50 protein-coding genes and 4 tRNA genes (1 of these 54 running past the window's edge) are annotated in these 57,671 nt (G+C 72.4%); 44 read left to right on the top strand and 10 right to left on the bottom strand.

What is annotated here, in order from left to right:
* The 6 genes from ACIP60_RS23440 to ACIP60_RS23415 all read left to right on the top strand — a co-directional run.
* Positions 1-822 carry the 3' portion of an NADH-quinone oxidoreductase subunit N gene (locus ACIP60_RS23440; RefSeq protein WP_400687594.1) on the top strand. It extends 675 nt beyond the left edge of the window, so the window shows 822 of its 1,497 coding nt (coding positions 676-1,497); its start codon lies beyond the left edge, outside the window; it ends in the stop codon at positions 820-822.
* 105 nt (positions 823-927) lie between these two features.
* Positions 928-1,785: a zinc metalloprotease HtpX gene (htpX, locus tag ACIP60_RS23435; RefSeq protein WP_400687374.1), complete on the top strand. Its 858-nt coding sequence runs from the start codon at positions 928-930 to the stop codon at positions 1,783-1,785.
* 170 nt (positions 1,786-1,955) lie between these two features.
* Positions 1,956-3,662, top strand: coding sequence for a cytochrome c oxidase subunit I (gene ctaD / locus ACIP60_RS23430; RefSeq protein ID WP_400687592.1), 1,707 nt, complete (start codon positions 1,956-1,958; stop codon positions 3,660-3,662).
* A gap of 168 nt (positions 3,663-3,830) precedes the next feature.
* Positions 3,831-4,250, top strand: a complete 420-nt coding sequence (locus ACIP60_RS23425) for an SHOCT domain-containing protein (RefSeq protein WP_400687372.1) — start codon at positions 3,831-3,833, stop codon at positions 4,248-4,250.
* Positions 4,251-4,425: 175 nt separating this feature from the next.
* Positions 4,426-4,827 carry a YccF domain-containing protein gene (locus ACIP60_RS23420; RefSeq protein WP_111554885.1) on the top strand — a complete coding sequence of 134 codons (402 nt, stop codon included), beginning with the start codon at positions 4,426-4,428 and terminating at the stop codon, positions 4,825-4,827.
* A 161-nt stretch (positions 4,828-4,988) separates the two neighbouring features.
* Positions 4,989-5,774: a phosphotransferase enzyme family protein gene (locus ACIP60_RS23415; RefSeq protein WP_400687369.1), complete on the top strand. Its 786-nt coding sequence runs from the start codon at positions 4,989-4,991 to the stop codon at positions 5,772-5,774.
* Positions 5,775-5,805: 31 nt separating this feature from the next.
* On the opposite strand, the gene mug is transcribed toward ACIP60_RS23415, so the two are convergent.
* Positions 5,806-6,393 carry a G/U mismatch-specific DNA glycosylase gene (mug, locus tag ACIP60_RS23410; RefSeq protein ID WP_400687367.1) on the bottom strand — a complete coding sequence of 196 codons (588 nt, stop codon included), beginning with the start codon at positions 6,391-6,393 and terminating at the stop codon, positions 5,806-5,808.
* A 189-nt stretch (positions 6,394-6,582) separates the two neighbouring features.
* On the opposite strand from mug, the gene ACIP60_RS23405 reads away from it, so the two are divergent.
* Positions 6,583-7,020, top strand: a complete 438-nt coding sequence (locus tag ACIP60_RS23405; RefSeq protein ID WP_111554886.1) for a hypothetical protein — start codon at positions 6,583-6,585, stop codon at positions 7,018-7,020.
* A 103-nt stretch (positions 7,021-7,123) separates the two neighbouring features.
* Here ACIP60_RS23405 and ACIP60_RS23400 read toward each other — a convergent pair whose 3' ends face one another.
* Positions 7,124-7,612 carry a YajQ family cyclic di-GMP-binding protein gene (locus ACIP60_RS23400; protein WP_100837775.1) on the bottom strand — a complete coding sequence of 163 codons (489 nt, stop codon included), beginning with the start codon at positions 7,610-7,612 and terminating at the stop codon, positions 7,124-7,126.
* A 214-nt stretch (positions 7,613-7,826) separates the two neighbouring features.
* Between ACIP60_RS23400 and ACIP60_RS23395 the strand changes: the two genes are divergently transcribed.
* A tRNA-Tyr gene (locus ACIP60_RS23395) sits at positions 7,827-7,907 on the top strand.
* A gap of 276 nt (positions 7,908-8,183) precedes the next feature.
* Here ACIP60_RS23395 and ACIP60_RS23390 read toward each other — a convergent pair.
* A complete protein-coding gene (locus ACIP60_RS23390; RefSeq protein ID WP_400687364.1) occupies positions 8,184-9,437 on the bottom strand; it encodes a hydrolase in 1,254 nt (417 codons plus the stop codon).
* A gap of 329 nt (positions 9,438-9,766) precedes the next feature.
* Between ACIP60_RS23390 and ACIP60_RS23385 the strand changes: the two genes are divergently transcribed.
* From ACIP60_RS23385 to ACIP60_RS23345, 9 genes are all read left to right on the top strand, one after another.
* Positions 9,767-9,839, top strand: a tRNA-Thr gene (locus ACIP60_RS23385).
* 42 nt (positions 9,840-9,881) lie between these two features.
* Positions 9,882-9,954 (top strand) — tRNA-Met (locus tag ACIP60_RS23380).
* Between the two features lie 82 nt (positions 9,955-10,036).
* Complete coding sequence (gene rpmG / locus ACIP60_RS23375) at positions 10,037-10,201, top strand: 50S ribosomal protein L33 (protein WP_006604855.1); 165 nt, start codon at positions 10,037-10,039, stop codon at positions 10,199-10,201.
* Positions 10,202-10,325: 124 nt separating this feature from the next.
* Positions 10,326-10,787 carry a MaoC family dehydratase N-terminal domain-containing protein gene (locus ACIP60_RS23370; protein ID WP_400687362.1) on the top strand — a complete coding sequence of 154 codons (462 nt, stop codon included), beginning with the start codon at positions 10,326-10,328 and terminating at the stop codon, positions 10,785-10,787.
* On the top strand, positions 10,784-11,212 hold the full coding sequence (locus tag ACIP60_RS23365; protein ID WP_100837791.1) for a MaoC family dehydratase: 429 nt from the start codon (positions 10,784-10,786) through the stop codon (positions 11,210-11,212). Before ACIP60_RS23370 ends, ACIP60_RS23365 begins: the two co-directional genes overlap by 4 nt.
* Positions 11,213-11,328: 116 nt before the next feature.
* Positions 11,329-11,883: a TetR/AcrR family transcriptional regulator gene (locus tag ACIP60_RS23360; RefSeq protein ID WP_400687590.1), complete on the top strand. Its 555-nt coding sequence runs from the start codon at positions 11,329-11,331 to the stop codon at positions 11,881-11,883.
* Between the two features lie 133 nt (positions 11,884-12,016).
* Positions 12,017-13,390 carry a DHA2 family efflux MFS transporter permease subunit gene (locus ACIP60_RS23355; RefSeq protein WP_400687588.1) on the top strand — a complete coding sequence of 458 codons (1,374 nt, stop codon included), beginning with the start codon at positions 12,017-12,019 and terminating at the stop codon, positions 13,388-13,390.
* A 90-nt stretch (positions 13,391-13,480) separates the two neighbouring features.
* A complete protein-coding gene (locus tag ACIP60_RS23350; RefSeq protein ID WP_400687359.1) occupies positions 13,481-13,876 on the top strand; it encodes a DUF3291 domain-containing protein in 396 nt (131 codons plus the stop codon).
* A gap of 86 nt (positions 13,877-13,962) precedes the next feature.
* A complete protein-coding gene (locus tag ACIP60_RS23345; RefSeq protein WP_400687586.1) occupies positions 13,963-15,000 on the top strand; it encodes a UDP-N-acetylmuramate dehydrogenase in 1,038 nt (345 codons plus the stop codon).
* Between the two features lie 23 nt (positions 15,001-15,023).
* Here the strand turns inward: ACIP60_RS23345 and ACIP60_RS23340 are convergent, their stop codons facing one another.
* Together ACIP60_RS23340 and ACIP60_RS23335 are read right to left on the bottom strand one after the other, a co-directional pair.
* On the bottom strand, positions 15,024-16,052 hold the full coding sequence (locus tag ACIP60_RS23340; RefSeq protein ID WP_400687357.1) for an adenosine deaminase: 1,029 nt from the start codon (positions 16,050-16,052) through the stop codon (positions 15,024-15,026).
* Positions 16,053-16,145: 93 nt separating this feature from the next.
* Positions 16,146-17,384, bottom strand: coding sequence for a pyridoxal phosphate-dependent aminotransferase (locus tag ACIP60_RS23335; RefSeq protein ID WP_400687355.1), 1,239 nt, complete (start codon positions 17,382-17,384; stop codon positions 16,146-16,148).
* 309 nt (positions 17,385-17,693) lie between these two features.
* Here ACIP60_RS23335 and ACIP60_RS23330 point away from each other — a divergent pair.
* The 19 genes from ACIP60_RS23330 to ACIP60_RS23240 all read left to right on the top strand — a co-directional run bounded on the left by ACIP60_RS23330 (position 17,694) and on the right by ACIP60_RS23240 (position 40,260).
* Positions 17,694-17,766, top strand: a tRNA-Trp gene (locus tag ACIP60_RS23330).
* Between the two features lie 142 nt (positions 17,767-17,908).
* Positions 17,909-18,274, top strand: coding sequence for a preprotein translocase subunit SecE (gene secE, locus ACIP60_RS23325; RefSeq protein ID WP_100837796.1), 366 nt, complete (start codon positions 17,909-17,911; stop codon positions 18,272-18,274).
* A 177-nt stretch (positions 18,275-18,451) separates the two neighbouring features.
* Positions 18,452-19,360: a transcription termination/antitermination protein NusG gene (gene nusG / locus ACIP60_RS23320; RefSeq protein WP_400687353.1), complete on the top strand. Its 909-nt coding sequence runs from the start codon at positions 18,452-18,454 to the stop codon at positions 19,358-19,360.
* A gap of 166 nt (positions 19,361-19,526) precedes the next feature.
* Positions 19,527-19,961: a 50S ribosomal protein L11 gene (rplK, locus tag ACIP60_RS23315; protein WP_100837798.1), complete on the top strand. Its 435-nt coding sequence runs from the start codon at positions 19,527-19,529 to the stop codon at positions 19,959-19,961.
* A gap of 77 nt (positions 19,962-20,038) precedes the next feature.
* The gene (gene rplA / locus ACIP60_RS23310) at positions 20,039-20,761 is read left to right on the top strand and encodes a 50S ribosomal protein L1 (protein WP_100837799.1); all 723 of its coding nucleotides are present in this window, start codon (positions 20,039-20,041) and stop codon (positions 20,759-20,761) included.
* 161 nt (positions 20,762-20,922) lie between these two features.
* On the top strand, positions 20,923-21,798 hold the full coding sequence (locus tag ACIP60_RS23305) for a hypothetical protein (protein ID WP_400687350.1): 876 nt from the start codon (positions 20,923-20,925) through the stop codon (positions 21,796-21,798).
* 99 nt (positions 21,799-21,897) lie between these two features.
* Entirely contained in the window at positions 21,898-22,701 is an 804-nt protein-coding gene (locus tag ACIP60_RS23300; protein WP_400687348.1) for a hypothetical protein, read from the top strand.
* Positions 22,702-23,015: 314 nt separating this feature from the next.
* Positions 23,016-23,570, top strand: coding sequence for a 50S ribosomal protein L10 (gene rplJ / locus ACIP60_RS23295; RefSeq protein ID WP_014136320.1), 555 nt, complete (start codon positions 23,016-23,018; stop codon positions 23,568-23,570).
* A gap of 83 nt (positions 23,571-23,653) precedes the next feature.
* Complete coding sequence (gene rplL, locus ACIP60_RS23290) at positions 23,654-24,037, top strand: 50S ribosomal protein L7/L12 (RefSeq protein WP_400687346.1); 384 nt, start codon at positions 23,654-23,656, stop codon at positions 24,035-24,037.
* Between the two features lie 611 nt (positions 24,038-24,648).
* Positions 24,649-28,122: a DNA-directed RNA polymerase subunit beta gene (gene rpoB / locus ACIP60_RS23285; protein WP_100837803.1), complete on the top strand. Its 3,474-nt coding sequence runs from the start codon at positions 24,649-24,651 to the stop codon at positions 28,120-28,122.
* A 99-nt stretch (positions 28,123-28,221) separates the two neighbouring features.
* Positions 28,222-32,115, top strand: a complete 3,894-nt coding sequence (locus ACIP60_RS23280; RefSeq protein ID WP_400687343.1) for a DNA-directed RNA polymerase subunit beta' — start codon at positions 28,222-28,224, stop codon at positions 32,113-32,115.
* Positions 32,116-32,281: 166 nt separating this feature from the next.
* Positions 32,282-32,950 carry a hypothetical protein gene (locus tag ACIP60_RS23275; protein ID WP_400687341.1) on the top strand — a complete coding sequence of 223 codons (669 nt, stop codon included), beginning with the start codon at positions 32,282-32,284 and terminating at the stop codon, positions 32,948-32,950.
* Positions 32,951-33,053: 103 nt separating this feature from the next.
* A complete protein-coding gene (locus ACIP60_RS23270; protein WP_400687339.1) occupies positions 33,054-34,508 on the top strand; it encodes a WGR domain-containing protein in 1,455 nt (484 codons plus the stop codon).
* Between the two features lie 90 nt (positions 34,509-34,598).
* Positions 34,599-35,777, top strand: a complete 1,179-nt coding sequence (locus ACIP60_RS23265) for a sensor histidine kinase (RefSeq protein ID WP_400687337.1) — start codon at positions 34,599-34,601, stop codon at positions 35,775-35,777.
* Between the two features lie 35 nt (positions 35,778-35,812).
* Positions 35,813-36,487, top strand: coding sequence for a response regulator (locus tag ACIP60_RS23260; RefSeq protein WP_400687335.1), 675 nt, complete (start codon positions 35,813-35,815; stop codon positions 36,485-36,487).
* Between the two features lie 140 nt (positions 36,488-36,627).
* Positions 36,628-37,209 (top strand): hypothetical protein, encoded by a 582-nt coding sequence (locus ACIP60_RS23255; protein WP_400687333.1) that lies wholly within the window; start codon positions 36,628-36,630, stop codon positions 37,207-37,209.
* Positions 37,206-37,955 carry an SIR2 family NAD-dependent protein deacylase gene (locus ACIP60_RS23250; protein ID WP_400687331.1) on the top strand — a complete coding sequence of 250 codons (750 nt, stop codon included), beginning with the start codon at positions 37,206-37,208 and terminating at the stop codon, positions 37,953-37,955. Before ACIP60_RS23255 ends, ACIP60_RS23250 begins: the two co-directional genes overlap by 4 nt.
* An 84-nt stretch (positions 37,956-38,039) precedes the next feature.
* Positions 38,040-39,251 (top strand): cytochrome P450, encoded by a 1,212-nt coding sequence (locus ACIP60_RS23245; protein ID WP_400687329.1) that lies wholly within the window; start codon positions 38,040-38,042, stop codon positions 39,249-39,251.
* A gap of 34 nt (positions 39,252-39,285) precedes the next feature.
* Entirely contained in the window at positions 39,286-40,260 is a 975-nt protein-coding gene (locus ACIP60_RS23240; RefSeq protein WP_400687584.1) for an ADP-ribosylglycohydrolase family protein, read from the top strand.
* 34 nt (positions 40,261-40,294) lie between these two features.
* On the opposite strand, the gene ACIP60_RS23235 is transcribed toward ACIP60_RS23240, so the two are convergent.
* From ACIP60_RS23235 to ACIP60_RS23220, 4 genes are all read right to left on the bottom strand, one after another.
* A complete protein-coding gene (locus tag ACIP60_RS23235; protein ID WP_400687327.1) occupies positions 40,295-41,434 on the bottom strand; it encodes an ADP-ribosylglycohydrolase family protein in 1,140 nt (379 codons plus the stop codon).
* A gap of 34 nt (positions 41,435-41,468) precedes the next feature.
* The gene (locus ACIP60_RS23230; RefSeq protein ID WP_400687325.1) at positions 41,469-42,785 is read right to left on the bottom strand and encodes a DUF2786 domain-containing protein; all 1,317 of its coding nucleotides are present in this window, start codon (positions 42,783-42,785) and stop codon (positions 41,469-41,471) included.
* A 71-nt stretch (positions 42,786-42,856) separates the two neighbouring features.
* Entirely contained in the window at positions 42,857-44,473 is a 1,617-nt protein-coding gene (locus ACIP60_RS23225; RefSeq protein WP_400687323.1) for a transporter, read from the bottom strand.
* Complete coding sequence (locus ACIP60_RS23220; RefSeq protein WP_400687321.1) at positions 44,470-45,249, bottom strand: ABC transporter ATP-binding protein; 780 nt, start codon at positions 45,247-45,249, stop codon at positions 44,470-44,472. The genes ACIP60_RS23225 and ACIP60_RS23220 overlap by 4 nt, the downstream gene beginning before the upstream one ends.
* 270 nt (positions 45,250-45,519) lie before the next feature.
* Between ACIP60_RS23220 and ACIP60_RS23215 the strand changes: the two genes are divergently transcribed.
* From ACIP60_RS23215 to ACIP60_RS23180, 8 genes are all read left to right on the top strand, one after another.
* The gene (locus ACIP60_RS23215; RefSeq protein WP_400687319.1) at positions 45,520-46,071 is read left to right on the top strand and encodes a DUF1707 and DUF4190 domain-containing protein; all 552 of its coding nucleotides are present in this window, start codon (positions 45,520-45,522) and stop codon (positions 46,069-46,071) included.
* A 186-nt stretch (positions 46,072-46,257) separates the two neighbouring features.
* On the top strand, positions 46,258-47,928 hold the full coding sequence (locus tag ACIP60_RS23210) for a hypothetical protein (RefSeq protein ID WP_400687317.1): 1,671 nt from the start codon (positions 46,258-46,260) through the stop codon (positions 47,926-47,928).
* Entirely contained in the window at positions 47,907-49,535 is a 1,629-nt protein-coding gene (locus ACIP60_RS23205) for a DUF2142 domain-containing protein (RefSeq protein WP_400687315.1), read from the top strand. Before ACIP60_RS23210 ends, ACIP60_RS23205 begins: the two co-directional genes overlap by 22 nt.
* A 295-nt stretch (positions 49,536-49,830) precedes the next feature.
* Positions 49,831-50,202: a 30S ribosomal protein S12 gene (rpsL, locus tag ACIP60_RS23200; RefSeq protein WP_014144289.1), complete on the top strand. Its 372-nt coding sequence runs from the start codon at positions 49,831-49,833 to the stop codon at positions 50,200-50,202.
* A gap of 2 nt (positions 50,203-50,204) precedes the next feature.
* Positions 50,205-50,675, top strand: a complete 471-nt coding sequence (rpsG, locus tag ACIP60_RS23195; RefSeq protein WP_030457432.1) for a 30S ribosomal protein S7 — start codon at positions 50,205-50,207, stop codon at positions 50,673-50,675.
* A gap of 39 nt (positions 50,676-50,714) precedes the next feature.
* Positions 50,715-52,820 (top strand): elongation factor G, encoded by a 2,106-nt coding sequence (gene fusA, locus ACIP60_RS23190; protein WP_100837819.1) that lies wholly within the window; start codon positions 50,715-50,717, stop codon positions 52,818-52,820.
* Between the two features lie 205 nt (positions 52,821-53,025).
* On the top strand, positions 53,026-54,219 hold the full coding sequence (gene tuf, locus ACIP60_RS23185; protein ID WP_030457430.1) for an elongation factor Tu: 1,194 nt from the start codon (positions 53,026-53,028) through the stop codon (positions 54,217-54,219).
* Between the two features lie 92 nt (positions 54,220-54,311).
* On the top strand, positions 54,312-56,396 hold the full coding sequence (locus tag ACIP60_RS23180; protein ID WP_400687312.1) for a hypothetical protein: 2,085 nt from the start codon (positions 54,312-54,314) through the stop codon (positions 56,394-56,396).
* 39 nt (positions 56,397-56,435) lie between these two features.
* Here the strand turns inward: ACIP60_RS23180 and ACIP60_RS23175 are convergent, their stop codons facing one another.
* Entirely contained in the window at positions 56,436-57,665 is a 1,230-nt protein-coding gene (locus ACIP60_RS23175; protein WP_400687310.1) for an acyltransferase family protein, read from the bottom strand.
* Positions 57,666-57,671: the final 6 nt, after the last annotated feature.

Genomic DNA, 57,671 nt, shown 5'->3' with positions numbered 1-57,671 from the left:
CTCACCCTGGTCGGCTTCGCGTTCAAGACCGCCGCCGTCCCGTTCCACTTCTGGGTGCCCGACACCTACGTCGGCGCCCCGCTCCCGGTGGCCGGCTACCTCTCGGTGGTCGGCAAGGCGGCCGGCCTGTCCGGCCTCGCCCTGGTCACCACGCTGGCCTTCCGCCCGTACGGCCACACCTGGGGCCTGGTGCTGGCGGTGCTCGCCGCGCTCACCATGACGGCCGGCAACGCCGCCGCGCTGCGCCAGCGCCCCGACACCCCGCACGGGGCGGTCCGGCTGCTGGCCTGGTCCTCGGTCGGCCAGGCCGGGTACCTGCTGGTGCCGCTGGCCGCCGCCGGGTACGCCGACTCGACCGAGCCGCTGGGCGCGACCGTGGCGTACGCGCTGATCTACGGCCTGGTGAACCTGGGCGCGTTCGGCGCGGTCGCGCTGGTCGGCGGCTCCGGCCGGCTGGACGGCTTCCGCGGCCTGGCCGGGCGCAACCGCTGGGCGGCGCTCGCCCTGGCCTTCTTCCTGCTCTGCCTGGCCGGCCTGCCGCCCGGCGTGGTCGGCCTGTTCGGCAAGGTCGTGGTGTTCCGCGCGGCCGTGGACGCGGGCCTGGGCTGGCTGGCCGTGGTGATGGCGGTGAACGTGGTGATCGCGCTCGCCTACTACCTGAAGTGGACCGCCCTGCTGTTCGCGCCGTCCGCCGAAGCGGCCGAGCCGCGCCGTTCCCCGGCCCCGCTCCGGGCCGCGCTGGGCCTGGCGGCCTGCGGCGCGGCGGTGCTCTCGGTGGCCCCGCAGCTGGTCCTCCAGGTGGCGTCGGGCAGCCTGTTCTGACCTGTGGTCGAATGCCGAGGGGAACGAACCGGCCAGTTCGGGGCGTTGATCCCGGCAGAGGGAAGCGGTTCCACGGCTCCCACCGGCACCACAGGAGGGTCCGCAGTGCACAGCCACCACAACGGATTGCGGACGGCCGTCCTGTTGGGCGGCCTGTCCGCGCTGATCCTGGTGATCGGCAGCTTCTTCGGCCGCACCGGTCTGCTGGTGGCCCTGCTGGTCGCGGTCGGCACCAACGCGTACGCGTACTGGAACAGCGACCGGCTGGCGCTGCGCGCGATGCGGGCCCGCCCGGTCAGCGAGATCGAGGCCCCGCAGCTGTACCGGATCGTCCGCGAGCTCTCCACCTCGGCCCGCCAGCCGATGCCCCGGCTGTACATCTCGCCGACGCCCGCGCCGAACGCCTTCGCCACCGGCCGCAACCCGCGCAACGCGGCGGTCTGCTGCACCGACGGCATCCTGCAACTGCTCGACGAGCGCGAGCTGCGCGGCGTCCTCGGCCACGAGCTGAGCCACGTCTACAACCGGGACATCCTGATCTCCTCGGTGGCCGGGGCGCTCGCCTCGGTGGTGATGTTCCTGGTCAACTTCGCCTGGCTGATCCCGGTCGGCCGCTCGGACGACGACGACGGCCCGGGCCTGGTCGGCATGCTGGCGATCATGATCCTGGGCCCGGTCGCGGCCGGCCTGATCCAACTGGCCGTCAGCCGCTCCCGCGAGTACCAGGCGGACGCCGACGGCGCCCGGATCACCGGCGACCCGCTCGCCCTGGCCGACGCCCTGCGCAAGCTGGACACCGGCACCCAGCGGCTGCCGCTGCCGCCCGAGCCGCAGCTCCAGACCGCCAGCCACATGATGATCGCCAACCCGTTCCGCCCCGGCGAGCGCGGCGCGAAGCTGTTCTCCACCCACCCGCCGATGCGCGAGCGGATCGCCCGCCTGGAGCGGATGGCCGGGCGCTGACCGACCCGCCGCTCCCCGTGGTTCCTCCCGGGGCCGCTCCTCCCGTCGTCCGCGGGCACGCGCTGACCCCTTCGGGCGACCGTCCGGCGAGCGTCCCGGTGCCGCCGCCGCCCCGCTGGTAGGGCTGGACGCACTGCCAGACCCGAGGCCGGAGGTGCGGTGCGGTGACCATGCTGCCGAGCGATGCAGAACTGGGCCGGAGCGGTCCACCGCCGCCCCCGCCCCCGCACCGCCGCTTCGGCCGGGCCTCCCGCCCGCGCCGGGGCCGGGCGCTGGTGGTGTGGCTGACCACCACCGACCACAAGCAGATCGGCACCCTCTACCTGGCCACCTCGTTCGCCTTCTTCCTGCTCGGCGGGGTGCTGGCGCTGGTGATGCGGGCCGAGCTGGCCCGTCCGGGGACGCAGATCCTGTCGAACGAGCAGTTCAACCAGGCGTTCACCATGCACGGCACGATCATGCTGCTGATGTTCGCCACCCCGCTGTTCGCGGGCTTCGCGAACTGGTTCATGCCGCTGCACATCGGCGCCCCCGACGTGGCCTTCCCCCGGCTGAACGCCTTCGCCTACTGGATGTACCTGTTCGGCTCGCTGATCGCGGTGGCCGGTTTCCTGACCCCGCAGGGCGCGGCCGACTTCGGCTGGTTCGCGTACGCGCCGCTGAACAGCGAGGTGCACTCGCCCGGGGTCGGCGCCGACCTGTGGATCATGGGCCTGGGCTTCTCCGGCTTCGGCACCATCCTCGGCTCGGTCAACTTCGTCACCACGATCGTCTGCCTGCGCGCCCCCGGCATGACGCTGTTCCGGATGTCGATCTTCACCTGGAACATCCTGCTGACCTCGATCCTGGTGCTGATGGCCTTCCCGGTGCTGGCCGGCGCGCTGCTCTGCCTGGAGGCGGACCGCAAGTTCGGCGCGCACGTCTTCGACCCGGCCAACGGCGGGCCGCTGCTCTGGCAGCACCTGTTCTGGTTCTTCGGGCACCCGGAGGTCTACATCATCGCGCTGCCGTTCTTCGGCATCGTGACCGAGATCCTCCCGGTGTTCTCCCGCAAGCCGGTCTTCGGCTACTCCGGCCTGATCGCCGCCACCATCGCCATCGCGGGCCTGTCGATCACCGTCTGGGCGCACCACATGTTCGTCACCGGGCAGGTGCTGCTGCCGTTCTTCTCCTTCATGACCTTCCTGATCGCGGTGCCGACCGGCGTGAAGTTCTTCAACTGGGTCGGCACCATGTGGCGCGGCTCGCTGAGCTTCGAGACCCCGATGCTCTGGTCGATCGGCTTCCTGGTCACCTTCCTGTTCGGCGGCCTGACCGGCGTCCTGCTGGCCTCGCCGCCGATCGACTTCCACGTCTCCGACTCGTACTTCGTGGTCGCGCACTTCCACTACGTGGTGTTCGGGACGGTGGTCTTCGCGATGTTCGCGGGCTTCTACTTCTGGTGGCCGAAGATGACCGGACGGATGCTGGACGAGCGCCTCGGGCGGATCCACTTCTGGACGCTGTTCGTCGGCTTCCACACCACCTTCCTGGTCCAGCACTGGCTGGGCGCCGAGGGCATGCCGCGCCGCTACGCCGACTACCTGGCCTCGGACGGCTTCACCACGCTCAACACCGTCTCCAGCATCGGGTCCTTCCTGCTCGGCCTCTCCACGCTGCCGTTCCTCTACAACGTCTGGCGGACCGCCAAGTACGCGCCCAGGGTGGAGGTCGACGACCCGTGGGGCTACGGCCGCTCGCTGGAGTGGGCGACCTCCTGCCCGCCGCCCCGGCACAACTTCACCACCCTGCCGCGGGTCCGCTCCGAGTCCCCGGCGTTCGACCTGCACCACCCGGAGATCACCGAGTTCGACCGGCTGCAGAACGAACCGCGCTGACCTCCCGCCGCGAGGGCCGCCTCGGGGCCGCGTCGGCGTCGTACCGGCGTCGCACCGGCGGTCCGCCCCGGGTGCGGCGTCCGTTTCGCGGTGGTACGAATCGTTTCGTCCCCGTGCCGTCCGACGCGCGGGGGCGTTCGGTCTGACCGCGCGCGGGATCGGAGCGTCATGGACAACTATCCGCTGCTCGACATCTTCTGGACGATGCTGGAGCTGTTCCTCTGGATCCTCTGGTTCTTCCTGCTGTTCAAGATCATCACGGACATCTTCCGCAGCCACGACATGGGCGGCGGCGCCAAGGCGGCCTGGACGATCCTGGTGATCCTGCTGCCCTTCCTGGGCGTGCTGCTCTACCTCATCGTCCGCGGCGGCTCCATGCACGAACGCGACCTCGCCCAGGCCAAGCAGGCCGACGCCGCCTTCCAGGAGTACGTCCGCAAGGCGGCCGGCACCGGCGGCGGCCCGGCCTCCTCCGCGGGCTCCTCGGGCGGCCACGTGGCGGACCTGGCGAGGCTGGCCGACCTCAAGAACAGCGGCGCGCTGACCGAGGAGGAGTACCAGCGGGCCAAGGACAAGCTGCTCACCTGACCCCCGTCCGGCGCAGCGGCGCGCGGCCCGTCCCGACCCCGGGGCGGGCCGCGCGCCGTCCCCGGCCACCGCGCGCGCCGCCCCGCGACCCGCCCTGTGCCCCACCCGTCACACCCCTGCCACAAGGCCGATCCGCCACCTGCCCCTTCCGGCCCCGGTGTGCGAGCCTGGAGGCATGAAGCTGATCAACTTCCTGCTCAACGTGATCTGGCTGTTGTTCTGCGGCCTGTGGATGGCGATCGGCTACGCGGTCGCCGGGATCGTCTGCTTCGTCCTGATCGTCACGATCCCGTTCGGCGTCGCGTCCTTCCGCCTCGCGGGCTTCATGCTCTGGCCCTTCGGCCGCACCACCGTGGTCCGCGCCGACGCCGGGGCCCCCTCCTGCGTGGGCAACGTGATCTGGCTGGTGTTCGCGGGCTGGTGGCTGGCGCTCGGGCACATCGTCACCAGCATCCCGCTGTTCCTGTCGATCATCGGCATCCCGTTCGGCTGGGCCAACCTCAAGATGGTCCCGGTCTCGCTGACCCCGCTCGGCCGCGACATCGTCTCCACCGACCAGGGCTTCGGCGCCCGCTGACCGGGCCCCGCCGACCGGCCCCGCCGACCGGCCCCGCCGACCGGGCTGTGCCGGTTCGGCCCTGCCGGTCGGGCCCAGGCCGGTCGGAAAGGGTTCGCGTCCCGGCGCCCGGCGGGGTAGAACCGTCCGGTCGGAGCAGGGCGGCGGACGAGGAGCGGCACGTGGCGGACGGCGAGAACGCGCCGGGCGGGATCATGGCGGGCGGGGTCAACCGGATCGAGCGCCGGGGCGACCGTGTGCTGCGGCCGACCGGGCCGTGGTCACCGGCCGTGCACGGGCTGCTGGCGCACCTGCGGGCGGCCGGGTTCACGGCGGGGCCGCAGTTCCACGGGATCGCCGAGGACGGGCGGGAGGTCCTGGACTTCCTGCCCGGCGAGGTGCCGAACTACCCGGCCACCCCGGCCTCCGCCTCCCGCACCGCGCTGCTCGACGCCGCCCGGCTGCTGCGGCGGTACCACGACGCCACGGCGGGCTACCGCGCCGAGGGCTGGATGCTGCCCGCCCGGGAGCCGGTCGAGGTGGTCTGCCACGGCGACTACGCCCCGCACAACTGCGTGCTGGACGGCGAGCGGGTGGTCGGCGTCATCGACTTCGACACCGCCCACCCAGGCCCCCGGCTGTGGGACGTCGCCCACGCGGTCTACCGCTGGGCGCCCACCACCGCGCCGGGCAACGCCGACGGCTTCGGCACCCCGGACGAACAGGCCCGCCGGGTACGGGAGTTCTGCGACGCGTACGGCCTCGGCCGGGCCGACCGGGAGGGCCTGGTGGACGCGATCGAGGCCCGGCTGCACGCCCTGGTGGCGCACATGCGGGCCGAAGCCGCCGCCGGGAGCGCCGCGTTCGCCGCGCACCTGGCCGACGGGCACCACCTGATGTACCTCTCCGACGCCGCGTACGTGGTGCGCGAGCGCGCCCGCTTCGAGGACCTGCTCCTGGCGGAGTGACGGGGGCCGGCCCGGCGGCCGGCCCGCCCGTTCACCCGTCCGTCCGCTCCAGGTGCTCGCGCAGGGCCCGGAACTCGGCCGCGATCCCGTCCAGCGTGTAGTGCGCGTTCAGTCCGCTCGGGTTCGGCAGCAGCCACACCTCGGTGTCGCCGATCGGCTCCGGCTGCGGCCCGACCGCCGCCCGCGGCCGGCCGAACGCCGCCCGGTACGCCCCGATCCCGAGCACCGCCAGCGCGCGCGGGCGCAGCCGCCGCACCCGGGCCTCCAGGGCCCGTCCGCCCGCCAGGTACTCCTCGGCGGTCAGCTCGGCCGCCTTCGCGGTGGTCCGGGCCACCACGTTGGTGATCCCCAGCCCGAGCCCGAGCAGCTCCTGCTGCTCGTCCGGTCGCAGCTGCCGGGGGGTGAAGCCGGAGCGGTGCAGGGCGGGCCAGAACCGGTTGCCCGGCCGGGCGAAGTGCCGGCCGGTGGCGCCCGACCACAGGCCGGGGTTGATCCCGCAGAACAGCACCCGCAGGCCGGGCGCGGCCACGTCCTCGATGGCGGTGTCCTGGGCGGCGGCGAGCTGTTCGGGCGTGGGCTTGGCGCCGTTGGCCGGGCGCTGCGGCGGAGTACGGGTCACCCCGCCCACTCTGCCGTACCGGCGGGCGCGCGCACGTCGCCGAGCGCCCGCGAACGGTTTTCGGAACCGACCTCCGGGAAGGGCGTTCCGGCAGGTCGGGGCCGGTGCGGCCGAGGTTCGGCATATCGGATGGATAGTCAGTTCGATTGTTTTCCTGACCTGATGACTTCTCTGGCGGAGAATGGGGCGGTGTCATACGAACTGAACGCGCTGGTCGCCACCGCGGAACTGATCGCGGTGGTCGCGGCCGAAGTCCCGCTCGCGCGCAGCGCGCCCCTGCCGCACGGCCTCGCGCTGGTGCCGATGACCGACGAACTCCACGACGCCCTCCAACACCCCTCCAACGCACCGGACTTCGGCTTCAAGCGGTTCCCCTCCGGATTCGCCCTGCGGATCGCCGGCTGGTCCAAGTCCGCCCCGATCGCCTACGCCGAGATCGACGAGGAGCACCCCGCCGGACGCCGCGCCGCGCTCTGGTACGACGGCCGGATCACCCTCGGCCCGCTCGCCCCCGCCGACGGCGCCCCGCTCGACCGCGTCCTGCGCGCCCTCGGCGCCACCGACACCACCGCCCCGGCGATCACCGCGGCCCTCGACACCCACCGCCGCCGCCCCGCCGAGGACTGACCCGGCCCCGCCCGACGCCTCCTGCGCGCACCGCGAACGCCAGGAGGGCGCACCGTCCCCGGTACGCCCTCCCTGGTGGCCCGTCCCGCCGCTCGGCAGTGGTTCAGCGGTAGTTGACGAACTGGATCGCGAACTCCAGGTCCTTGCCCTTGAGCAGCGTCTGCACGGTCTGCAGGTCGTCCCGCGACTTCGAGCTGACCCGCAGCTCGTCGCCCTGGACCTGCGCCTTGACGCCCTTCGGACCCTCGTCGCGGATGATCTTCGCGACCTTCTTGGCGTCCTCGGTGGTGATGCCTTCCTTCACGTCGGCGAAAATCTTGTACTCCTTGCCGGACAGCTGGGGCTCCGCCGCGTCCAGCGCCTTCAGCGACAGCCCGCGCTTGACGAACTTGGTCTGCAGCACGTCCAGGATCGCCCGGACCCGCTCCTCGCCGTTGGCCTTCATCTCGATCTTCTCGCCGGACCGCTTGATCTCGGCGCCCACGTTCTTGAAGTCGAACCGGGTGGCGATCTCGCGGGAGGTCTGGTTGATCGCGTTGTCGACCTCCTGCCACTCGACCTTCGAGACGATGTCGAAACTGGAGTCGGCCATGGGTGTTGGTCTCCTTGCACTACAGGCTGCACGGTCACGCCACCCGCCACCGGCGGGCGACGCCCCAGCCTATCCAGCGCCCCGCACCCCCGCCCGCAACAGCCGCGCGCCGACCTTGATCGCGACGTGACGGAACAGAGTGGCGGACCACCCCCCACCATCGGGTATCGTTTACGACGTCGAACGGGGCACCACCCCACAAGACACCATCCCTGGCGGGTTGCCCGAGCGGCCAAAGGGAGCAGACTGTAAATCTGTCGCGCAAGCTACGCAGGTTCGAACCCTGCACCCGCCACTGGATCGCAAGGAAGCCCCCGGGCTGCGGAGACGCAGGCCGGGGGCTTTTTCGTTGGCCCCGTGGGCCGGTGGCGGGGAAGGATGGCGGCATGGAGTTCACCGAGCGCCGGCCTGTCGCGCCGCGGATGCTGTTGGTGCGGCGGATAGGGCCGTGGTTCGTCCTGGCGCGGCCGGTGTTCATCCCGGCCGGGTGCCGGTTCTGGACGGAGCGGGGAGCGTTGGTGGTGGAGCACCCGACCGGGGAGCGGCGCAGGTGCGCGGGGGAAGTCTGTCGCTAGCCCGGGTGGTTCTGGCGGGGGAGGGCGAGGGTGACGGTGTCGGCGAACTCGCGGACGGCGCTGGTGCGGGAGACGATGCGGCCGCAGTGGACGACCAGGCGGGAGTGGCCGGCGGTGAGGGCGCTGGTCAGGTCGTCGCCGCGGACGGCGAGGAGTTCGGCGGGGAAGCCGGCGTCGACCCGGACGGGGGGGAGGCCGAGGGTGGTGCGGGCCTGGGTGGAGACGGCGTCGTAGGCGGCTTCGGGGGAGAGGGCCCCGCTCGCGGCGAGGAGGCGGGCGGCGTCCAGCGGGTCGGCCCGGCCGACCGGGTTGGAGGTGTCGCGCAGGGCTCCGGCGCCGGCCGTGAGGGCGACCCGGGCCTGGGACAACTCCCGGACCAGGGACGGGCGCAGGCCGGTCGGCGGGTCGTCGAGGCCGGTGCAGCCGCCGTTCTGCGGCAGGCAGACCACCCGGACGCCGGCGCCGGCCAGCAGGCCTGCGCCGCCGGGCGGCAGCGCGCTGCACGGGCCGAGCGTGACCCGGGGCAGGTGGGGGGCCAGCGCGGCGACCAGGCGGGCGAGTTGGGCCGGGTCGGCGGCGGCGGTGTGCAGGTCGACCGGGCAGTCCGCCTCGGCCGCGGCGTCCAGCAGGACCCGGGCGTAGCCGACCGGGTCCGGGTCGAGGTCGGGGCAGCCGCCCGCCGCGTCCGCGCCGAGCTTGAGGGCGTCCCGGAGCAGGGCCCGCCCGTCCGCCCCGGCCCGGCCGGTGAGCAGCCGGGGCATCGCCACCGCCTGGAGCTCGGCCAGCCCGCGCAGCGACTGGCGCGCGGTCAGCACGGCCTCCAGCCGGCGCAGCCCGTGCCCGCCGCCGATCCGGACGTGGGTGCGCTGGGCGGTGGCCCCGTAGCCGAGCGAGGTGAGCGCGGACTCGGTGGTCCGGCGGACCAGTTCGGCCGGGCCGTCCCCGGCCGGTTCGGGCGGCCCGGCGCGGAGCGCGCTGTCGTAGTGTCCGTGCGGCTCGGCGGGGGCGGGCAGCAGCAGGTAGCCGGACAGGTCGATCCGGGCGCCGGTGGTGACCGTCGGCTGCCCGGGCATCGCGGGCAGCGGCCCGAGGCTGCCGGTCGCGCCGACCTCCTGGATCCGGTCCCCGCTGATCCGGACGTCCACCACCCGCCCGTCCAGCAGCCGGGCCCCGGCGAGCAGCAGGACCGGCCCGTGCCCGAGCGGGTTGGCGGACGGGGGCGGCTGGGGTTCCTCGCCCTGTTCGCTCATCGGCCCGCTCCTCCAGTCCCGTTGACCGCCCGGCGGCCTCGGGGGCCCGGTGCGGGGCGGCCGACCCGCGGCGCACCCGTGCGGCCGCGAGGGGCCACGTGAGAGGTCACTGACGGTCGAGCCTAGGCCGGACCCGGCGGGGACCGGTGGATGCGGGCCGCCCTGACGTGTCGGGACGTGTCGGGGCGGGCCGGGCGGGTTCCGGTTGCGGCGGAGGCCGAACGGGTGTCGGGTGACGGCCCGTCAGTGCGGGCCCGCCGACCTGCGGAGATCCACCGCGGATACGGATTTCACCTCTGGCCCGGAACCGTGTAATCTCTTCCTCGTTCGCCCCTATAGCTCAGTCGGTAGAGCGTCTCCATGGTAAGGAGAAGGTCTGCGGTTCGATTCCGCATGGGGGCTCTGGTGAGAAGCTTCCCGCCTCGGCGGGGTTCCGATCATCAAAGCGGTGTAGCTCAGTTGGTAGAGCAAGCGGCTCATAATCGCTGTGTCACCGGTTCAAGTCCGGTCACCGCTACTCCGCGTAGTCGATCGGGGGGTCACTCCCGATCGGCTACTCTTGTCTGTGTTCTTATTCGTTGTCCCAGGAAGGCACTCCCGTGGCTGCCACCGACGTCCGCCCGAAGATCACGCTGGCCTGCGTGGAGTGCAAGGAGCGGAACTACATCACCAAGAAGAACCGGCGCAACGACCCGGACCGTCTTGAGATGAAGAAGCACTGCCCGCGTTGCAACTCTCACACGGCGCACCGCGAAACCCGCTGACTTTGCCTCGACTCCAGGCCGCACCCCACCACGGGGAGCGGCCTGGAGTCATTTCTGCATGCCCCGCACGCCCTGCATGAACGGGCCGGACGCCGGGCCGGCCGTACGACCAGAGGAGTTGCCCATGCCGCTCGACCCCTCGTTCATCGGGCGGACCTACCCGCCCACCGAACCGTACGAGGTGGGCCGCGAGAAGATCCGCGAGTTCGCCGTCGCGATCGGTGACGCCAACCCGGCGTACACCGACGCGGAGGCCGCCAAGTCGCTCGGCCACCCGGACGTGATCGCCCCGCCGACCTTCCCCTTCATGCTGACCTTCCGGGCCGCGGCGCAGGTGGTCAACGACCCCGAACTCGGCCTCGACTACAGCCGGGTCGTGCACGGCGACCAGAAGTTCGCCTACACCCGCCCGGTGCGGGCCGGCGACCGGCTCTCGGTCACCGTGACCATCGACGCGATCAAGTCGCTGGCGGGCAACGACGTGCTGACCGTCCGCGGCGAGGTGGACGACGCCGGCGGGGAGCACGTCGTGACGTCGACCATGACGCTGGTGGCGCGCGCCGCCGACGAAGCCGGGGAGGAGTGACCGTGGCGGTCCGCTTTGACGAGGTCCAGGTCGGCACCGAGCTGCCGGCGCGGTCGTTCCCGGTCACCCGGGCGACGCTGGTGCAGTACGCCGGAGCCTCCGGGGACTTCAACCCGATCCACTGGAACGAGAAGTTCGCCCTGGAGGTCGGCCTCCCGGACGTGATCGCGCACGGCATGTTCACCATGGCCGAGGCCGCCCGGGTGGTCACCGACTGGGTCGGCGACCCGGCCGCCGTCGTCGAGTACGGCGTCCGGTTCACCAAGCCCGTGATCGTCCCCAACGACGGCGTCGGCGCCACCGTCGAGGTCACCGCGAAGGTGGCCGCGCTGCTGGAGGACAACCGGGTCCGGGTCGACCTGGTCGCGACCAGCGCGGGCCAGAAGGTGCTCGGCATGGCCCGCGCGGTCGTCCGGCTGGGCTGAGGCGCTCCCGGCAGGGCCCCCGGCGGGCCCTGCCGGTCGGTCTGCGCCCACCCGCCCGCTTGCCAAAGTTATTGGCCAATCACTAATCTGTGGGTGTGGCCAGGAACAGCGTCCGGATGTCCGCCGAGGAGCGGCGCGAGAGCGTCGTCCGGGCGGCCATGGTGGAGTTCGCCCGGGGCGGGTACCGGGGGACGTCCACCGAGGCGATCGCCCGCCGGGTGGGCGTCTCGCAGCCGTACCTGTTCCGGCTCTTCCCCAACAAGCAGGCGATCTTCGAGGCCGCGGCCGAGCACTGCATCGAGCAGACCTGGGGGATCTTCGACCGGGCGTCGGAGGGCCTGACGGGGGAGGCGGCGTGCGACGCGATGGGCGAGGCGTACCTGAACCTGGTCGAGGACCGGGAGCAGGTCATGATGCAGATGCAGATCTACGTCTCGGTGTTCGCGGCGGAGTCGGCCGGCGAGGAGGGCGTCGGCGAGACGGCCCGCGCGGGCTGGCTGCGGCTGTTCGAGCGGATCCGGGAGCGGATCGGCGACCGGGCGCTGGCCACCGAGTTCATGGCGCACGGAATGCTGATCAACACCCTGGTGGCCCTCGGGTACCCGGGGGAGCACCCGATCTGGTCGGGGTTCGACGAGCTCGACGAGAAGCGGGCCGGGAAGCAGGACTGAGGCGCTCCGCCCGGACGGCGGCGCGCCCTTTTTTCGGCCCACAAAAGTTATTGATCAATCACAACCTTTGGGGGAACCGCACGTGAACAGGCAAGCCGTCTGGACCCTGGTGGTCGTCAGCGTGGCGAGTTTCATGGCCGGACTCGACAACCTGGTGGTCACCACCGCACTCCCCGCGATCCGCACCGACCTGGGCGGCGCCCTCGCCGACCTGGAGTGGACGGTCAGCGCGTACACCCTGACCTTCGCCGTCCTGCTGATGCTCGGCGCGGCCCTCGGCGACCGCTTCGGCCGCCGCCGGATGTTCGTCGCCGGGCTCGCCGTCTTCACCCTCGGCTCGGCCTCCGCCGCGCTCGCCCCGACCATGGGCGCGCTGATCGCGGCCCGCGCCGTCCAGGGCGCCGGCGCGGCGGTCATGGTGCCGCTCACCCTGACCCTGCTGACCGTCGCGGTGCCCGCCGCCAGGCGCGGAACGGCCTTCGGCATCTGGTCCGGCGTCGCCGGGCTGGCCGTCGCCACCGGGCCGCTGATCGGCGGCAGCCTCACCGAGCACTTCTCCTGGCAGTGGATCTTCTGGGTGAACGTCCCGGTCGGCCTGGTGCTGCTGCCGCTGGCCCGCGCCGTGCTCGGCGAGAGCCGCAGCGCGGACCGCCGCCTCGACCTGCCCGGCACCGCGCTGGTCAGCGCCGGACTGTTCGGCCTCGTCCTCGGCCTGGTCCGCGGCAACCCCGACGGCTGGACCGACCCGCTGGTCCTCGCCGCGCTGACCGCCGGCACCCTGCTGCTGGCCGCCTTCGTCGGGTACGAGATCCGCCGGGCCCCGCAGCCGATGCTCCCGATGCGGCTGTTCCGCAGCCGGGCGTTCAGCGCCGTCAACGCCGCCAGCCTGCTGATGTACCTCGGCATGTTCGGCTCGATCTTCCTGATCAGCCAGTACTTCCAGGGCGTCAACGGCTACACCGCCGAACAGGCCGGCGTCCGGATGCTCCCGTGGACGGCCATGCCGCTGCTGGTCGCCCCGGTCGCCGGACTCCTCACCGACCGGATCGGCGGCCGCCCCATCGTCGTCACCGGACTCGTCCTCCAGGCCCTCGGCCTGCTCGGCATCGCCCTGCTCGCCCGGCACTCCGCCGGGTACGGGCAGCAGGTGCCGGTCCTGATGGTCTGCGGCGTCGGGATGTCCCTGTACTTCGCCCCCACCGCCAACCTGGTGATGGCCAGCGTCCGCCCCGCCGAACAGGGCATCGCCTCCGGCGCGAACAACGCCATGCGCGAGGTCGGCGGCGCGCTCGGGGTGGCCGTGCTGTCCGCGGTGTTCTCCGCCCGGGGCGGCTACGGCAGCACCGCGGCCTTCACCGACGGGCTCACCGCCGCGCTGCTGGTCGGCGCCGCCGCGATCGGGGCCGGCGCGGTCGCCGCGGCGCTCATCCCGCGGCGGCGGGACGGGCGGACGGTGAGGACCGCCACCGGGGAGCGGCCCGCGGCCGTCCCGGCCGGCCGGTCCTGAACCGGCGTCCCCCGAGCCCCCGAGCCCCCGAGCCCCCCGCACCGCAACGCAACGCACCGCACCGAACCGCACCGACGAGGAGGAACCACCGTGATCGCCATGACACTCCCCTGGACGCCGGGGCCCGCCGCGCAGCAGCCGCCGGAGCGGCCCGTCGTGATGGCCGCCGAACTCCGGGTCCGCGGCCTGCGGCACGTCCCCGGCTTCCTGCGGCAGTCCCTGAAGATCCGCGACCAGGCCCGCCGGGCCCCCGGCGCGCTCGGCGTCGGCCTGCGCGCCGCGCCCCTGCGCCGCACCTTCTGGGTGCTCTCCAGCTGGAGCGACCCCGAGACGCTCGCCGCGTTCGTCCGCTCCGAGACCCACCGGCGGGCGATGACCGCGCTGCGCCCCGCGATGGCCCGCTCCGCGTTCGCCACCTGGGAGGCGGAGACGGCGGCCGAGCCGGGGTGGGCCGAGGCCGAGCGGCGGTTGGCGGCGGACGGCTAGGCCCTGGTCGGCCCGGTCGGCCCGGTCGGCCCGGCCGGTCCGGGGGAGCCGGGCGGGGGCGGGGCTTGGCTTACGCTGGGGCGGTGATCGAGGAGATGGATGCGCCGCTGGCCCCGTTGACGACGCTGCGGCTGGGCGGACCGGCGCGGCGGTTGGTGACGGCCCGGACGGACGCCGAGGTGGTGGCCGCCGTGCGCGCGGCCGACCGGGCCGGGGAGCCGCTGCTGGTGCTGGGCGGCGGCTCGAACCTGGTGATCGGGGACGCCGGCTTCCCCGGGACGGTGCTGCGGATCGCCACCGAGGGCTTCGCGCTGGACGGGACGCTGCTGGAGCTGGCCGCCGGCGAGGTCTGGTCGGACGCGGTGGCCCGCACCGTCGCCGCCGGACTGGCCGGGATCGAGTTCCTGGCCGGCATCCCGGGCTCGGCCGGGGCCACCCCGGTGCAGAACGTCGGGGCGTACGGGCAGGAGGTCGCCGAGACCGTCACCGAGGTGGACGCCTACGACCGCCTGCTCGGCGAGACCGTCACGCTGGCCAACGCGGACTGCGCCTTCTCGTACCGGCACAGCCGCTTCAAGGCGGACCCGGACCGGTACGTGGTGCTGCGGGTGCGCTTCCGGCTCGCGGACGAGGGCGGGCTGTCCTCGCCGGTGAAGTACGCCGAGGCGGCCCGTTCGATGGGCGTCGAGCCGGGGCAGCGGGTGAAGCTGGGCGACGCCCACGCCGAGGTGCTGCGGCTGCGCAAGGGCAAGGGCATGGTGCTGGACGCCGCCGACCACGACACCTGGTCGGCGGGCTCGTTCTTCACCAACCCGATCCTGACGGACGATCAGTTCGCCGCGTTCACCGCCCGGTTGGGCGACCTGCGGGCGCCGAGCTACCCGGCCGGGGAGGGTCGCGTCAAGACCTCCGCGGCCTGGCTGATCGACAACGCGGGCTTCCGCAAGGGCCACGGCAGCGGCCCGGCCACCCTCTCCACCAAGCACACCCTGGCCCTGACCAACCGGGGCTCGGCGACCACCGAGGACCTGCTCGCGCTGGCCCGCGAGGTGCGGGACGGCGTGCGCGCGGCGTTCGGCGTGGAGCTGGTGAACGAGCCGGTGATGGTCGGCGTCAGCCTCTGAGCCCGCGGGCGGGCGGGCGGGCCTTAGGCGGGCTCCGCCGCCAGCCAGGCGTCGACCTCGCCCAGCAGTTCCTTCACCACGTGGTCGGGGGCCTGCGAGGAGCGGATCGACTGGCGGGCGAGTTCGGCCAGCTCGGGGTCGGTGAAGGCGTGCGACTCGCGGGCCAGGGTGTACTGGTCGGCGAGCCGGGAGCCGAACAGCAGCGGGTCGTCCGCGCCGAGGGCGAGCGGCACGCCGGCCTCGAAGAGCGTCCGCAGCGGGACCTGCTCGGGGCTGTCGTAGACGCCCAGGGCGACGTTGGAGGCGGGGCAGACCTCGCAGGTGACCTGGCGGTCGGCGAGGCGCTGGAGCAGCCGCGGGTCCTCGGCGGCGCGCACGCCGTGGCCGATCCGGGTGGCGCCCAAGTCGTCCAGGCAGTCGCGGACGGACCCGGGCCCGGCGAGCTCGCCGCCGTGCGGCGCGGCGATCAGGCCGCCGTTCCGGGCGATCGCGAAGGCCCGGTCGAAGTCCCGGGCCAGGCCCCGGCGCTCGTCGTTGGACAGGCCGAAGCCGATCACCCCCCGGTCGGCGTACCGGACGGCGAGCCGGGCCAGCGTCCGGGCGTCCATCGGGGACTTCATCCGGTTGGCGGCGACCAGCACCCGGATGCCGACGCCGGTGGCCTCGGACGCCTCCCGGACGGCGTCCAGGACCAGCTCCAGGGTCGGGATCAGGCCGCCGAGCAGCGGCGCGTACGAGGTCGGGTCGACCTGGATCTCCAGCCAGCGCGAGCCGTCGGCGCGCTCGTCCTCGGCGGTCTCCCGGACCAGCCGGCGGATGTCGGACTCGTCGCGCAGGCAGGAGCGCGCGGTGTCGTAGAGCCGCTGGAACCGGAACCAGCCGCGTTCGTCGGTGGCCCGGAGTTTGGGCGGATGCTCGGAGCTGAGCGCCTCGGGCAGCCGGATGCCGTGCTTGTCGGCGAGTTCGAGCAGCGTCGCGGGGCGCATCGAACCGGTGAAGTGCAGGTGCAGATGGGCCTTCGGCAGGCCCCGGACATCACGCAGGCGATCCATTCACCGATCCTGCCGCAAAACCCCCCGGAACAGGAACCGCCCCCCGCACATCGCCCGAAGGGGTGAGGTGCGGGGGGCGGCCGTGACGGCGGGTCAGTCGCGGGCCTCGGCGAGCAGCTTCTGCAGCCGGCTGACGCCCTCGACCAGGTCGGCGTCGCCCAGCGCGTAGGACAGCCGCAGGTAGCCCGGGGTGCCGAAGGCCTCGCCGGGGACGACCGCGACCTCGGCCTCGTCCAGGATCAGCGCGGCCAGCTCGGCGGAGCTCTGCGGGCGCTTGCCGCGGATCTCCTTGCCCAGCAGGTCCTTGACCGACGGGTACACGTAGAACGCGCCCTCCGGCTCGGGGCAGAGCACGCCGTCGATCTCGTTCAGCATCGCCACGATGGTGCGGCGGCGGCGGTCGAACGCGGTCTTCATCTCGTCCACCGCGGCCAGGTCGCCGGAGACGGCGGCCAGCGCCGCGCGCTGCGCCACGTTGGAGACGTTCGAGGTGGCGTGCGACTGCAGGTTGGCGGCCGCGCTGACGACGTCCTTGGGGCCGATCAGCCAGCCCACCCGCCAGCCGGTCATCGCGTAGGTCTTGGCCACGCCGTTGACCACGACGCACTTGTCGGCCAGCTCGGGCAGCAGGGCCGGCAGCGAGGTGAAGGTCGCGTCGCCGTACACCAGGTGCTCGTAGATCTCGTCGGTGAGCACCCACAGGCCGTGCTCCAGCGCCCAGCGGCCGATCGCCTCGGCCTCGGCCTCGGTGTACACCGCGCCGGTCGGGTTGGACGGCGAGACGAACAGCACCACCTTGGTGTTCGCGGTGCGGGCGGCCTCCAGCTGCTCCACCGAGACCTTGTAGCCGGTGGTCTCGTCCGAGACGACCTCGACGGGGGTGCCGCCGGCCAGCTTCACGGCCTCCGGGTAGGTGGTCCAGTACGGGGCCGGGATGATCACCTCGTCGCCCGGGTCGAGGATCGCGGCGAAGGCGTTGTAGATCGCCTGCTTGCCGCCGTTGGTCACCAGCACCTGCGAGGCGTCCACCTGGTAGCCGGAGTCGCGCAGCGTCTTGGCGGCGATCGCGGCCTTCAGCTCCGGCAGGCCGCCGGCCGGGGTGTAGCGGTGGTTCGCCGGGTCCTGGCAGGCGGCGACCGCGGCGTCCACGATGTAGCCGGGGGTCGGGAAGTCGGGCTCGCCGGCGCCGAAGCCGATCACCGGGCGCCCGGCGGCCTTGAGGGCCTTGGCCTTGGCGTCGACGGCGAGGGTGGCGGACTCGGCGATGGCGCCGACCCGGGCGGAGACCCGGCGGTTCGCGGGGGGGACGTTCTCGGGGGTGGGTGCGCTCATGCCTGAATGCTCCCAGACCGCACGGGCGCCGGTCATCGCGGTTCCGGCGGGCGCTCCGGGGCGTTCCAGCGTCCGCGTCGCCGACCCGGACGATCTCGGGCGGAAGGCGATCGAAGCCGGAGGATCTCGGGCGGACGGCGTCGAAAGTCGGCGAATGTGGATCTCGGTGAATGAGGTTCGACCAATCGGCGAAGAACCCGTACACTCACTGCTCGATGGCTTCCGAAGTGCGGTTCCTTCGGCCGGGTACACCACACGGCCGACGGGATGCGGTAGGTTGGGGGCCGCAGCGGAACCGCGAGGCTCCGTAGGGCACTAGCTCAATTGGTAGAGCACCGGTCTCCAAAACCGGCGGTTGGGGGTTCGAGTCCCTCGTGCCCTGCTGCTTGATCCGTGACAAGCCCGTTCGCTCCGCAGAGCGAGCGGGCTTGATGCGGAGAGGGCCCCACCCAAGCACAGCTTTCGCCGGATCGCCCGTGCACCAGGCACGGACCTCCGCAGGACCCGGATTCAGGTGAGGACGAGTGACGGAGACCACGGGCTCCACCGCAACGCCTGAGAGCGGCAACCCCGAGGGGACCGAAGGCGCCGCGGACGAGACCACCGCCGAGGGCGGCAAGCTCTCCCGCCGCGAGCGTCGGCGGGCGAACAAGTCCGCCGACGGCGAGGGCGGCAAGAAGTCCGGCAAGCGGGCCAAGAAGGGCCTGTTCGCCCGGGCGGCGATCTTCTACCGCCAGATCATCGCCGAGCTCCGCAAGGTGGTCTGGCCCTCCCGCAGCCAGCTGATCCAGTACACCACCGTCGTGGTGACCTTCGTGATCGTGCTGATGCTGGTCGTCGCCGGCCTCGACTGGGTCTTCGCCAAGGGTGCCTTCTGGATCTTCGGCTGACGCCCGATCCGGCCGGACTCCGGAGGGGCCCGCAGGCCCCGCACCGCATACCTCACCCCGACCCGGGCCGAACACTTCGGCCCGGGTCGAGCTGTCGGCGCGAAGGACAGCGGGCGACTACCGTTGAGTCGGTACTGTTGAGGTATCCGTTCCACAACCAGGAAAGAAGCAGCGACCGTGTCTGAGTCCCCCCTGTACGACGCCGACGAGACCGTCCGCGAGGCGGATGTCGCCGCCGAGCTGGACGCGGCCGAGGCTGCCGACGTTGAGTCTTCCGCCGAGGAGACCGTCGATTCGGCCGAGGCGGACGCCGAGGAGGACGAGGTCGAGGCCGCCGACGAGCTGGAGGCGGGCGAGCCGGCCGAGGCCGCCGCCGTGCACGAGGTGGACGAGACCGAGGCCGCGGCCGGGGAGGCCCCCGCCGAGGCGGAGGCCGAGGAGGCCGAGGAGGCTGCGGAGGAGCCCGCCGAGGAGGTCGAGAGCGACCCGGTCGCCGAGTTCCGCGAGCAGCTGCGCCGCGCCCCCGGCGAGTGGTACGTCATCCACACCTACGCCGGCTACGAGAACCGGGTGAAGCAGAACCTGGAGCAGCGCTCCGTCTCGCTGAACGTCGAGGACTACATCTTCGAGTCCCAGGTTCCGCAGGAGGAGGTCGTCCAGATCAAGAACGGCGACCGCAAGACCATCCGGCAGAACAAGCTCCCCGGCTACGTGCTGGTCCGGATGGACCTCACCCCGGAGTCCTGGGGCGTCGTGCGCAACACCCCCGGTGTCACCGGCTTCGTCGGCAACGCCTACGACCCGTACCCGCTGACCCTGGACGAGGTCGTCAAGATGCTCGCCCCCGACGTGGAGCGCGCCGCCGCCAAGGAGGCCGGCAAGGCCTCGCCGGTGCGCCCGGTCGAGGTGCAGGTGCTGGACTTCGAGGTCGGCGACTCGGTCACCGTCACCGACGGTCCGTTCGCCACCCTGCAGGCGACCATCAACGAGATCAACCCCGACTCGAAGAAGGTCAAGGGCCTGGTGGAGATCTTCGGCCGGGAGACCCCGGTCGAGCTCTCCTTCGACCAGATCCAGAAGAACTGACCCACAGGTCTCCGGTGCCGGGGCGGGGCGAGAGCCTCCGCCCCGGCACCGTTTTGGTCCAGCACCGCCTCAGCGGTTAGCCTGGTCCGATGTGTGTCCTGGCGGCCGGGTTTCGCCCCGGGGCCGGGCACATCAGCAATCACCTCTCGGAAGGACCCGGAGAGACATGCCTCCCAAGAAGAAGAAGGTCACGGGGCTTATCAAGCTCCAGATCAACGCCGGTGCGGCCAACCCGGCCCCGCCGGTCGGCCCCGCGCTGGGTCAGCACGGCGTCAACATCATGGAGTTCTGCAAGGCGTACAACGCGGCCACCGAGTCGCAGCGCGGCATGATCGTGCCGGTGGAGATCACGGTCTACGACGACCGCTCCTTCACCTTCGTCACGAAGACCCCGCCGGCCGCTCGCCTGATCCTCAAGGCCGCGGGCGTCGACAAGGGCTCCAAGGAGCCGCACAAGACCAAGGTCGCCAAGCTGACCTCGGCCCAGGTGCGCGAGATCGCCACCACCAAGCTGCCCGACCTGAACGCCAACGACCTGGACGCCGCGGAGAAGATCATCGCCGGCACCGCCCGGTCGATGGGCATCACCGTCGAGGGCTGACCAGCCCGTACGTCCTTCCGTGGTAGGGCCCAGCGCGGCCCGTCGGTACCACGACTCCATTAATCACAGGAGCAGCAGTGAAGCGCAGCAAGGCCCTCAAGGCCGCGGACGCCCAGGTCGACCGCGCCCGGATCTACGCCCCGCTCGAGGCCGTCCGCCTCGCCAAGGCGACCTCCACCTCGAAGTTCGACGGCACCGTCGAGGTCGCCATGCGTCTGGGCGTCGACCCGCGCAAGGCCGACCAGATGGTCCGCAGCACCGTCATCCTCCCGCACGGCACCGGTAAGACCGCCCGGGTCCTGGTCTTCGCGAACGGTGAGCGTGCCGAGGCCGCGCGTGCCGCGGGTGCCGACATCGTCGGCTCCGACGAGCTGATCGACGAGGTCGCCAAGGGTCGTCTGGACTTCGACGCCGTCGTCGCCACCCCGGACCTGATGGGCAAGGTCGGCCGCCTGGGCCGCGTGCTCGGTCCCCGTGGCCTGATGCCGAACCCGAAGACCGGCACCGTGACCCCGGACGTCGCCAAGGCCGTCAACGAGATCAAGGGCGGCAAGATCGAGTTCCGCGTCGACAAGCACTCGAACCTCCACCTGATCATCGGCAAGACCTCGTTCTCCGACGAGCAGCTGGTCGAGAACTACGCCGCCGCGCTCGACGAGGTCCTCCGGGCCAAGCCGTCCGCCGCCAAGGGCCGCTACCTGAAGAAGATCGCCTTCTCCAGCACGATCGGCCCCGGCATCCAGGTCGACCCGAACCGCACCCGCAACCTCCTCGTCGAGGAGGACCCGGCGGCGGTCTGACCCCGAGTCAGCCCCCGCGCGGAGCACGCCTGACCGGGCCCGCACCCCCTCGGGGGTGCGGGCCCGGTGGTGTGTGCAAACGGTTTGCGCGGCCGTCGGAGCGGTTCGGTAGAGTCCGGAGGTCATCACCAGGATGAGAATCCGATTAGAGGGGGACCTCCGTGCGCGCACTGCGTACCCTTGCCGTGGCCTGTCTGGCCCTCGGCGCCCTGACCGCCTGCAGCAGCTCCGGCTCGACCGGCGCGACCGGTTCGGCCGGCCCGGCCGGCTCGACCGCCCCGGCGGGCGGCACCGGCAGCACGGGCGCCTCCGCCCCGGCGGCGGACGGAGCCGGCCAGGGCGGGACCAAGCTCGCGCCCAAGGAGGCCCTGCTCGCCTCGGCCGCGGTCATGGACAAGGCGGGCAGTGCCAAGCTGACCGTCAAGGGCGGCGAGACCGACGGCACCGCCGACTACGTCTGGACCTCCCCGTCCTCCTTCCTGCTCACCAGCAAGACCGAGGGCAAGGACGTCAACGTCCTGTTCACCAACGACCAGATGTACATCGGCGCCACCCCCGAGATGGCCGCCGTGGCCCAGGGCAAGAAGTGGATGGTCATCAGCACCAAGGACGCTGCCGGCGCCGACAGCGCCGAGGCCGGCTCCTTCGCCGCGATGATGCAGCTGATGAACCCGTCGGTGCAGCTGACCGCCGCCGCGCCCACCGCCACCCTGGTCGGCACCGAGACCGTGGCCGGCCAGAGCGCCACGCACTACCGCAGCGAGCTCAAGGTGGACGACCAGGTCGCCAAGATGCAGCTCGACCCGGCGCTCAAGGCCCAGGTGCTCGCCGAGCTCAAGAAGAAGGGCGGCACCGCCACCGTCGACCTGTGGATCAACGCCAAGGGCGAGCTGGTCCAGCAGTCCAGCGTCGACCCGACGGCCGAGACCGGCGACGCGACCAACGTGGTCACCTACGCCCAGCTGGGCTCGGTCAAGGCCACCCCGGCCCCGGCCGCCTCCGAGGTGTTCTCCCTCTCCGACCTGCTCCAGCAGTAGCGGTACCCGCGTCCGGGCCCCGGGGGTGGCTCCGGGGCCCGGACGGGCCGCATGGCATCGTGGGGGGACGGACGGGCACGAGGGCGGGAGGAGGACCTGATGGCGGTACCGGCGCGCGGGGCCGCGGTCCTGCTGACGGCCGTCCTGCTGGCCGGCACGGCCGCCGCCTGTACCGGCGCGGGCCGGGCCGCGGAGCCGCCCGCCTCCTCGTCCAGCGCCGTCCCGTCCACCGGCCAGCCCAGCCCGACCGACCGCTCCCCGCACGGGGTGCTGCTCTCCGCCCAGCTGGTGCTGCACGACGCCCGGCGGGCCGAGTACACGGCGGTGCTCGGCGGCCAGGAGGCCGGGGGCGCGCTGTTCTGGGCCCCCAAGACGGTGCTGAAGTACCAGGCCGACGGCGAGGACCGGACGCTGATGGTGCTGGACACCTCCGCCTACCTGGGCGGCGACGCGGAGAGCGCGGCGCGGCTCGGCGGCCCGCACTGGCAGAAGTTCTCCAACGGCCGGATCCCGTACGCCGACCTGATCGACCGGCTCAGCCCGGTGGTCGCGGTGGCCGCCGCGGCCGCCGCGGACGACCCGCTGCTGGTCGGCGAGGAGAAGCTGCTCGACACCACCGTCCGGCACTACCGGGTCACCCTCGGCGCCGCCCGGTACGCCGCCGCGCAGACCCAGCTCGACCCGGCCCGGCGGCAGGCGCTGGAGACCGCGCTGGGCCCCGGCGACGTGGTGCTCGACCTCTGGCTCGACGACAGCGACCAGCTGGTCCGGCTGCGCCGGGCCGCCGCCGCGGTGGACACCGTCGACTACAGCGAGTTCGGCAGCTCCGCGCTCTCGGTCCAGGCCCCCGCCGAGGCCGACACCGCGCCCGGCACCGGCGCCAGTCCGCCGGCCTTCCCGTAGGGCGGTCCGGCTTCCCCGAGGGCGATTTGGTCAAACCCGTTCCGTCCGGTTAGGCTGGCCGAGCCAAAGACCGCTGGTTGTCGCCGTGCCCCGCGAGGGGAACGGCACCGAAGGGTCCGCACTCGCTGCGGATCGCCCGCGCAGGTTGTGGAGCCTAGTGAGGACTTCCGGACCGATCCGGTCCGTCGAGGTCACTGCGAGCCCCGTGCGCCTGCGCGCCGGGGCTTCTTCGTTTTCCCGGGGTCCGCGGCGATGGATGGTCGACTTCTCGAAGGTCGGCCCGACTTCGACATCACGGAAGGAGGCGTAAGCCTATGGCCAGGCCCGACAAGGCTGCCGACGTCGCCGAGATCACGGACAAGTTCCGTGCCTCCAGCGCCGCCGTTCTGACCGAGTACCGCGGTCTCACGGTGAAGCAGCTGAAGACGCTGCGTCGCTCGCTCGGCGGCAACGCCGATTACGCCGTGGTGAAGAACACGCTGACCAAGATCGCGGCCAACGAGGCCGGGATCTCCGAGCTCGACGACCTGTTCGCCGGTCCGACGGCTGTCGCCTTCGTCACCGGTGACCCGGTGGAGTCGGCGAAGGCTCTGCGTGACTTCGCCAAGGAGAACCCTGCTCTCATCATCAAGGGCGGTGTCCTTGACGGTAAGGCGCTGTCCGCCGATGAGATCAAGAAGCTCGCGGACCTCGAGTCCCGCGAGGTGCTGCTCGCCAAGCTGGCGGGCGCCCTGAAGGCCAAGCCCTCCCAGGCTGCCGCGGTCTTCCAGGCGCTCCCGTCCAAGCTCGTTCGCACCGTGGAAGCGCTGCGCGAGAAGGTCGAGCAGGGCGGTGCCGGTACTCCGGCTCCCGCCGAGGACGCGGAGTAACCACTCCCGTCCCAGCGGGCCCGTAAGCACGCCCGCCAACCCGTACATCCGGCACCTGCCGATTTAGTGGAAGGACGCCAATCATGGCGAAGCTCAGCACCGAGGACCTGCTCGAGCAGTTCGAGGGCATGACCCTGATCGAGCTCTCCGAGTTCGTGAAGGCCTTCGAGGAGAAGTTCGACGTCACCGCCGCCGCCCCGGTCGCCGTTGCCGCCGCCGGCGCCCCGGGCGCCCCGGCCGAGGCCGTCGAGGAGCAGGACGAGTTCGACGTCATCCTCGAGGGTGCCGGCGACAAGAAGATCCAGGTCATCAAGGAGGTGCGCGCCCTCACCTCCCTCGGCCTGAAGGAGGCCAAGGACCTCGTCGACACCGCCGGTGCGAAGGTCCTGGAGAAGGTCGCCAAGGACGTCGCGGAGAAGGCCAAGGCCCAGCTCGAGGGCGCCGGCGCCAAGGTCACCGTCAAGTGACTTCCTCCTCTCTCTGAGAGGTGCTCCACAGGCCGGGTCGGCCACCCTTCGGGGTGGCCGACCCGGCCTGCGCGCGTTCCGGGCCGGGCCGGCCGGGGTTGCTCCCGATGGCCCAAGCCGGACTCGGCCGCTGTCGGGGCCCGGGGGTAGGGTGATCGCTGTCACCGGCCCTCCCGCTGCGGGCGGCGTGTAACGCGCGGCGAGGTCCGGACGATGGGCAGTGCGAGGTCCACACCCTGGTGCGGGCCTTGACGAACAGCACGAGGCGCGCGATTCTCGAGGCGCGTGCCCAAGCGGAACCGCCTCCGATGCATATTCGGCGGCGGCACTGGGAAGGTTCCCGGTGACGCAGACGTGGGTGCGACGGCCCGGCCGGTGAGGGATCACTGCCCGGGTTGTCGGTTGTACGGGAGGAGCGTCCGATTCGGTCTCCGAATCAGGGCTTGCTAGCAGTGTCGCCTTTGGCTACACTGTCCCTTTGCGCTGCCTGTTAGCTGCTCCGTGACTCGTCGCCCGGAGTGGTCCCTGTCCTGACCTGGGGTTTTCCGCCTCGGCCAAGGCCCGGCCGGTATGCGCGTAGTGAGCTCCGAGCCCTCGGAAGGACCCCCCTCTTGGCCGCGCCGCGCAACGCCTCGAACAATTCCGCATCCACCGCCCCGCTCCGCGTCTCGTTCGCGAAGATCAAGGAGCCCCTCGAGGTCCCGAACCTCCTGGCCCTGCAGACCGAGAGCTTTGACTGGCTGCTCGGCAACGCGGCCTGGAAGTCCCGGGTCGAGGCTGCCCTGGAGAGTGGTCAGGACGTCCCCACCAAGTCCGGTCTGGAGGAGATCTTCGAAGAGATCTCCCCGATCGAGGACTTCAGCGGGTCGATGTCCCTGACCTTCCGGGACCACCGTTTCGAGCCGCCGAAGAACTCCATCGACGAGTGCAAGGACCGCGACTTCACCTTCGCGGCCCCGCTCTTCGTCACCGCGGAGTTCACCAACAACGAGACCGGTGAGATCAAGTCCCAGACCGTGTTCATGGGCGACTTCCCGCTCATGACCAACAAGGGCACGTTCATCATCAACGGCACCGAGCGTGTCGTCGTGTCCCAGCTGGTCCGCTCCCCGGGCGTCTACTTCGACTCCACCCTGGACAAGGTGTCCGACAAGGACATCTTCTCCGCCAAGATCATCCCCTCCCGCGGTGCCTGGCTGGAGATGGAGATCGACAAGCGCGACATGGTCGGTGTCCGCATCGACCGCAAGCGCAAGCAGTCGGTCACCGTGCTGCTCAAGGCCCTCGGCTGGACCACCGAGATGATCCTGGAGGAGTTCGGCGAGTACGAGTCGATGCGCGCCACCCTGGAGAAGGACCACACCCAGGGCCAGGACGACGCGCTGCTCGACATCTACCGCAAGCTGCGCCCGGGCGAGCCGCCGACCCGCGAGGCCGCGCAGACGCTGCTGGAGAACCTGTACTTCAACCCGAAGCGCTACGACCTGGCCAAGGTCGGCCGCTACAAGGTCAACCGGAAGCTGGGCAACGCCGAGTCGCTCGACTCCGGCGTGCTCACCGAGCCGGACATCATCAACACCATCAAGTACCTGGTGAAGCTGCACGCCGGCGAGACCGAGTGGCGCGATGACGAGGGCCGCGACATCGTCATCGAGGTCGACGACATCGACCACTTCGGCAACCGCCGCCTGCGCAACGTCGGCGAGCTGATCCAGAACCAGGTCCGCACCGGCCTCGCCCGCATGGAGCGGGTGGTCCGCGAGCGGATGACCACCCAGGACGTCGAGGCGATCACGCCGCAGACCCTGATCAACATCCGGCCGGTCGTCGCCTCCATCAAGGAGTTCTTCGGCACCAGCCAGCTGTCGCAGTTCATGGACCAGACGAACCCGCTGTCGGGCCTGACCCACAAGCGCCGGCTGTCCGCGCTCGGTCCCGGTGGCCTGTCCCGCGAGCGGGCCGGCTTCGAGGTCCGTGACGTGCACCCCTCGCACTACGGCCGCATGTGTCCGATCGAGACCCCCGAAGGCCCGAACATCGGTCTGATCGGCTCGCTCGCCTCCTACGGCCGGGTCAACGCGTTCGGCTTCATCGAGACCCCGTACCGCAAGGTCGTCGACGGCGTGGTCACCGAGTCGGTGGACTACCTGACCGCCGACGAGGAGGACCGGTACGTCATCGCGCAGGCCAACGCCCCGCTCACCGCGGAGCTGACCTTCGCCGAGCCCCGCGTCCTGGTCCGCCGCCGCGGCGGCGAGATCGACTACATCCCCGGCACCGAGATCGACTACATGGACGTCTCGCCGCGCCAGATGGTGTCGGTCGCGACCGCCATGATCCCCTTCCTCGAGCACGACGACGCCAACCGCGCGCTGATGGGCTCGAACATGATGCGCCAGGCCGTCCCGCTGCTGCGCAGCGAGGCGCCGCTGGTCGGCACCGGCATGGAGTACCGCTGCGCCGTCGACGCCGCGGACGTCATCACCGCCGACAAGGCCGGCGTGGTGCAGGAGGTCTCGGCCGACTACGTCACCGTCGCCAACGACGACGGCACGTACAACACCTACCGGGCCGCCAAGTTCACCCGCTCCAACCAGGGCACCGCCTTCAACCAGAAGGTCCTGGTGGACGAGGGCGCCCGGGTCGAGGCCGGCCAGGTGCTGGCCGACGGCCCGTGCACCGACGAGGGCGAGATGGCCCTCGGCAAGAACCTCCTGGTGGCGTTCATGTCCTGGGAGGGCCACAACTACGAGGACGCGATCATCCTGTCGCAGCGCCTCGTCCAGGACGACGTCCTCTCCTCGATCCACATCGAGGAGCACGAGGTCGACGCCCGCGACACCAAGCTGGGCCCCGAGGAGATCACCCGGGACATCCCGAACGTCTCCGAGGAGGTCCTCGCCGACCTCGACGAGCGCGGCATCATCCGGATCGGCGCCGACGTCGTCACCGGTGACATCCTGGTCGGCAAGGTCACCCCGAAGGGCGAGACCGAGCTGACCCCGGAGGAGCGCCTGCTCCGCGCGATCTTCGGCGAGAAGGCCCGCGAGGTCCGCGACACCTCGCTGAAGGTGCCGCACGGCGAGTCCGGCAAGGTCATCGGCGTCCGCGTCTTCGACCGCGAGGAGGGGGACGAGCTCCCCCCGGGCGTGAACCAGCTGGTCCGCGTCTACGTCGCCCAGAAGCGCAAGATCACCAACGGTGACAAGCTGGCCGGCCGCCACGGCAACAAGGGCGTCATCTCCAAGATCCTGCCGGTCGAGGACATGCCGTTCCTGGAGGACGGCACCCCGGTCGACATCATCCTGAACCCGCTGGGCGTCCCGTCCCGGATGAACCCGGGACAGGTCCTGGAGATCCACCTCGGCTGGCTCGCCATGCAGGGCTGGGACGTCTCCGGCCTCGCCGACGAGTGGGCCCAGCGCCTCCAGGCGATCGGCGCCGACACGGTCGAGGGCGGCACCAACCTCGCCACCCCGGTCTTCGACGGCGCCCGCGAGGACGAGATCACCGGCCTGCTGGACAACACCACCCTCACCCGCGACGGTGAGCGCCTGGTGAACTCCACCGGCAAGGCCCGGCTGTTCGACGGCCGCTCCGGCGAGCCGTTCCCGATGCCGGTCTCGGTCGGCTACATGTACATCCTCAAGCTGCACCACCTGGTCGACGACAAGCTGCACGCCCGTTCGACCGGTCCGTACTCGATGATCACCCAGCAGCCGCTCGGTGGTAAGGCGCAGTTCGGTGGTCAGCGCTTCGGCGAGATGGAGGTGTGGGCCCTCGAGGCGTACGGCGCGGCCTACGCGCTGCAGGAGCTGCTCACCATCAAGTCCGACGACGTCCTGGGCCGCGTGAAGGTCTACGAGGCGATCGTCAAGGGCGAGAACATCCCCGAGCCCGGCATTCCCGAGTCCTTCAAGGTCCTCATCAAGGAAATGCAATCGCTCTGCCTCAACGTGGAGGTGCTGTCCTCGGACGGCCAGTCCATCGAGATGCGCGACAGCGACGAGGACGTGTTCCGCGCCGCCGAGGAGCTCGGCATTGACCTGTCCCGGCGCGAGCCGAGCAGCGTCGAAGAGGTCTGACGGAGGTCGGGCCGACCCCTAGTCCGGGTCGGCCCGCCCCCAGGCCCCCCTCAGACCAACAGACAGACTCTCGAATCACGAAAGAGGGCTTGACGACCAGTGCTTGACGTCAACTTCTTCGACGAGCTCCGCATCGGACTGGCCACCGCCGACGACATCCGCCAGTGGTCGCACGGCGAGGTGAAGAAGCCGGAGACCATCAACTACCGCACGCTGAAGCCGGAAAAGGACGGCCTCTTCTGCGAGAAGATCTTCGGTCCCACCCGGGACTGGGAGTGCTACTGCGGCAAGTACAAGCGCGTCCGCTTCAAGGGCATCATCTGTGAGCGCTGCGGCGTCGAGGTGACCCGCGCCAAGGTGCGCCGCGAGCGGATGGGCCACATCGAGCTGGCCGCCCCGGTCACCCACATCTGGTACTTCAAGGGCGTCCCGTCGCGCCTGGGCTACCTGCTCGACCTGGCGCCGAAGGACCTCGAGAAGGTCATCTACTTCGCCGCCTACATGATCACCTGGGTGGACGACGAGCGTCGCCAGCGCGACCTCCCGTCCCTGGAGGCGCACGTCTCGGTCGAGCGCCAGCAGATCGAGAACCGGCGCGACGCCGACCTGGAGGCCCGGGCCAAGAAGGCCGAGTCCGACCTGGCCGAGCTGGAGGCCGAGGGCGCCAAGGCCGACGTGCGCCGCAAGGTGCGCGAGGGCGCCGAGCGCGAGATGAAGCAGCTGCGCGACCGCACGCAGCGCGAGATCGACCGCCTCGACGAGGTCTGGACCCGGTTCAAGAACCTCAAGGTCCAGGACCTGGAGGGCGACGAGCTGCTCTACCGCGAGCTGCGCGACCGCTTCGGCACCTACTTCTCCGGCTCGATGGGCGCCGCGGCCCTCAAGGACCGCCTGGAGTCCTTCGACCTGGGCGAGGAGGCCGAGCGCCTCCGCGAGATCATCCGCACCGGCAAGGGCCAGAAGAAGACCCGCGCGCTCAAGCGCCTCAAGGTCGTCTCCGCCTTCCTGCAGACCAGCAACAAGCCCAAGGGCATGGTGCTCGACTGCGTCCCGGTGATCCCGCCGGACCTGCGCCCGATGGTCCAGCTCGACGGTGGCCGCTTCGCCACCTCCGACCTGAACGACCTGTACCGCCGCGTCATCAACCGCAACAACCGCCTGAAGCGGCTCCTCGACCTCGGCGCGCCCGAGATCATCGTGAACAACGAGAAGCGCATGCTCCAGGAGGCCGTCGACGCGCTCTTCGACAACGGCCGCCGCGGCCGCCCGGTCACGGGCCCCGGCAACCGTCCGCTGAAGTCGCTGTCCGACATGCTCAAGGGCAAGCAGGGCCGCTTCCGGCAGAACCTGCTCGGCAAGCGCGTCGACTACTCGGCCCGTTCGGTCATCGTCGTCGGCCCGCAGCTCAAGCTGCACCAGTGCGGCCTGCCCAAGGCCATGGCGCTGGAGCTCTTCAAGCCGTTCGTGATGAAGCGCCTGGTCGACCTGAACCACGCGCAGAACATCAAGTCGGCCAAGCGCATGGTCGAGCGCGCCCGCCCCGTGGTGTGGGACGTCCTCGAAGAGGTCATCGCCGAGCACCCGGTGCTGCTGAACCGCGCGCCCACCCTGCACCGCCTCGGCATCCAGGCCTTCGAGCCGCAGCTGGTCGAGGGCAAGGCCATCCAGATCCACCCGCTCGTCTGCACCGCGTTCAACGCGGACTTCGACGGCGACCAGATGGCCGTGCACCTGCCGCTGTCCGCGGAGGCGCAGGCCGAGGCCCGCATCCTGATGCTGTCCTCGAACAACATCCTGAAGCCGGCCGACGGCCGCCCCGTCACCATGCCGACCCAGGACATGGTGCTGGGCCTGTTCTTCCTCACCTCGGACCGCGAGGAGGTCAAGGGCAAGGGCCGTTCCTTCTCCTCGACCGCCGAGGCGATCATGGCCTTCGACGCCCGCGAGCTGGACGTCCAGGCCCCGATCGACCTGCGCCTGGCCGGCGGCACCGTGCCGCCGCGCGGCTGGACCCCGCCGGTGGACGAGGACGGGCAGCCGGCCTGGACCGAGGGCGAGCCGTTCCGGATCACCACCACCCTGGGCCGCGCGCTCTTCAACGAGCTGCTGCCCGAGGACTACCCGTTCGTCGACTACGAGGTCGGCAAGAAGCAGCTGTCGGCGATCGTCAACGACCTCGCCGAGCGCTACCCGAAGGTCGTCGTCGCCGCGGCGCTCGACAACCTGAAGGCGGCCGGCTTCCACTGGTCGACCCGTTCCGGCGTCACCGTCTCGATCTCGGACGTCATCGTCCCGCCGAGCAAGCCCGCCATCCTGGAGGGCTACGAGGCGCAGGCGGAGAAGGTCCAGAAGCAGTACGAGCGCGGTCTGATCACCGACAACGAGCGCAAGTCCGAGCTGGTCGGCATCTGGACCCGCGCGACCAACGAGGTCGCCGACGCGATGGCCGCGAACTTCCCGAAGACGAACCCCATCTTCATGATGGTCGACTCGGGCGCGCGCGGAAACATGATGCAGATGCGTCAGATCGCCGGTATGCGTGGTCTGGTGTCGAACGCGAAGAACGAGACCATCGCGCGTCCGATCAAGGCCTCGTTCCGTGAGGGCCTGTCCGTGCTGGAGTACTTCATCTCCACCCACGGTGCCCGTAAGGGTCTGGCCGACACCGCGCTGCGCACCGCCGACTCGGGCTACCTGACCCGTCGTCTGGTGGACGTCTCGCAGGACGTGATCATCCGCGAGGAGGACTGCGGCACCGAGCGCGGCCTCAAGCTGTCGATCGGCTCGGTCGGCGCGGACGGCGTGCTGCGCAAGGCCGACGACGTCGAGACCAGCGTCTACGCCCGCATGCTCGCCGAGGACATCACCGTCGACGGCAAGCTGATCGCCACCGCCAACACCGACCTCGGCGACGTCCTGATGGACGAGCTGATCCGGCACGGCGTGAGCTCGGTCAAGGTCCGCTCGATCCTGACCTGCGAGTCCGCGGTCGGCACCTGTGCCTTCTGCTACGGCCGCTCGCTGGCCACCGGCAAGCTGGTCGACATCGGCGAGGCGGTCGGCATCATCGCCGCCCAGTCCATCGGTGAGCCCGGCACCCAGCTGACCATGCGCACCTTCCACACCGGTGGTGTGGCCGGTGACGACATCACCCAGGGTCTGCCGCGTGTCGTCGAGCTCTTCGAGGCCCGCACCCCCAAGGGTGTGGCCCCGATCTCGGAGGCGCAGGGCCGCGTCCGGATCGAGGACACCGAGAAGACCCGCAAGGTCGTCGTCACCCCCGACGACGGCTCGGACGAGATCGCCTACCCGGTCTCCAAGCGCGTCAAGCTGCTGGTCAGCGAGGGCGAGGCGGTCGAGGTCGGCCAGAAGCTGACCGTCGGCGCCACCAACCCGCACGACGTGCTGCGCATCATGGGCCAGCGGGCCGTCCAGATCCACCTGGTCGCCGAGGTCCAGAAGGTCTACAACTCGCAGGGCGTGTCGATCCACGACAAGCACATCGAGATCATCATCCGGCAGATGCTCCGCCGCGTGACGATCATCGAGTCGGGCGACGCGGAGCTGCTGCCGGGCGAGCTGGTCGAGCGCGGCCGCTTCGAGCAGGAGAACCGCCGGGTGGTCTCCGAGGGCGGCCACCCCGCCTCCGGCCGCCCGCAGCTGATGGGTATCACCAAGGCCTCGCTGGCCACCGAGTCCTGGCTGTCGGCCGCCTCCTTCCAGGAGACGACCCGGGTGCTCACCGACGCGGCGATCCACGCCAAGTCGGACCCGCTGCTGGGCCTCAAGGAGAACGTCATCCTCGGCAAGCTCATCCCGGCCGGTACGGGTCTGCCCCGCTACCGCAACATCCGGGTCGAGCCGACCGAGGAGGCCAAGGCCGCGATGTACTCGGCCGTCGGCTACGACGACTACGACCTGTCGCCGTTCGGCGCGGGCTCCGGTCAGGCCGTCCCGCTGGACGACTACGACTACGGCCCGTACACCGGCTGATCCTCCGGTCCCGATCGCAGGGCGGTCACCCCATCCGGGGTGGCCGCCCTGCGGCGTTTCCCCTAGGGGGATCCCCCGGGGGGAGGAGGCGCCGGAACCACTCTCCGGAGGGAGGCGGCCGGGGGCGGCGGGCCGGGAGACTGGTGGTCGTCGAGAGGAGGCCGCGGTGAAGCGGTTCGTGGGGGCGGCGGCGGTCGTGGGGCTGCTGGCGGTCGGGGCGGTCGGGTGCGGGCCGTGGGACGAGCAGCGCAAGACGGTGTCGTACGAGGTGCCCGGGCAGGTCACCGCGTTGGAGGTGACCGGGGAGGTCGGCGGGATCGAGGTGCGGGCCGGGGACGGGCCGGTGCAGGTGGTGGAGAAGCGCACCTGGCAGGACGAGGAGCCGCGGGCCGGCCACGAGCTGAGCGGCGGGGTGCTGAAGCTGACGTACTCCTGCTCGCAGTGCGGGATCGGCTACCAGGTGCGGGTGCCGGCCGGGACGGTGCTGCGGCTGGAGGAGACCACCGGCGGCATCACGCTGCGCGACCTGGGCGGCGACATCACCGCGCGGACCGTCACCGGCGGCGTGGAGGCGACCGGGCTGCGCGGGGCGAACGTCACGCTGGAGGCCGGGACGGGCGGCGTCAGCGCCCGGTTCGCGGCGGCGCCGACCCGGGCCGAACTGCGCACCGGGACCGGCGGGGTGGAGCTGACGGTGCCCGCCGGCGAGGCGTACACGGTGGACGCGCACGCCTCGGCCGGCGGCACCGAGGTGAGCGTCCCCTCGCAGGCCGGGGCCGGGCACGCGCTGGTCGCCCGGGCGGACACCGGCGGCGTGAAGGTCGCCACCGGCTGATCGCCAACTGTCGGTGCCGGGACGTAGATTGAGGGTGTCGGACGGAGGGCGCAGGCCCCGCCGGCACCCCTCCCGAACTCTGTGCCCGAAAGGGGCGTCGGCCATGTCCGCCACCGTTTCCGCCGACCCGCAGGTGACCTACCTGGAGCTCTCCGAGGACGAGGGGAGCGCCCACAAGTTCTACGAAGTCACGGTCAAGGAAGCCGAGTTGACCATCCGCTACGGCCGGATCGGCGAGCCGGGCACCACCAGGACCACGGTCTGCGCGAGCGCCGAGAAGGCCGCCGCGCAGGCCGCCAGGAAGATCGGCGAGAAGGTCCGCAAGGGCTACGCCCCGGCCGTGCGGGGCGTGCGCCAGCGCCGGTCGGTGACCCGCCGGCAGATCACCTCGACCCGCTCCACCGCCCGCCAGGCCCCGCTGCTGTGGCGCTTCCGCTCCGGCTCGCCCGCGTTCGGGGTGTACGTCGGCGAGGAGCACGCCTGGGTCGGCAACGAGCAGGGCGACGTCTACACGCTGACCACGGACGGCCGGGTCACCGGCCGGTTCGGCCTGCCCGACGGGGTCAAGTGCATCGTCGCCGACGACTGGTGGATCTACGCGGGCTGCGACGACGGCAAGGTGTACGACCTCGGCGGGAAGGTGCCGCGGGTGGCGTACGAGATCGCCCAGGACGTGGACATCTACTGGCTGGACATCCACGACGGCGTGCTCGGCGTCGCCGACGAGCGCGGCGGGCTGACCACCGTCGACCACGAGGACGAGTTCCAGTGGCGGCGCAACGCCCAGGGCTCCTCCGGCTGGATGGTGCGCTGCGACGCCGAGTCGGTCTACCACGGCTGGTCGGCGGGCGTGGCCCGGTACGCCAAGCGCGGCGGCGACCAGCTCTGGCACACCCGCACCAAGGGCTCGGTGCTGTTCGGCTGGCAGGAGCGGGACGAGGTGTTCGCCGGCACCTCGCAGGGCTGGGTGCACCGGCTGCGCAAGTCCGACGGCGCGGAGACCGCCGCGTACCGGTGCGACGCCGCGGTGTTCTCCTGCGCGGCCTCCCCGGACGGGGAGTTCGTGTTCGCGGGCGACAACCACTCGTCCGTCTACTGCTTCGCCGCCGACGGCACCCGGCTGTGGAAGCTGGGCACCGGCTGCGGCTCGGCGTACAGCATGCAGTACCGCGACGGGCGGCTGTACCTGGTCACCACCGACGGCTCGCTGGCCTGCCTGGACGCCTCCCAGGGCGCCGTGCAGGCCGCCGAGCAGGGCACCCTGCCGGCCACCGCCGAGGTGAGCGGCGCGGGCGTCGAGCGGGTCGCGGCCGGCGCCGAGCTGGAGACCGTCAGCGCCGGCGCGCTGGCGGGCGCCGGGGGCGTCGAGGTGGAGTGCGTGGCCGAGGGCGGGCGGCTGCGGGTCCGGGTGGTCACGCCCGGCTACGACGCCGCGCTGCGGGTGCAGTTCCCCAAGGACGTCCGGGTCGCCGGGGCGCGGTACCTGGTCGCCGAGGTGCGCCGGTCCGAGTCCGGCGGGTTCTACCGGGCCCGCGGGGAGATCAAGCGGCTGCTGTGACGCCCCGGGGCGTTCGTCCGGGGTGCCCCCGGCGTTCCGCGCCGGGAGGCGCGCGCGGCGGCCGGCCGACGATGCGGGAGGATGCGGGCCATGGGGACGCGGGGGACGTGGGGGAAGCGGACGGACGGGCTGCTGGCCTGGGGGCGGGCCCGGCCCTGGGCGGTGGACGGGCCGCTGCTGGTGCTCGCCGTCGGCGTCTCGCTCTGGGGGGTGTACACCGACGAGCACGCGGCCGAACGGCAGTGGTGGGCCTACGCGCTGGCGCTGGCCGGGGCGCTGCCGCTGTGGTGGCGCCGCCGCGCCCCGTGGGCGGTGCTGCTGGCCTGCGCGGTGCCCACCTGCACGCTGTCGGTGGTCGCGCACTTCGCGATGCCGCAGATCCAGGTCGCCATGGCGGTCGCCGTCTACACCGTCGCCGACCGCGGCCGGGACTGGCAGCGCGCCGCGCTGCTGGCCTTCGCGGTGGTCGGCAACGTGGTCGGCACCCGCTCCTTCGGCGGCATGCTGTTCAGCCTGGTGGTGTCGGTCGGCAGCTTCGTGCTCGGCTCGCTGGTGCGGGAGCTGCGCCGACTGGCCGGCGTCGAGGCCGAACGGGCCCGGCAGGCCGGGCTGCGGGCCGCCAGCGACGCCGCCCGCGCGGTCGCCGAGGAGCGCGCCCGGATCGCCCGCGAGATGCACGACATCCTGGCCCACGCGGTCTCGCTGATGGTGGTCCAGGCCGAGGCCGGGCCGCTGGTGGTGCGCAGCGACCCCGACCGGGCGGTCCGCGCGTTCGACGCCATCGCCGACTCCGGGCGCGACGCCATGGTCCAGCTCCGGCGGTCGCTGGGCGTGCTGAAGGAGGGCGGCGCGGCGCCCGCGCTCGCCCCGCAGCCCCGGCTGGCCGAGCTCGCGGACGTGCTGCAGCGGGTCCGCGACTCCGGGGTGGCGGTCGACGCCGAGATCGAGGAGGCCGGGCCGGCCGAGGTGCAGGCGGCGGCCTTCCGGATCGTCCAGGAGGCGCTCACCAACGTGGTCAAGCACGCCGGCGCCCGGCGGGTCGGCGTCCGGGTCGCGGTCCGCGACGGGGCGCTGCTGGCGGTCGAGGTGGTCGACGACGGCGCGGGAGCGGGGGCGGGCGCGGCGGCTGGGGTCGACGGGCGCTCCGGCGGGCGCGGCCTGCTCTCCATCCGGGAGCGGGCGGCGGCCTGCGGCGGCAGCGCCGAGACCGGGCCCCGACCCGACGGGCCCGGCTACCTGGTGGCCGCCGTACTGCCGCTCGACGCCTGAGAGCTGCCGATCAACGCCTGAGAGAGGGACGGAAGTTGACCATACGCGTGGTGATCGCCGACGACCAGGAACTGGTCCGGGCCGGGTTCGGCATGATCCTCGACGCCCAGCCCGACATCGAGGTCGTCGCCGAGGCCGGCGACGGGCGGCAGGCCGTGGAGGCCGTCCGCGCGCACGCCCCCGACGTCCTGCTGCTGGACGTCCGGATGCCCGTCATGGACGGCCTGGAGGCCGCCCGCCGGGTCTGCGTCGAGCACCCCGGCTGCCGGGTCATCATGCTCACCACCTTCGACGTGGACGACTACGTCTTCGACGCGCTGTACGCCGGGGCCAGCGGCTTCCTGCTCAAGGACGTCCGCCGCGACGACCTCGCCCACGCCGTCCGGGTCGTCCACTCCGGCGAGGCGCTGCTCGCCCCGTCCGTCACCCGCCGGGTGATCGGCGAGGTGACCGCCCGCAAGACCGGCGCCGCCCCGGCCGTCGCCCGGCCGCTCCGGCGCCTGCTGGAGTCGCTCACCGCCCGGGAGTCGGAGACCCTGCGGCTGGTCGCCCGGGGCATGTCCAACGCCGAGATCGCCGCCGAACTGGTGGTCAGCGAGCACACCGTGAAGACCCACGTCAGCAACCTGCTGCAGAAGCTCGGCCTGCGCGACCGCGTCCACGCGGTGGTCTTCGCGTACGAGGCGGGGGCGGTCACGGCGGGGGAGTGAGACCCGCCCGCCGCCGGGGCGGGCGGTGCGCTCCCCCGCGGGAGGGAGACCGGGCATCGCCGTCGCGGGGGAGGCGCGGCGGCGCCCGCCGCGGGAGGGTGGGGGTGTCAGGAAGGCACTCTCACGAGGGGGTTGGGGCGATGGTGACGGGACGTCGGGCGCTGGGCTGGGCGGCGGGGCTGCTGGCGGTGTACGGGCTGGTGCGGCTGCTGCCGGGCTCGCGCGGGGTGGGCGTCGGCTGGACGGCGGGGCACCTGGCGCTGTTCGCCGGGCTGGCGCTGCTGGGCGCGGGGCTGCCGGAGCTGTGGCGGCTGGGCGGCCGGGACGGGGCGTGGGGCCGGGCCTGGCTCGGCCTCGGCTGGGCCGGGGTGGCGGCCGGCCTGGCGCAGGCCGGGATCGACCTGTACGCGAACGCCGTCTCGGCCGACCGGGCGGCCCGCTCGGCGCTGTTCGACCGGGTGCAGTCGGTGCCGGGCGTGCTGCCGCTGGTGTACACCGTCGTCCCGCTGCTGCTGTACGTCGGCCTGCTCGGGCTGCTGGCCCGCCTGGCGCTCCGCCGGGCCGTCCCGTGGTGGAGCCCGGCGCTGGTGCTGCTGGGCACCCTGGCGATGGGCGCGTCGCTGGACTTCCTGGCGCTCGGCGCGGCACTCTACCTGCTGGCGTTCCGGCCGGTGATAACCGCTGGCCGCGGCGGGCCGCGGGCCGTACCGTCCGGGGCATGAACGGGAAGCGGCCGCTGGTGGCGGTCTTGACGGGGGCGGGCATCTCCACGGACTCGGGCATCCCCGACTACCGGGGCCCGCAGGGGCTCTGGCAGCGGGACCCGAGCGCGCAGGAGCTGGTCACGATCGGCCCGTACCTGGCGAGCGCCGAGGTGCGGCGCCGGGCCTGGCTGATGCGGCGGGACGCGGGCGCGATCGGCGCCCGGCCGAACGCCGGGCACCGGGCGCTGGCGGACCTGGAGCGGGCGGGCGTCCCGGTGCGGGTGCTCACCCAGAACGTGGACGGGCTGCACCAGGCGGCCGGCGTCTCCCCGCGCAAGGTGCTCGAACTGCACGGCACGGCCACCGGGGTGCGGTGCGCGGGCTGCGGGGAGTCCGGCCCGATGGCGGCGGCGCTGGCGCGGGTCGCCGCCGGCGAGGACGACCCGGCGTGCGAGCGCTGCGGCGGGGTGCTGCGGCCGTGCACCGTGATGTTCGGCGAGGCGCTGGACGAGCGGGTGCTGGAGCAGGCGGGCACGATCGCCCGGAACTGCCAGGTGTTCCTGGCGGTCGGCAGCTCGCTCCAGGTGCACCCGGCGGCGCTGCTGCCGCGGATCGCGCTGGAGCACGGCGCGCGGCTGATCGTGGTCAACGGCGAGCCCACGCCGTACGACGGGGAGGCGCACGAGGTGGTCCGCACGCCGATCTCGACCGCGCTGCCCGCGCTGGTGGCCCGCCTGGTGGACGGCGACCTGTCCGGTCCCTGAGCCGCCGCCCGCCCGGGGCGCCCGGCCCGCCGCGCGGCGGGCCGGGGCCCGTAGCATGGCGGCCCGACGAGCAGGGAGGACCCCATGGCGATCGACGCCTTCGACCCGTGGTCGGCCGCGTTCGTGGCGCACCCCTACCCGGCGTACGCCGCGCTGCGCGAGCGGGCGCCCGTCCACCACTACGCGCCGACCGGCCAGTGGCTGGTCTCCCGGCACGCCGACGTCAACGCGCTGCTGCGGGACCGGCGGCTCGGCCGCACCCACACGCACCGGTTCACCCACGAGGAGTTCGGGCGGCCCGCGCCGGACCCCGCCCACGAGCCGTTCCACACCCTCAACGACCACGGCCTGCTGGACCTGGAGGGCCCCGACCACGCCCGGATCCGCCGCCTGGTCGCCAAGGTCTTCACCCCGCGCACGGTCGAGTCGCTGCGCCCCGCCGTCCGCAGGCTGGCCGGCGAACTCGTCGACGGCCTGCTCGCCGAGGGCGGCGGCGACCTGATCGCCCGGGTCGCCGAACCGCTGCCGGTCGCGGTGATCGCCGAGCTGCTGGGCGTCCCCGAGCCGGACCGGCACCTGCTGCGCCCCTGGTCCGCCGACATCACCGGCATGTTCGAACTCCACCCGAGCGCGGAGACGGCCCGCCGCGCCGTCACCGCCAGCATCGAATTCTCGTCCTACCTGCGGGAGTTGATCCGCCGCCGACGCGCCGACCCGGGCCCCGACCTGATCAGCGCGCTGGCCCTGGCCGCCGAGGACGGGCAGTCGCTCAGCGAGCAGGAGGTGGTCTCCACCTGCGTGCTGCTGCTCAACGCCGGCCACGAGGCCACCGTCAACACCACCGGCAACGGCTGGCTCGCCCTGTTCCGCAACCCCGGCGAACTCACCCGGCTGCGCGGCGCGGTGGACGAACTGTTGCCCACCGCCGTCGAGGAGCTGATGCGCTACGACACCCCGCTGCAGATGTTCGAACGCTGGGTGCTGGACGACATCGAGGTGGCCGGCACGCACATCCCGCGCGGCGCCGAGGTCGCCCTGCTGTTCGGCTCCGCCAACCACGACCCCGAGCGCTTCACCGACCCCGAGCGGCTCGACCTCGGCCGCACCGACAACCCGCACCTCAGCTTCGGCGCCGGAATCCACTTCTGCCTCGGCGCCCCGCTCGCCAGAATGGAACTCACCGAGTCCTACGGCGCACTGCTCCGCAAGGCCCCCGGGCTGACGCTGCGGCGCGAGCCCGACCGGCGCCCCGGCTACGTGATCCGGGGGCTGGAGGAACTGCTGGTCGAGATCTGAGGGGGAACGCACGGTGAAGCGGGCGACCGGGGCGATGCTGGGGCTGGCGATCGGGGACGCGCTCGGCAAGCCCACCGAGTTCCTGGACCTGGACGAGATCGGGCGGATCAGCGCCGACTGGCGGCGCCTCCCGCTCCCGAAGAAGGCCGAGGTCACCGACGACACCCAGATGACGCTCGCGCTGGCCCGCGCCCTGCGCGACGCCCTGGCCGAGGGCCCGCTCGTCCCGCTGCGCCTCGAACTCCCGCTGCGCGAGGAGTTCGTGGACTGGTGGCGCTCCCCGGACAACGACCGCGCCCCCGGCATGACCTGCCTGCGCTCCTGCTTCCGGCTCTCCACCGGCCGCCCCTGGCAGGACGCCGGCGACCTCGGCTCCAAGGGCTGCGGCGCGAACATGCGGGTCGCCCCGCTCGGCCTGGTCCGCGAACTGACCGACCGCCAGGTCGCCGGCGCCGCCCAGTTGCAGTCCGGCCTCACCCACGGCCACCCCACCGCGCTGGCCGCCAGCGAACTCACCGCGTTCACCGTCCGCTGGCTCGCCCAGGGCGTCGAGCCGGCCGAACTCCCGGCCCGGCTGCGCGCCCACGCGCACCGACAGCGCACCCGCTACGACGAGTTCTGGCTCGGCGACCTCGCCGCCCGGGACCACACCGGCACCCCGGAGCAGTTCATCGCCCGCGGCTGGGACGACTGCCTGGACGTCCTGGACCGGCTCGACGCCGCGCTCGCCGCCCCCGACCTCGACGCCGACCCGTGCGAGCGCACCGGCGCGGGCTGGATCGCCGAGGAGGCCCTCGCCACCGCCCTGCTCTGCTTCCTGCTGCTGCCCGACGACCCGGTCGCCGCCGTCCGCCGCGCCGCGGTCTCCTCCGGCGACTCCGACTCGCTGGCCTGCCTGGCCGGTGCCTTCGCCGGGGCCCGGCACGGCGCGGACGCCTGGCCGCGCGAGTGGACCGACCGGATCGAGTACCGCCGCGAACTGCTGGCCCTCGGCGCGCTCTGGGACTGAACCGCGGGCTCCCGGGCCGCCGCCGGGGAGCGGCTCAGGCTCGGCCGCGCGGCCGGAACCGCGCCCGCTCCGGCCCGCCCGGCCCGCCCGGGGCGGCGGTGGCGGCGGGGACGGGCCCGGCGGCGGGTCCGGGCGCCGTCGCGGGCCGCGGGTAGCGGGCGTCCAGGGCCGACCGGTCGCCGCCGGTGGCGGCGGCCGCGGCGGCGGTGACGAGGTCGTCGGCGACCTGGAGGACCACCTCGCGGCCCTCCACCAGGGCGCACCAGTCGGCGGGCAGGCCGGACCGCCCGTGCAGGGCGCCGACCAGGTTGCCGCAGACCGCGCCGGTGGAGTCGCTGTCGCCGGAGTGGTTGACCGACAGCACCAGGGCGGCGCGGGCGTCCGGCCCGGCCAGGGCCGCGTACACGGCGATGGCCAGGCACTCCTCGGCGATCCAGCCCAGCCCCACCCGCTCCACGGCCTCCGCCGTGCCCGGGCCCTCCGCGGCGATCCGGACGGCCCGGCGCAGCGCGTCGCCGGTCTCCGCGCCCAGCCGGTGCGCGTCCAGCTGGGCGAGCACCGCGTCCACGGCCGGGCGCAGCGGCGTCCCGGCGGCGACCCGGTCGACCAGGGCCGCGAACGCGCCCGCCGCGAGGTAGCCGGTGGGGTGGCCGTGGGTCAGCTGCGCGGCCACCGCGGCCTGCCGGAACGCCTCCTCCGGGCCCAGCCCGAGCAGGCCGAACGGGGCCGAGCGCATCACCGTCCCGCAGCCCTTGGAGCCCGGGTTGACCGGGCCGTCCTGGCCGAACGGGGCGGCCGGCCGGTAGGCGGCGGCCACCCCGGTGGTGCAGGCGTTGCCCGGGGCCCGGGAGGCGTACAGGAAGTCCTGGGCGGCCAGCCAGCCGTCGGGGTCGCGCTCCGGTCCGGGCAGCCGCTGGGTGAGGAACCAGCGCCGGTAGGCGGCGTGCAGGTCCTCCGGGCGGCCGCCGCGCAGCAGGCCCTCCGCGGTGAACAGGGTCATCTGGGTGTCGTCGGTGACCTGCCCGCCGAGCCCGGCGTCCGCCAGGTCGGTCAGGCCGTCCGGCCCGAACCTCTCCCGGATCCGCTCCAGCCGCTGGAACTCGATCGGCCAGCCCAGGGCGTCGCCCAGCGCGCCCCCGAGCAGCGCGCCGCGCACCCGGTCGGTGAAATCCATCGGTCCTCCCCCGTCACGGGGTGCCGCCGGCCGGTCAGCGCGCGATGCGCCCCGAACCGCGGTGCAGGGAAGCCCGGTCGGCGGCGGCCCGGCCCTCGACCCAGCCCTCGCCGTCGCTCACCCGCACCCGCTGCGACACCAGTTTGGGGAACATCTTGCCCACAGTGTTGTCGACGGCCTCCGCCCGGGCCGCCAGTACCGGCAGCAGGCCGCCGTCCGGGACGGCCGGCAGCGGCGCGCGGTCCGGGTCGGCGCCGTCCGGGTGCCCGGCCGCGCCCCCGGCCGTGCGCCCGGCCGCGACGTCCTCGTCGGCCTGCGCGGTGGCCCGCTCGGTGGCCTCGGCCAGCCGCTCCCGGATCCGGGCCGCGTACGCCACCAGGAAGGACTGCCGGAACGCCTTGGTCCGGGCCGCGCCGTCCTCGTGCTTGCGGCTGCCCGCCCGGTGCATCGCCGCCGTCGCCTGCACCAGCAGCGAGGTGTACAGCAGCTCCACCGCGTCCAGGTCGGCGTCGAAGCCGACCACCGTGCAGAACCCGAACTCCTTCGCCCACACCACCCGGCACCGGTTCGCCGCCGCCACCGCGTCCAGCAGCATCGTCTTGGGGCCCTCGTACGGGTTGTCCACCCCGATCCGGACCGCCGCCGGATCGTCCGCCGACCGGCCGCCGCCCGCCGCCAGCAGCGCCTCGTCGATCGAGTGGCGGGCCATCAGCTCCTGCGCCTTCGCGGTCAGCGCCTCCGCCTCGTCCGGGAACCCGGTCGACTCGGCCTTCGCCAGCAGCGCCCGGATCCGCCCCAGCATCCGCGGCTCGTCCGCGCGCGGCCCGCCCGCCCGCGGGGCCGACTGCCCGGGCCCCGGACCCACCGGCTGCACCGGCGGCAGCAGCGCCCAGGCCCGCAGCAGCTCCAGCGCCGCCGTCGCCAGCGCGAACCGGTCCAGCCGGTGCCGGGCCGCGAACTCCGACAGGTACGCCTCGTCGGACGGCCACCACGGGTGGGCGTCCAGCTCCCGCACCTGCTCGCGCCAGCGCCGGTCCAGCGCCGCCGCCGGGTGCCGCCGGCCCTCCGCCGCGATCAGGTCCACCGCCAGCGCGACCTGCACCGGGCCCAGCTCCCGCCGCGCCACCCGCACCAGGTCGGCCGGCTGCCACCCGGCCGCCCAGCAGCGGCCCACCGTCCGCTCGGCGGTCCCCAGCAGCGCCCGGCTCACCCCCGGCCACCGCTCCGCGGACGCCGCCAGCAGCGACGCCGCCCCGTCCACCACGTACTCCAGTCCCCCGGCCGGCGCCCCCGCCACCCGGGCCACCGCCTCCGCCACCAGCTCGTCCACGGGCTGATCGGTGCTGGCCACGGCGGTTCCTGCTTCCTACGAGGGGGACGGGGGAGGGGACGCCCTCCATGATGCCGGAGCCCGGCGGGCCGTCACCGCTCGATCACCCCGGCGAGGATCTCCGGCGCCCGCTCCACCAGTCGCCCCGAGGCCAGCCGGACGCCCAGCAGGGCCAGGCCCGCCCCGTACAGCACGCCGACCGGCAGCACCGGCCAGACCGGGTGGTGGCCGTGCAGCAGGAGGGCGAGCAGCGCGCCGAGCGGCAGGCAGAGCACCGCCACGCCGACCATCGAGCCGAAGGCGTTGAGCAGCACCGCGCCGTTCTGGCCGGGCGCCGCGTTGCGCATCGGGTTGCCGTCGGCGGGCAGCGCGTACGGGGCGCGGACGCTGATCACGCAGCCCAGGCCGACCGCGGTGCCGAGCACGGCCAGCGCCAGCCCGAGCGCCGGGGCCAGGCCGCTCCAGTCGCCGGTGAGGGCGGCCACCGGCGGGCCGAACAGCAGCAGCACCGGCACCGCGTACGCCAGGACCGCCAGCGCCCGGCCGCGCAGCTCGTCCCGGGCGTCCCGCCGGGTGGCGAGGGTGGCGGCGATCATCCAGAAGCCGGAGCCGTCCATGCCGAACAGGTTGCCGGCCTGCAGGCCGAGCATCAGCCCGCCGATCGCGATCACGTACACCGAGCCCCAGCCCTGCACCACCGACAGCACCGAGAAGACCGCGGTCATCCCGATGCCGGTGAACACCGCGGCCTTCGCCCGGGGCTCCCGCCAGGCGTACCGCAGCTGCCGCTGGGCGACCGCGCCGACCCGGCCGGGGGGCAGCAGCCGCCACCGGCCCGCCGACCGGGCCGCGGCGGCGGGCGAGCGCTCCAGCAGGGTCGAGGAGTCGCCGCTGACCATCAGGTCCCGCAGGCTCCGCAGCCACCAGCGCAGCAGCCCGGCCAGCAGGGCCGCGGTCAGCAGCAGCTGTCCGGCCGCGACCGGGTAGGCGCCCTCCCCGGCCGAGCGCACCGCGTCGATCGCCGCGACCGGCGGGAGCCACCGCACCACCGAGGCGTACGGGTGCAGCACCGACAGGTCGACGCCCGGGCCGGAGCCGTTCAGCGAGCTCTGCAGGGCGAGGTTGCCGCCCTGCGCCAGCACCGCGAACAGCAGGCCGCCGAAGACGGCGAAGTCCTTGCCGCGCCGGCTGGACAGCATCCGGGCGTTGGCCGCCCCGACCGCCCGGATCAGCGCGACCAGCACCAGCAGGGTCAGCGGCACCGCGAGCACCGCCACCACCGCCGAGGCCGCGCCCCGCCCGGCCGCCACCGCGGCGCCGGCCAGCAGCAGCAGGCTGACCAGCGGCCCCGGCCCGACCAGGCCGCCCAGCAGGGTGCCGCGCAGCAGCACGGCCGGCCGCAGCGGCAGCATGGTCAGCCGGGTCGGGTCGGCGCTCTCGTCGCTGGAGAAGAAGAACAGCGGCATCGCCGCCCAGGACGCCGTCAGCCCGGTGACCAGCACCGCGGCCGCGTCGGCCGCCCCCGCCCGGCCGTGCAGCACGGCCAGCCCGGCGGCGCCGCCCAGCCCGAACAGCAGCCCGACGACCAGGCCGAGGACGTACCCGGCGGCCAGCCCGGGCGTGCGCCGCAGCCCGTTCCGCAGCAGCCGGAGCTTGAGCGCGACGAGGGCCCGGACGACGGCGCGGTCCCCGGCGGCGGCGGTGCTCACCGGTGGCCCCCGCCCAGCCAGTCGAGCGCCTGCCCGTCGTCCTCGCGGACGCCGACCAGCCCGAGGAACGCCTGGTGCAGCGACGTCCCGCCGCGCACCCCGTCCAGCGGCCCGGCGGCGACCACCTGCCCGGCGTTCACCACCGCGACCCAGTCGCACAGCGACTCGACCAGCTCCATCACGTGGCTGGAGAACACCACCGTCGACCCGGAGGCGGCGTACCGGGTGAGCACGCCGCGGATGGTCTGCGCGGAGACCGGGTCGACGCCCTCGAACGGCTCGTCCAGGAACAGCACGTCCGGGTTGTGCAGCAGCGCGGCGGCCAGGCCGATCTTCTTGCGCATGCCGGTGGAGTAGTCGGCCACCAGCTTGTCGGCGGCGCCGGCCAGGTCGAGCACCGCCAGCAGCTCCTCGGCCCGCCGGTCGGTCTCCGGGCCGTCCAGCCCGCGCAGCCGGCCGTTGAACCGCAGCAGCTCGCGCCCGCTGAGCCGCTCGAACATCCGCAGCCCCTCCGGCAGGATGCCGATCCGGGCCTTCACCGCGACCGGGTCCCGCCACACGTCCGCGCCGTGCACCAGCACCGTGCCCCGGTCGGGCCGCAGCAGCCCGGTGACCATCGACAGCGTGGTGGTCTTGCCGGCCCCGTTCGGGCCGACCAGGCCGATGAACGACCCGGCGGGCAGGTCGAGGCTCAGCCCGGCGACGGCGGTCTGCGCGCCGAAGCGCTTCCACAGGTCGCGGATCGAGACGGCGGGCGGCGGGGTGGTCGCCTCCATGGCGGGTGGCCTCCTGGTCGAGGTCGGTCCGGACGGGTCCTGCGGTCCGGACGGATTTTTTTCCGACGCGTTCCGGCCGGGCGCCCGGCCGGGCGGGGCGGCGGCCGGGGGCGGGCCTGACGTGACCCTACGACCGTTCCTCCACCCGCACATCCCCCGTTCGGCGGTACGCCGTCCCTTCTCCCGCCGGGACCGGCAACTACCCGGGCCCTCCGTTCGTCCTGCATGCTGGGAGCGCACGCGCAGCACGGGGAACGGGAGGAGGCCGCGGTGGCAGGTCAGTGGGGGTCGCCGGCGCCGTACGGGCAGCAGCCCTGGCAGCCGGCGCCGACGCCGCAGTCCGCGATGCGGGCCGCCAACTCCGACCGGGAACGCACCATCGACGTGCTGAAGGCCGCCTTCTCCGAGGGCCGGCTGACCGCCGCCGAGTACGAGCACCGGATGTCCGCGGCCCACCAGGCCGCCACCTACGGGCAGTTGGCCTCGCTGGTGGCCGACCTGCCGTCCGGGCCGATGGTGCAGCCCTTCGGCGCGCCCGTGCCGGTGGTGCCGCCGACCTTCATGCCCGCCTACCTGCCGCCGCCCTCGCGGCCCGTCCGCAACAACGGCCTGGCGGTGGCCTCCGCGACGCTCGGCTGCCTGACCGTGCTCACCTTCGGCGTCACCGGGCTGCCCGCCGTGATCACCGGCCACATGGCCCGCAACCGGATGCGCGTCACCCGCGAGGACGGCGACGGCCTGGCGGTGCTCGGCCTGGTCCTGGGCTGGCTGTCGGTGGCCGGCTGGGTGCTCTTCCTCCTGCTGGCCCTCGTCTCGGCCTGAGCCGGGGCCGCCCGGCGCGTCCTGCCGCGCCCTACCTGCACCTGCGCCCGGACCGCGCACGCCCCCGGCCCGGCTTCCCCGGTGGTCGCGCCCGCAAACCCCCGTTCGTGGGCCGCCCAGTAGGATGCGAGATCGCTGCCCCCTCTGCGGCGCCGGACGACGACCAGCGATCGAGGAAGCCAACCAGTGACTGTCAGTACCGAAGGGTCGGCTGCCGTCGTGCCGGGCCCCGACAAGAACCGCGGCGCGCGCGGCCGCGGCGGGTCCGGATGGGCCTGGCTGCTGGGATCCCCGCCCGCACTGCTGGCCGCCGAGGCGGCGGTGGCCTTCGCCGCCGCGCTGGTCCTCCCGTACCTGGCGCACCGCTTCAAGCTCAACCCGCTGGACCGGATCGCCCAGGTCAGCGGCCTGGCCGCGATCCAGTTCCGGTTCGCCCTGCTGGGCCTGCTCTGCGTCGCCGCGGTGCTGCTGGCCGCCCGGTTCCGCCGCGGCCGGCACTTCGACCTGGTCACCCGGTTCGCCGCGGCCGCCGTGGTCGGCCTGGCCAGCGGCTTCGTCGCCGCGGGCGCCGTGGTCGCGCTGCTCGGCACGCCCTGGCCGATGTTCGGCCTGAACGGCGACAGCGGCCGGATCGTCGAGTGGGCGCACGCGGTCGCCAACGGGCAGCCGTCCGGCTCCCCGGTGTACCCGCCCGGCCCGCTCTACACCCTCGGCTACTACGCCGAGTGGTTCCGCGGCGGCAACACCGCCTACGCCTTCAAGGACCTCCAGATCCTGGGCGCGGCGGCGTTCGGCCCGCTGACCTACCTGGCCTGGCGGATGCTGCTCAGCCCGGTCCGGGCGCTGGCCTTCGGCGTCGCCCCCGCCTTCACCCTGATCGACGCCTACAAGCCGTACAGCCAGACCGTGCTCGCCGTGCTGATCCCCACCCTGGTGGCGATGGTGGTGGCGCTGCGCCGCAGCGGGAACCAGCGCTGGCCGCTGCTGCTGGCGGTCGGCGGCGGCTTCGGCGTGCTGCTGGGCGTCATGTTCCTCACCTACTCGGGCTGGTTCCTGTGGAGCGCGGCCGGCGTGCTGCTCGCCGCCCTGCTCTACTTCCCGTGGCGCACCGGCTGGTGGAAGGGCCTCGGCTACCTGGCCGCCTCGCTGGTCGGGTTCCTGGTGGTGGCCGGGAGCTACCTGCACGTGATGCTGGTCGAGGGCCAGAACACCAAGGACACGAACTTCCGGTTCGACAACTACACCGACCCCGCCTACTACCTGATGTGGCGCACCGACATGCCGGGCAAGAACGTCGGCGACTGGCCGCCGCTCGGCGAGTACGGCGGCGTCGGCCTGTTCGCGGTGGTCACCTTCGTCTGCCTGGGCCTGGTGCTCTGGATGGGCCTGCGCCAGCCGCTGCCGGTCACCATCGTGGCGATGTTCGTCAGCGCCTGGCTGATGCGGATGTACATCGCCTCGCACATGTACTCCACCCAGACCGTGCAGCTGTACACCCGCACCAACAACCAACTGCTGTACTGCGGCATGGTGGTGTGCGCACTGACCGTGCACCTGGTCACCAAGCGGCTGGCCGAGCGGCGGAACACCGCCGGCGACACCGACCCGGCCGCGCTGTTCGGCCCGGTCGGCCGCACCGGCGCGGTGGCCGGCGCCCTGGTCGGGCTGCTGCTCCTGCTCGGCACCGTCTCCTCCTCGATGGCGGACCGCTACATGCCCGCTCAGGACGGCACCTACCGGGTGCTGCCGTGGGTCTCCCACACCGTGCGCAAACTGGACGGCAGCTGCCCGAAGTTCGCGCCCGGCCACACCTGCTCCGCGGAGGGTGACCAGTCGTGGCTGAGCTACATCCGGTGAGGCCCAGCCGCCTCGCCGCCGGGCTGACCCGGCTGGCCGACTGGGCCGTCCGCACCCGCCGCCGCCTGTGGCTGTGCTCCTTCGCGGTGTTCCTCGCCCTCGCCGGGGCCTGGGCCGCGGCCACCCCGCTGGCCGCCTCCCCGGACGAGCACGCGCACTTCATCCGGGCCGCCGCGGTCGCCCGCGGCCAGTTCGGCGGCCCCGAGGTGATGGTCGAGCACACCGTCGCCGGGGTGGACTCGGAGTTCGCCGAGACCGGTGTCCAACTGCCCGGCTGGTACGCCCAACTGCCGCACGAGCACGAGTGCTACAGCTGGCAGCCCGCCGTCCCGGCGAGCTGCGCCCCGAAGATCGGCTCCGGCGGCCCGACCGTCCAGGTCACCACCGCGGCCGGCCGCTACCACCCGGCCTACTACCTGTACGCCGGACTGCCCAGCCTGGTCACCGACGGCCCGACCGCGCTCTACCTGATGCGCCTGCTGTCGGCGGTGCTCTGCGCCGCCCTGCTGGCCAGCGCGATGGTCACCGCCGCGGAGTGGCGCAGCCGGCGGCCCGCGATGACCGGCCTGCTGGTCGCCGCGACCCCGACGGCGCTGTTCCTGGCCGGCATGGTCAACCCCAGCGGCGGCGAGATCGCGGCGGGCATCCTGGTCTGGTCGGCGATGCTGGCGATGCTGCGCTCGCCCGACCCGCTGCTGCTCAACCGCCGGCTGGCCCGGCTCGGCATCGGCGGCCTGGTGCTGATCAACATCCGTCCGCTGGGCCTGCTCTGGTTCGCCGGCGCGGCCGTCGTCGGCCTGCTGGTGCACCGGCGCGGGGCGCTGCGCCCGCTGCTGCGCCGCAAGGCGCTGTGGGGCTGGACGGTGCTGCTCGGGACCGCCTCGGTCGGGGCGCTGCTCTGGTCCCGCAGCCACCCGGACCACTCGGTGATCACGCTCCCGCCCTGGTACAACTCGCCCGCCGTCGCGGCCAAGGACGCGTTCGGCAACAGCATGGACTACATCCACCAGATGATCGGCTGGTTCGGCTGGCTGGACACCAAGCCGACGGTCCTCACCTGGGTGGTGTGGACCGCGGCGATCGGCCTGCTCGCGGTGCTGACGGTGGTGCTGGGCCGCCGCCGGGACGCCCTCTCGGCGGTCCTGGTCGCGCTCGGCATCGTGCTCGCCCCGCCGCTCGCCCAGGCCGCCCAGTACCACCTCGGCCCGGTCTGGCAGGGCCGCTACCTGATGCCCTTCGCGGTCGGCCTGCCGCTGCTGTGCGGCGCCGTGCTGGCCGACCGGACGGCCTCCGGCGGCCCCGCGCTGCCCTGGCGCCGGCTCACCGCGACGGTGGTGCTCCCGCTGGCCCTGGCCAACCTGGCGGCCTTCTACTGGACGCTGCGCCGCTTCGGGGTCGGCACCAGCGGCTCGCTGTTCAACCGGCACGCGCACTGGCTGCCCCCGGGCGGCTGGGTGGTGTGGACCGCGCTGTACGCGCTGGCCGCGCTGCTGCTGGTCGTCCCGGCGTTCGCCTCCGACCACGCCGGCACCCCGTCCGCCGGGCGTCGCGCCGGACGCCGCCACCGGCTGCGCGCCGACGGCCCGCCGCTGGCGGCCGTGGACTGATCCACGGGCCCGCGCAACCGGGCGCACTCCATTTGTTTTGACCGCCGCCTGTGCGCTAGGTACGCTCTGACCTTGTGCCTGGGGTGTGCCCGGGTCCTTGTGCGTGCCAGCAGATCGGCCGCCGCAGCGGAGACTCCACCCGCTCGGTGTGCGCCGTAGCCGCAGCGCAGCTCATGGGATTCCGCGATTCTTCCCCCGAAGAAGGCCCAACACGCCCGACCGCGTGGGTCGGAGTGTGCGGGCCATACCGCAGGTTAGTTCCACCAAGCCTTGGCACACAGAAAACGGAGAAACGGTGCCTACGATCCAGCAGCTGGTCCGAAAGGGCCGGCAGGACAAGGTCGAGAAGAACAAGACGCCCGCACTGAAGGGTTCGCCCCAGCGCCGCGGCGTCTGCACGCGTGTGTACACGACCACCCCGAAGAAGCCGAACTCGGCTCTCCGCAAGGTCGCCCGTGTGCGCCTCACCAGCGGGATCGAGGTCACCGCTTACATTCCGGGCGAGGGCCACAACCTGCAGGAGCACTCCATCGTGCTGGTCCGCGGTGGCCGTGTGAAGGACCTTCCTGGTGTCCGCTACAAGATCATCCGCGGCTCGCTCGACACCCAGGGTGTCAAGAACCGCAAGCAGGCTCGCAGCCGCTACGGCGCCAAGAAGGAGAAGTAAGAATGCCTCGTAAGGGCCCCGCCCCGAAGCGCCCGGTCATCATCGACCCGGTCTACGGCTCCCCGCTGGTGACCTCGCTGGTCAACAAGATCCTGCTGCACGGCAAGCGCTCCACCGCCGAGCGGATCGTCTACGGCGCCCTCGAGGGCGTCCGCGAGAAGACCGGCGCCGACCCGGTGGTCGCGCTCAAGCGCGCCCTGGAGAACGTCAAGCCGACCCTCGAGGTCAAGTCCCGCCGCGTCGGTGGCGCCACCTACCAGGTGCCGGTCGAGGTCCGTCCGGGCCGCGCCAACACCCTGGCGCTGCGCTGGCTGGTCGGCTACTCCCGCGCCCGCCGCGAGAAGACCATGACCGAGCGCCTGCTCAACGAGATCCTCGACGCCAGCAACGGTCTGGGCGCCTCCGTGAAGCGCCGCGAGGACACCCACAAGATGGCCGAGTCGAACAAGGCCTTCGCGCACTACCGCTGGTAGTCCGAACCCCGTCACTAGACAGAGAGAGAACGAGCCACCATGGCTGCAACCTCCCTTGACCTCGCCAAGGTCCGCAACATCGGGATCATGGCGCACATCGACGCGGGCAAGACCACCACCACCGAGCGGATCCTGTTCTACACCGGTGTCTCGTACAAGATCGGTGAGGTCCACGACGGCGCTGCCACGATGGACTGGATGGAGCAGGAGCAGGAGCGCGGCATCACCATCACGTCGGCCGCGACGACCTGTCACTGGACCCTCGACGGCGTCGACAACACCATCAACATCATCGACACCCCGGGCCACGTCGACTTCACCGTCGAGGTGGAGCGCTCGCTGCGCGTGCTCGACGGTGGCGTGACGGTGTTCGACGGTGTCGCCGGTGTCGAGCCCCAGTCCGAGACCGTGTGGCGGCAGGCTGACCGCTACGGCGTCCCGCGCATCTGCTTCATCAACAAGCTGGACCGCACGGGTGCCGACTTCTACTTCTGCGTGCAGACCATCGTGGACCGCCTCGGCGCCACCCCGCTGGTCATGCAGCTGCCGATCGGCGCCGAGGGTGACTTCACCGGTGTCGTCGACCTGGTGAAGATGAAGGCCCTGGTCTGGTCCGCGGACGCGCCCAAGGGCGAGATGTACGACGTCGTCGACATCCCGGCCGACCTCGCCGACAAGGCCGAGGAGTACCGCGAGGCCCTGCTCGACACCGTGTCGAACGTCAGCGACGAGGTGATGGAGCTCGCCCTGGAGGGCGAGGACATCCCCGAGGAGCTGCTGGTCGCCGCGATCCGCAAGGGCACCCTGAACTCGGACTTCACTCCGATCTTCTGCGGCTCGGCCTTCAAGAACAAGGGCGTCCAGCCCCTGCTCGACGCGGTCGTGAAGTACCTGCCGTCGCCCCTCGACATCGAGGGCATCGAGGGTACGAAGCCGAACAACCCCGACGAGAAGATCGTCCGGCAGGCCTCGGACGACGAGCCGCTCGCCGCGCTCGCGTTCAAGATCATGTCCGACCCGCACCTGGGCAAGCTCACCTTCGTCCGCGTGTACTCCGGCCGCCTGGAGTCCGGCACCTCGGTGCTGAACTCCGTCAAGGGCAAGAAGGAGCGCATCGGCAAGATCTACCGCATGCACGCGAACAAGCGTGAGGAGATCGACTCGGTGGGCGCCGGCGACATCATCGCCGTGATGGGCCTCAAGCAGACCACCACCGGTGAGACGCTGTCCGACGAGAAGCAGCCGGTCATCCTGGAGTCCATGGACTTCCCGGCCCCGGTCATCCGCGTCGCGATCGAGCCCAAGTCCAAGGGCGACCAGGAGAAGCTGGGTGTCGCCATCCAGCGCCTGGCCGAGGAGGACCCCTCCTTCCAGGTCAACACCGACGAGGAGACCGGCCAGACGATCATCGCGGGCATGGGCGAGCTGCACCTCGAGGTGCTGGTCGACCGCATGCGCCGTGAGTTCAAGGTCGAGGCCAACGTCGGCAAGCCGCAGGTCGCGTACCGCGAGACGATCCGCAAGGCCGTCGAGCGCATCGACTACACGCACAAGAAGCAGACCGGTGGTTCCGGCCAGTTCGCGAAGATCCAGATCGCGATCGAGCCGCTGGAGTCCGGCGAGGGCTACGAGTTCGTGAACAAGGTCACCGGTGGCCGCGTTCCGAAGGAGTACATCCCCTCGGTCGACGCCGGTTGCCAGGAGGCCATGGAGTTCGGCGTGCTCGCCGGCTACCCGCTCCAGGGCGTCCGCGTGAGCCTGCTCGACGGTGCGTCGCACGACGTCGACTCGTCCGAGCTCGCGTTCAAGATCGCCGGTTCCATGGCGTTCAAGGAAGGTGCCAAGAAGGCGTCGCCGGCTCTGCTGGAGCCGATGATGGCCGTCGAGGTCACCACCCCCGAGGACTACATGGGCGACGTGATCGGCGACATCAACTCCCGCCGTGGCCAGATCCGGGCCATGGAGGAGCGTCACGGTGCCCGCGTCGTCAAGGCGCTGGTGCCGCTCTCCGAGATGTTCGGCTACGTCGGTGACCTGCGCAGCAAGACCTCTGGTCGCGCAAGCTACTCGATGCAGTTCGACTCGTACGCCGAGGTTCCGCGGAACGTGGCGGACGACATCATCGCCAAGGCCAAGGGCGAGTGACGTCCCGGTAATCGGGATGATTCAGACCCTTTAGGCTAGAAGGAGGGCACCCGGACGCTTGCCCGTCCGGGTTCCGCCCGGGAGCCCTCCGGCACCCCCACCCGCGGGACGGCAATGGGGCGCGACACCAGCGCCCCGTTCCAACAACCCGATCCAGACCAACTGACGTCGTACGGCGTACAGAACTGTCCTCAGGAGGACTGCAGTGGCGAAGGCGAAGTTCGAGCGGACGAAGCCCCACGTCAACATCGGCACCATCGGTCACATCGACCACGGTAAGACCACGCTGACCGCGGCCATCACCAAGGTGCTGCACGACGCGTACCCGGACATCAACCCCTTCACGCCGTTCGACCAGATCGACAAGGCGCCGGAGGAGCGTCAGCGCGGTATCACCATCTCCATCGCGCACGTCGAGTACCAGACCGAGGCGCGTCACTACGCCCACGTCGACTGCCCGGGTCACGCGGACTACATCAAGAACATGATCACCGGTGCGGCCCAGATGGACGGTGCGATCCTCGTCGTCGCCGCCACCGACGGCCCGATGCCGCAGACCAAGGAGCACGTCCTCCTGGCCCGCCAGGTCGGCGTCCCCTACATCGTCGTCGCCCTGAACAAGGCCGACATGGTGGACGACGAGGAGATCCTGGAGCTCGTCGAGCTCGAGGTCCGCGAGCTCCTCTCCGAGTACGAGTTCCCGGGCGACGACCTGCCGGTCGTCCGCGTCTCGGCGCTGAAGGCGCTCGAGGGCGACAAGGAGTGGGGCGAGAAGCTCCTCGGCCTGATGCACGCCGTCGACGAGGCCATCCCGACCCCGGCCCGCCTCACCGACCAGCCGTTCCTGATGCCGATCGAGGACGTCTTCACGATCACCGGTCGTGGCACCGTCGTCACCGGCCGCATCGAGCGCGGCATCCTCAAGGTCAACGAGACCGTCGACATCATCGGCATCAAGACCACCAAGACCACCACCACGGTCACCGGTATCGAGATGTTCCGCAAGCTGCTCGACGAGGGCCAGGCCGGTGAGAACGTCGGTCTGCTGCTCCGCGGCATCAAGCGCGAGGACGTCGAGCGCGGCCAGGTCATCATCAAGCCGGGTTCGGTCACGCCGCACACCGACTTCGAGGCCCAGGCCTACATCCTGTCGAAGGACGAGGGTGGCCGTCACACCCCCTTCTTCAACAACTACCGCCCGCAGTTCTACTTCCGCACCACGGACGTGACCGGCGTCGTGACCCTCCCCGAGGGCACCGAGATGGTCATGCCGGGCGACAACACCGCCATGACCGTCGCGCTGATCCAGCCCGTCGCCATGGAGGAGGGCCTGAAGTTCGCCATCCGTGAGGGTGGCCGCACCGTCGGCGCCGGCCAGGTCACCAAGATCGTCAAGTAAGTGCCGATCTGACCCCCGGTCAACCGCGAGGGCCCGGCCCCGTCCCGCAAGGGAGGGGGCCGGGCCCTCCGGCGTGTGCACGACCGCTGTCTATGATCAACTTGCATGCCGTGCGCCAACCGGTGTGCGGGCGCTTCAGCCAGCTCTACGAGGGGGCACTTCTTGTGGTGACCACACCGTCCGCACCCGGCGGCGTCACTGTCGGCGACACCGCCGGACCGACGCCAGTACGACGCGACCCGCGTCGGCTGGTGGGCGCCCTCGCCGCCGCATGGCTGCTGCCCGTGCTGCTGCACTCGGTCGGGCTGGACGTGCTGCTGCTACCGGCCCTGCTGCTGTTCGTCGCGAGCCTGCTCCGGACCGGCGGCGTACTGCTCGACCGCCTGGTCGCGGCGGGTGTGGTGCTCACCGGCGCCGTACTCTCCTTCGGCCTGCTGTTCTCGCTCTGGCCCTGGGGCCTGGCCCCGGTGCCGACCGGGGGGGTCCTGCTCAGCGCCGTCGCGCTGGCGGGCTGGACCGCCGGCCGCGAACCCCGCCTGCCGTTGCGTGCCCGCTGGGCCGACCTGTTGGTGCTCGGCGTCGGCGGCCTGGTCTGGCACTACCTCTCCCACCCGCTGATCGGGAAGTCCGCCGCCGACCGGCTCGGCTACTTCGCCACTGCGGAGGACCGCTTCGGCCACTTCTCCTACTTCGACGGCATCCGGCACGTCGGCGGCTACGCCTTCCTGCACCAGGAAGCTGCACGGACGTACATGATGACCCCCGCCGAGGCGGTCTACCCGCAGGGGTCGCACTTCCTGCTGGCCTGGATCGACGCCCTGGTCCGCGGCACCACCGACCCCGGCAGCGCGGTCGGCGCGATGAACCGCTACCTCTTCTACGTCCTCGCCTGCTACACCCTGCTGTGCACCCTGCTGGTGTGGGGCGCCCGCTACCTCGGCGGGCCGCGGCTGCGCGGCTGGCGCACGGCGGCGGTCTGCGGCTCGGTGGCCGCGCTGGTGCTGGCGAGCAACGACGTCGACCTGATCGGTCACGGCTTCGACTCGATGATCGTCGGCCTGATGTTCCTGGCGGCCGTGCTGCCGCTGCTGATCCGGGCCTCGATGGGGCGCGGCGACTTCTTGGTGATCGCGGTGACAGGCTTGGTCATGGTGACCTACGCCTACAACCTGTACGGCGTGTTCGTCGGCTTCGCCGTACTCGGTGCCCTGCTGGTCCACCGCCGCCGACTGGGAGGCCGGTGGTCGTACGGGCTGCTGGTGCTCGGACTCGGATTGGCCGGTCTGCCCAGCGCGGTCTCCGTGCTGTCGAAACTCGATGTGGCGAGCACCGCCAACCTCGCCGGGCCGATGGTCGGCGCCGATCGGGTACTGCTGATCGGTGCCGGGCTCCTCGCCCTGCTTGCCGCCCTGGCCCCGTCCAACCGGCGTACCGCGGTCGGCCGGTCGCTCCAGGTGGTGCTGCTGGGCAGTGGCCTGGCGATCGGCGGCTTCGGCTGGTGGCAACTGCACACCATCGGCTATTACTCGTACTACTTCGAGAAGATGGCCGCTGCGGGCATCGTGGTCGCCCTGCTCGGGCTCGGTGCGCTCGGCTCGGTGATCCGCACCGGGACCACGGTGCCTCGTTCCTCCCCGCGCCCGGCCCGGTGGCGTGCGTTCGGGGCTGACGCAGCGCTGTCGGGCTTGGCGCTGGCTGCTGCGCTCAGCCTGTTCGCCGGCGTCCAGTGGGGTGTCCTGACCGCCTGGAACAAGCCGGCCGCGTGGTACTCCAACCCGCTGGTGGCCTGGGGCAAGGGGGACGCCCGTACCGATATCGCCCCCATGGCCGAGATGCTCGCCGGCCGGGACCTCGCCAGGGCCGGCGACGGACCGGTGATCGCGCTCTACTCGAACGACGGTTACCAGAACCTGCGTTCCACCTTCGTCGCCGAACTGATGGAGCACCGCGGTGCGGAGATGCTGGTGCTGTACGGCACCCTCAACGTGAAGTTGGGTGCCGATCCAGTGCCGGAGGCGCAGTACCAGGAGTCGATGGACAAGCTCCGCGCGATGGTCTCCCAACTGGGGGCGGAGCCGACACTGCTGGTGGCCGACAAGAACGTCGCTGACCGGGTACGGGCGGATCTGTCGGCCCACCAGCTGCCGGCGACGGTGCTGCACGCCTCGCTGGGCTGAAACCGGCCGGCCTCAGCCCCGGGCGGAGGGGTCGCGGCGTCAGGCCGAGGTGGTGGCCGGGGCCGGGTGCGGGAGCAGGGCGGGGGGAGCGGGCTGCCGGCGGCGGGGGAGCCGGGGAGCCCAGTCCTTCAGGCGGAGCAGCGGGGACTCCACCAGGTGCCAGGACAGGGCCGCCAGCACCCAGGTGACCGCGAGGGCGACGGCGAGGAAGCGCAGGTGGCCCCAGCGGGCGAAGCCCAGCATCGCCATGGTCTGTTCCACGGTGAAACCGTAGACGTAGATGCCGTAGGAGTAGTCGCGCTTGCGGGCCACCTTGTGGCAGAACGCGGGCAGCCGGACGGCGAGCCAGAACAGCAGGTACGCGAAGGCCGGGTAGCCGATCAGGAAGAATCCGCCCCAGTGCATGCCGGCAACCATCGCCAGGGCGCTGAGCACGGCGAGCGAATCGTTGATCGGCAGCCGCTCCTGGTACAGCCGGGCGCAGGCGCCGAGCAGGTACGCGAACCCCAGGTAGATGACGAAGTAGATCAACTGGCGTCCGAGCAGCGGGAGTTCGACAAGCGACTGGACGTTGAGCGGAATCCTGCGGATGTTCGCGGCCTGCCACGCGTCGTTGAGCATCACGACCCACAGCGCGAGCGCCAGCAGCGGCACGAAGCGGCGGGCCCGGCGCAGCACCCCGCCCGCTGCGAGCAGGCCTATGACCACGTAGCAGAGGATCTCGAACGGCAGCGACCAGAGGGCGCCGTTCAGCGCCGGGTAGAAGTTGGTTCCCCGGCTCATGCCCTCGTTGAAGATCCCGGACACGTCCCAGCCGTTGGACATGGCGGTGGTCCAGGCGCCGTCCAGGTAGTGCAGCGGGCCGTCGGGGCGGGACCAGAAGCCGTGCACGGTGCCGTGCAGGCGGTGGTAGAGGAACGGGGATATCAGCAGGGCGGAGACGGCCAGTGACATCCACAGTCCGGGCAGGATCCGCAGGGCGCGGTGCCAGGCGAACCGGCCGATGGTGACCCGCAGGCCGCTGCCGGTGATCATGAAGCCGGAGAGCACGAAGAACCCGACGACAGCGGTCTTGCCGAGGTCCGTCTGACCTCCGCTGAACGCGCCGAGCGGCTCCAACTGCCCCCAGCCGAGTGGGTACAGGTGCGAAACGACGACGGCGACGGCGAGCACCGTCCGCAGCAGCCCGAAGCTGTTGGCCCGACCGGAGAAGGTCTCCGCCAGCGATCCCCGGTGACCGGGCAGGCGATGGGGCGACAGGGCACTCACAGGGGC

This window comes from Kitasatospora sp. NPDC088783 (assembly GCF_044750705.1).
GTDB classification, from domain to species: Bacteria; Actinomycetota; Actinomycetes; order Streptomycetales; family Streptomycetaceae; genus Kitasatospora; species Kitasatospora fiedleri.
This window is presented reverse-complemented; position numbering and strand designations above follow the sequence as displayed.

Excerpts from the sequence above, each read along its gene's own strand:
- ctaD (WP_400687592.1), top strand. The coding sequence starts at position 1,956 with ATGCTGCCGAGCGATGCAGAACTGGGCCGGAGCGGTCCACCGCCGCCC.
- ACIP60_RS23425 (WP_400687372.1), top strand. The coding sequence starts at position 3,831 with ATGGACAACTATCCGCTGCTCGACATCTTCTGGACGATGCTGGAGCTG.
- ACIP60_RS23420 (WP_111554885.1), top strand. The coding sequence starts at position 4,426 with ATGAAGCTGATCAACTTCCTGCTCAACGTGATCTGGCTGTTGTTCTGC.
- ACIP60_RS23400 (WP_100837775.1), bottom strand. The coding sequence starts at position 7,612 with ATGGCCGACTCCAGTTTCGACATCGTCTCGAAGGTCGAGTGGCAGGAG.
- ACIP60_RS23390 (WP_400687364.1), bottom strand. The coding sequence starts at position 9,437 with ATGAGCGAACAGGGCGAGGAACCCCAGCCGCCCCCGTCCGCCAACCCG.
- ACIP60_RS23370 (WP_400687362.1), top strand. The coding sequence starts at position 10,326 with ATGCCGCTCGACCCCTCGTTCATCGGGCGGACCTACCCGCCCACCGAA.
- ACIP60_RS23360 (WP_400687590.1), top strand. The coding sequence starts at position 11,329 with ATGTCCGCCGAGGAGCGGCGCGAGAGCGTCGTCCGGGCGGCCATGGTG.
- ACIP60_RS23355 (WP_400687588.1), top strand. The coding sequence starts at position 12,017 with ATGGCCGGACTCGACAACCTGGTGGTCACCACCGCACTCCCCGCGATC.
- ACIP60_RS23340 (WP_400687357.1), bottom strand. The coding sequence starts at position 16,052 with ATGGATCGCCTGCGTGATGTCCGGGGCCTGCCGAAGGCCCATCTGCAC.
- ACIP60_RS23335 (WP_400687355.1), bottom strand. The coding sequence starts at position 17,384 with ATGAGCGCACCCACCCCCGAGAACGTCCCCCCCGCGAACCGCCGGGTC.
- rplK (WP_100837798.1), top strand. The coding sequence starts at position 19,527 with ATGCCTCCCAAGAAGAAGAAGGTCACGGGGCTTATCAAGCTCCAGATC.
- ACIP60_RS23300 (WP_400687348.1), top strand. The coding sequence starts at position 21,898 with ATGGCGGTACCGGCGCGCGGGGCCGCGGTCCTGCTGACGGCCGTCCTG.
- rplJ (WP_014136320.1), top strand. The coding sequence starts at position 23,016 with ATGGCCAGGCCCGACAAGGCTGCCGACGTCGCCGAGATCACGGACAAG.
- rplL (WP_400687346.1), top strand. The coding sequence starts at position 23,654 with ATGGCGAAGCTCAGCACCGAGGACCTGCTCGAGCAGTTCGAGGGCATG.
- ACIP60_RS23270 (WP_400687339.1), top strand. The coding sequence starts at position 33,054 with ATGTCCGCCACCGTTTCCGCCGACCCGCAGGTGACCTACCTGGAGCTC.
- ACIP60_RS23265 (WP_400687337.1), top strand. The coding sequence starts at position 34,599 with ATGGGGACGCGGGGGACGTGGGGGAAGCGGACGGACGGGCTGCTGGCC.
- ACIP60_RS23255 (WP_400687333.1), top strand. The coding sequence starts at position 36,628 with ATGGTGACGGGACGTCGGGCGCTGGGCTGGGCGGCGGGGCTGCTGGCG.
- ACIP60_RS23250 (WP_400687331.1), top strand. The coding sequence starts at position 37,206 with ATGAACGGGAAGCGGCCGCTGGTGGCGGTCTTGACGGGGGCGGGCATC.
- ACIP60_RS23245 (WP_400687329.1), top strand. The coding sequence starts at position 38,040 with ATGGCGATCGACGCCTTCGACCCGTGGTCGGCCGCGTTCGTGGCGCAC.
- ACIP60_RS23240 (WP_400687584.1), top strand. The coding sequence starts at position 39,286 with ATGCTGGGGCTGGCGATCGGGGACGCGCTCGGCAAGCCCACCGAGTTC.
- ACIP60_RS23235 (WP_400687327.1), bottom strand. The coding sequence starts at position 41,434 with ATGGATTTCACCGACCGGGTGCGCGGCGCGCTGCTCGGGGGCGCGCTG.
- ACIP60_RS23220 (WP_400687321.1), bottom strand. The coding sequence starts at position 45,249 with ATGGAGGCGACCACCCCGCCGCCCGCCGTCTCGATCCGCGACCTGTGG.
- rpsG (WP_030457432.1), top strand. The coding sequence starts at position 50,205 with ATGCCTCGTAAGGGCCCCGCCCCGAAGCGCCCGGTCATCATCGACCCG.
- fusA (WP_100837819.1), top strand. The coding sequence starts at position 50,715 with ATGGCTGCAACCTCCCTTGACCTCGCCAAGGTCCGCAACATCGGGATC.
- ACIP60_RS23180 (WP_400687312.1), top strand. The coding sequence starts at position 54,312 with ATGATCAACTTGCATGCCGTGCGCCAACCGGTGTGCGGGCGCTTCAGC.